The organism is Erythrobacter westpacificensis, assembly GCF_039542285.1.
Taxonomy (GTDB): Bacteria; Pseudomonadota; Alphaproteobacteria; order Sphingomonadales; family Sphingomonadaceae; genus Alteraurantiacibacter; species Alteraurantiacibacter westpacificensis.
On sequence record NZ_BAABHV010000027.1, the window covers coordinates 1 to 57,671 of the forward strand.

General features: G+C 60.1%; 48 protein-coding genes. 26 read left to right on the top strand and 22 right to left on the bottom strand.

Annotated features, from left to right (window positions below; genetic code table 11):
* The 7 genes from ABFX23_RS16655 to ABFX23_RS16685 form a co-directional block, all read right to left on the bottom strand.
* The coding region (locus tag ABFX23_RS16655; RefSeq protein ID WP_346034083.1) for a DUF305 domain-containing protein at positions 1–422 on the bottom strand (422 nt) is incomplete at its 3' end.
* On the bottom strand, positions 419–832 hold the full coding sequence (locus tag ABFX23_RS16660) for an ion channel (RefSeq protein WP_230293302.1): 414 nt from the start codon (positions 830–832) through the stop codon (positions 419–421). The genes ABFX23_RS16655 and ABFX23_RS16660, both read right to left, overlap by 4 nt.
* A complete protein-coding gene (locus tag ABFX23_RS16665) occupies positions 829–1,572 on the bottom strand; it encodes a glutaredoxin (RefSeq protein WP_230293301.1) in 744 nt (247 codons plus the stop codon). Before ABFX23_RS16665 ends, ABFX23_RS16660 begins: the two co-directional genes overlap by 4 nt.
* Positions 1,573–1,867: 295 nt before the next feature.
* Positions 1,868–3,241 (bottom strand): APC family permease, encoded by a 1,374-nt coding sequence (locus ABFX23_RS16670; RefSeq protein WP_219148345.1) that lies wholly within the window; start codon positions 3,239–3,241, stop codon positions 1,868–1,870.
* Positions 3,242–3,361: 120 nt separating this feature from the next.
* Entirely contained in the window at positions 3,362–5,572 is a 2,211-nt protein-coding gene (locus ABFX23_RS16675) for a copper-transporting P-type ATPase (RefSeq protein ID WP_346034084.1), read from the bottom strand.
* 143 nt (positions 5,573–5,715) lie between these two features.
* On the bottom strand, positions 5,716–6,549 hold the full coding sequence (locus ABFX23_RS16680; protein WP_346034085.1) for an AlbA family DNA-binding domain-containing protein: 834 nt from the start codon (positions 6,547–6,549) through the stop codon (positions 5,716–5,718).
* 63 nt (positions 6,550–6,612) lie between these two features.
* Positions 6,613–6,885: a DUF5676 family membrane protein gene (locus ABFX23_RS16685; RefSeq protein WP_230293298.1), complete on the bottom strand. Its 273-nt coding sequence runs from the start codon at positions 6,883–6,885 to the stop codon at positions 6,613–6,615.
* A 104-nt stretch (positions 6,886–6,989) separates the two neighbouring features.
* Here ABFX23_RS16685 and ABFX23_RS16690 point away from each other — a divergent pair, with 104 nt between their 5' ends.
* Complete coding sequence (locus ABFX23_RS16690; protein ID WP_046905158.1) at positions 6,990–7,274, top strand: metal-sensitive transcriptional regulator; 285 nt, start codon at positions 6,990–6,992, stop codon at positions 7,272–7,274.
* A gap of 47 nt (positions 7,275–7,321) precedes the next feature.
* Here the strand turns inward: ABFX23_RS16690 and ABFX23_RS16695 are convergent, their stop codons facing one another.
* The 4 genes from ABFX23_RS16695 to ABFX23_RS16710 are packed head-to-tail and all read right to left on the bottom strand — an operon-like array spanning position 7,322 to position 9,464.
* Positions 7,322–7,600 (bottom strand): hypothetical protein, encoded by a 279-nt coding sequence (locus tag ABFX23_RS16695; RefSeq protein WP_169780772.1) that lies wholly within the window; start codon positions 7,598–7,600, stop codon positions 7,322–7,324.
* A 38-nt stretch (positions 7,601–7,638) separates the two neighbouring features.
* The gene (locus ABFX23_RS16700) at positions 7,639–8,106 is read right to left on the bottom strand and encodes a DUF411 domain-containing protein (RefSeq protein WP_230293297.1); all 468 of its coding nucleotides are present in this window, start codon (positions 8,104–8,106) and stop codon (positions 7,639–7,641) included.
* Positions 8,103–8,789, bottom strand: coding sequence for a class I SAM-dependent methyltransferase (locus ABFX23_RS16705; protein ID WP_230293296.1), 687 nt, complete (start codon positions 8,787–8,789; stop codon positions 8,103–8,105). Before ABFX23_RS16705 ends, ABFX23_RS16700 begins: the two co-directional genes overlap by 4 nt.
* On the bottom strand, positions 8,790–9,464 hold the full coding sequence (locus ABFX23_RS16710; protein ID WP_053059237.1) for a DUF2231 domain-containing protein: 675 nt from the start codon (positions 9,462–9,464) through the stop codon (positions 8,790–8,792). It abuts the gene before it with no gap.
* A 99-nt stretch (positions 9,465–9,563) separates the two neighbouring features.
* Between ABFX23_RS16710 and ABFX23_RS16715 the strand changes: the two genes are divergently transcribed.
* The 9 genes from ABFX23_RS16715 (at position 9,564) to ABFX23_RS16755 (ending at position 16,796) form a co-directional block, all read left to right on the top strand.
* Positions 9,564–9,860 (top strand): hypothetical protein, encoded by a 297-nt coding sequence (locus ABFX23_RS16715; protein WP_230293295.1) that lies wholly within the window; start codon positions 9,564–9,566, stop codon positions 9,858–9,860.
* 3 nt (positions 9,861–9,863) lie between these two features.
* Positions 9,864–10,298: a periplasmic heavy metal sensor gene (locus ABFX23_RS16720; RefSeq protein WP_219148329.1), complete on the top strand. Its 435-nt coding sequence runs from the start codon at positions 9,864–9,866 to the stop codon at positions 10,296–10,298.
* A gap of 6 nt (positions 10,299–10,304) precedes the next feature.
* Entirely contained in the window at positions 10,305–10,865 is a 561-nt protein-coding gene (locus ABFX23_RS16725) for an RNA polymerase sigma factor (protein ID WP_230293294.1), read from the top strand.
* A 56-nt stretch (positions 10,866–10,921) separates the two neighbouring features.
* Positions 10,922–12,751, top strand: a complete 1,830-nt coding sequence (locus tag ABFX23_RS16730; RefSeq protein ID WP_230293293.1) for a copper resistance system multicopper oxidase — start codon at positions 10,922–10,924, stop codon at positions 12,749–12,751.
* Positions 12,751–13,866 carry a copper resistance protein B gene (locus ABFX23_RS16735; protein ID WP_230293292.1) on the top strand — a complete coding sequence of 372 codons (1,116 nt, stop codon included), beginning with the start codon at positions 12,751–12,753 and terminating at the stop codon, positions 13,864–13,866. The genes ABFX23_RS16730 and ABFX23_RS16735 overlap by 1 nt, the downstream gene beginning before the upstream one ends.
* A gap of 99 nt (positions 13,867–13,965) precedes the next feature.
* Positions 13,966–14,409: a YybH family protein gene (locus tag ABFX23_RS16740; protein ID WP_230293291.1), complete on the top strand. Its 444-nt coding sequence runs from the start codon at positions 13,966–13,968 to the stop codon at positions 14,407–14,409.
* A gap of 50 nt (positions 14,410–14,459) precedes the next feature.
* Positions 14,460–15,152 (top strand): PepSY domain-containing protein, encoded by a 693-nt coding sequence (locus ABFX23_RS16745; RefSeq protein WP_346034097.1) that lies wholly within the window; start codon positions 14,460–14,462, stop codon positions 15,150–15,152.
* 147 nt (positions 15,153–15,299) lie between these two features.
* Positions 15,300–15,548 (top strand): helix-turn-helix domain-containing protein, encoded by a 249-nt coding sequence (locus ABFX23_RS16750; protein WP_230293289.1) that lies wholly within the window; start codon positions 15,300–15,302, stop codon positions 15,546–15,548.
* A 39-nt stretch (positions 15,549–15,587) separates the two neighbouring features.
* Positions 15,588–16,796 (top strand): HipA domain-containing protein, encoded by a 1,209-nt coding sequence (locus tag ABFX23_RS16755; RefSeq protein ID WP_346034098.1) that lies wholly within the window; start codon positions 15,588–15,590, stop codon positions 16,794–16,796.
* 80 nt (positions 16,797–16,876) lie between these two features.
* On the opposite strand, the gene ABFX23_RS16760 is transcribed toward ABFX23_RS16755, so the two are convergent.
* Positions 16,877–17,785: a DMT family transporter gene (locus ABFX23_RS16760; RefSeq protein WP_230293288.1), complete on the bottom strand. Its 909-nt coding sequence runs from the start codon at positions 17,783–17,785 to the stop codon at positions 16,877–16,879.
* Between the two features lie 343 nt (positions 17,786–18,128).
* Here ABFX23_RS16760 and ABFX23_RS16765 point away from each other — a divergent pair, with 343 nt between their 5' ends.
* Complete coding sequence (locus ABFX23_RS16765; protein ID WP_230293287.1) at positions 18,129–18,797, top strand: DUF6629 family protein; 669 nt, start codon at positions 18,129–18,131, stop codon at positions 18,795–18,797.
* 250 nt (positions 18,798–19,047) lie between these two features.
* Here ABFX23_RS16765 and petA read toward each other — a convergent pair whose 3' ends face one another.
* The 6 genes from petA to ABFX23_RS16795 form a co-directional block, all read right to left on the bottom strand.
* Positions 19,048–19,626: a ubiquinol-cytochrome c reductase iron-sulfur subunit gene (petA, locus tag ABFX23_RS16770; RefSeq protein ID WP_230293286.1), complete on the bottom strand. Its 579-nt coding sequence runs from the start codon at positions 19,624–19,626 to the stop codon at positions 19,048–19,050.
* A gap of 164 nt (positions 19,627–19,790) precedes the next feature.
* A complete protein-coding gene (arcC, locus tag ABFX23_RS16775) occupies positions 19,791–20,744 on the bottom strand; it encodes a carbamate kinase (protein ID WP_219148309.1) in 954 nt (317 codons plus the stop codon).
* Positions 20,745–20,748: 4 nt separating this feature from the next.
* Complete coding sequence (gene argF, locus ABFX23_RS16780; RefSeq protein WP_346034086.1) at positions 20,749–21,750, bottom strand: ornithine carbamoyltransferase; 1,002 nt, start codon at positions 21,748–21,750, stop codon at positions 20,749–20,751.
* A 38-nt stretch (positions 21,751–21,788) separates the two neighbouring features.
* Positions 21,789–23,018: an arginine deiminase gene (locus ABFX23_RS16785; protein WP_219148305.1), complete on the bottom strand. Its 1,230-nt coding sequence runs from the start codon at positions 23,016–23,018 to the stop codon at positions 21,789–21,791.
* Positions 23,019–23,057: 39 nt separating this feature from the next.
* The gene (locus ABFX23_RS16790) at positions 23,058–24,503 is read right to left on the bottom strand and encodes a YfcC family protein (protein WP_230293285.1); all 1,446 of its coding nucleotides are present in this window, start codon (positions 24,501–24,503) and stop codon (positions 23,058–23,060) included.
* Positions 24,504–24,514: 11 nt separating this feature from the next.
* The gene (locus ABFX23_RS16795) at positions 24,515–25,888 is read right to left on the bottom strand and encodes an alginate export family protein (RefSeq protein ID WP_346034087.1); all 1,374 of its coding nucleotides are present in this window, start codon (positions 25,886–25,888) and stop codon (positions 24,515–24,517) included.
* Between the two features lie 418 nt (positions 25,889–26,306).
* Between ABFX23_RS16795 and ABFX23_RS16800 the strand changes: the two genes are divergently transcribed.
* Together ABFX23_RS16800 and ABFX23_RS16805 are read left to right on the top strand one after the other, a co-directional pair.
* Positions 26,307–27,077, top strand: coding sequence for a slipin family protein (locus tag ABFX23_RS16800; RefSeq protein ID WP_230293283.1), 771 nt, complete (start codon positions 26,307–26,309; stop codon positions 27,075–27,077).
* Positions 27,078–27,083: 6 nt separating this feature from the next.
* Positions 27,084–29,840, top strand: a complete 2,757-nt coding sequence (locus ABFX23_RS16805) for an HAD-IC family P-type ATPase (protein ID WP_230293282.1) — start codon at positions 27,084–27,086, stop codon at positions 29,838–29,840.
* 81 nt (positions 29,841–29,921) lie between these two features.
* On the opposite strand, the gene ABFX23_RS16810 is transcribed toward ABFX23_RS16805, so the two are convergent.
* The gene (locus tag ABFX23_RS16810; protein ID WP_346034088.1) at positions 29,922–31,121 is read right to left on the bottom strand and encodes a phosphoglycerate kinase; all 1,200 of its coding nucleotides are present in this window, start codon (positions 31,119–31,121) and stop codon (positions 29,922–29,924) included.
* A gap of 289 nt (positions 31,122–31,410) precedes the next feature.
* On the opposite strand from ABFX23_RS16810, the gene ABFX23_RS16815 reads away from it, so the two are divergent.
* On the top strand, positions 31,411–32,226 hold the full coding sequence (locus ABFX23_RS16815; RefSeq protein ID WP_346034089.1) for a universal stress protein: 816 nt from the start codon (positions 31,411–31,413) through the stop codon (positions 32,224–32,226).
* Between the two features lie 44 nt (positions 32,227–32,270).
* Here ABFX23_RS16815 and ABFX23_RS16820 read toward each other — a convergent pair whose 3' ends face one another.
* Positions 32,271–33,176, bottom strand: coding sequence for a fructose bisphosphate aldolase (locus tag ABFX23_RS16820; protein WP_230293279.1), 906 nt, complete (start codon positions 33,174–33,176; stop codon positions 32,271–32,273).
* Between the two features lie 288 nt (positions 33,177–33,464).
* On the opposite strand from ABFX23_RS16820, the gene ABFX23_RS16825 reads away from it, so the two are divergent.
* The 6 genes from ABFX23_RS16825 (at position 33,465) to ABFX23_RS16850 (ending at position 42,075) form a co-directional block, all read left to right on the top strand.
* Positions 33,465–35,042 (top strand): ABC1 kinase family protein, encoded by a 1,578-nt coding sequence (locus tag ABFX23_RS16825; protein WP_230293278.1) that lies wholly within the window; start codon positions 33,465–33,467, stop codon positions 35,040–35,042.
* 70 nt (positions 35,043–35,112) lie between these two features.
* On the top strand, positions 35,113–36,927 hold the full coding sequence (gene edd / locus ABFX23_RS16830; protein ID WP_230293277.1) for a phosphogluconate dehydratase: 1,815 nt from the start codon (positions 35,113–35,115) through the stop codon (positions 36,925–36,927).
* A 72-nt stretch (positions 36,928–36,999) separates the two neighbouring features.
* Complete coding sequence (locus ABFX23_RS16835; protein ID WP_346034090.1) at positions 37,000–38,634, top strand: alpha-D-glucose phosphate-specific phosphoglucomutase; 1,635 nt, start codon at positions 37,000–37,002, stop codon at positions 38,632–38,634.
* 126 nt (positions 38,635–38,760) lie between these two features.
* Positions 38,761–39,300, top strand: coding sequence for a hypothetical protein (locus ABFX23_RS16840; RefSeq protein ID WP_346034091.1), 540 nt, complete (start codon positions 38,761–38,763; stop codon positions 39,298–39,300).
* 48 nt (positions 39,301–39,348) lie between these two features.
* Positions 39,349–40,092, top strand: a complete 744-nt coding sequence (locus tag ABFX23_RS16845) for a Bax inhibitor-1/YccA family protein (RefSeq protein WP_370638880.1) — start codon at positions 39,349–39,351, stop codon at positions 40,090–40,092.
* A gap of 417 nt (positions 40,093–40,509) precedes the next feature.
* On the top strand, positions 40,510–42,075 hold the full coding sequence (locus ABFX23_RS16850) for a sulfatase-like hydrolase/transferase (protein ID WP_219148287.1): 1,566 nt from the start codon (positions 40,510–40,512) through the stop codon (positions 42,073–42,075).
* Positions 42,076–42,426: 351 nt separating this feature from the next.
* Here the strand turns inward: ABFX23_RS16850 and ABFX23_RS16855 are convergent, their stop codons facing one another.
* Positions 42,427–43,779 carry an SAM-dependent methyltransferase gene (locus ABFX23_RS16855; RefSeq protein WP_230293274.1) on the bottom strand — a complete coding sequence of 451 codons (1,353 nt, stop codon included), beginning with the start codon at positions 43,777–43,779 and terminating at the stop codon, positions 42,427–42,429.
* Positions 43,780–44,028: 249 nt separating this feature from the next.
* Here ABFX23_RS16855 and ABFX23_RS16860 point away from each other — a divergent pair, with 249 nt between their 5' ends.
* From ABFX23_RS16860 to ABFX23_RS16885, 6 genes are all read left to right on the top strand, one after another.
* Positions 44,029–44,310, top strand: a complete 282-nt coding sequence (locus tag ABFX23_RS16860; protein ID WP_230293273.1) for a DUF2933 domain-containing protein — start codon at positions 44,029–44,031, stop codon at positions 44,308–44,310.
* Positions 44,311–44,312: 2 nt separating this feature from the next.
* On the top strand, positions 44,313–44,966 hold the full coding sequence (locus ABFX23_RS16865) for a methyltransferase family protein (protein ID WP_230293272.1): 654 nt from the start codon (positions 44,313–44,315) through the stop codon (positions 44,964–44,966).
* Positions 44,967–45,018: 52 nt separating this feature from the next.
* The gene (locus ABFX23_RS16870) at positions 45,019–46,134 is read left to right on the top strand and encodes an NAD(P)/FAD-dependent oxidoreductase (RefSeq protein WP_230293271.1); all 1,116 of its coding nucleotides are present in this window, start codon (positions 45,019–45,021) and stop codon (positions 46,132–46,134) included.
* A 2-nt stretch (positions 46,135–46,136) separates the two neighbouring features.
* Positions 46,137–46,322: a YHS domain-containing protein gene (locus tag ABFX23_RS17825; protein ID WP_407675110.1), complete on the top strand. Its 186-nt coding sequence runs from the start codon at positions 46,137–46,139 to the stop codon at positions 46,320–46,322.
* Positions 46,323–46,685: 363 nt separating this feature from the next.
* A complete protein-coding gene (locus tag ABFX23_RS16880) occupies positions 46,686–47,711 on the top strand; it encodes a universal stress protein (protein WP_230293269.1) in 1,026 nt (341 codons plus the stop codon).
* Positions 47,711–55,930, top strand: a complete 8,220-nt coding sequence (locus ABFX23_RS16885) for a GH36-type glycosyl hydrolase domain-containing protein (protein WP_230293268.1) — start codon at positions 47,711–47,713, stop codon at positions 55,928–55,930. The genes ABFX23_RS16880 and ABFX23_RS16885 overlap by 1 nt, the downstream gene beginning before the upstream one ends.
* Positions 55,931–56,039: 109 nt before the next feature.
* Here the strand turns inward: ABFX23_RS16885 and cls are convergent, their stop codons facing one another.
* Positions 56,040–57,461, bottom strand: coding sequence for a cardiolipin synthase (cls, locus tag ABFX23_RS16890; RefSeq protein ID WP_230293267.1), 1,422 nt, complete (start codon positions 57,459–57,461; stop codon positions 56,040–56,042).
* Positions 57,462–57,671 lie beyond the last annotated feature (210 nt).

Here is a 57,671-nt window from a genome sequence, read left to right on the forward strand (position 1 = left end):
ATGATCGCTTGAGCGAGTTCGCGCACGCGAGGATCTTTCAGGCTCGCGCGTTCGCTGGTCATGATCGCGATCGAGTGGTGCGGGATCATCGCTGCCATATATTCGGTATCGTCGACGGTGGTCTGGCTGCGCACCAGCCATAGTGCGAGCGCGAACACAAAGGCGCCGACACCCAGAATGATGAAGTTCTTGGTCCGGTCCTTGTACATGCCCCACATGAAGAGCAGCATGACGACCATCATCATCGCACCCATGACGAACATCATCCAGAAGCGCGTTTCGCTCCAGAAAAGATCATCGACGGTAAAGGTGTTGGCATACATCAGGAAGAACATGATCACGGTCGAGGTCGACACCATGGCCATGAACCGCCAGTAGCTGCCGCCCCCTCCCTTGTCCGAATGGGAGGTCTTTTCAGTCATGCTTTTTCTCCTTTGTGCATCATGGTCCAGAATAGCTGCGCCGAGCAGCTGATGAGAGCGAAGCCGGTGAGGGCTTCGACGCCGGCGAGAACCCGCAGGTGATCGGTTGGGAAAATGTCCGCCAGACCGAGCGTCGTCACGTTGATCAAAGAAAAATAGAAATAGTCCATCGCGGTCATCGCGCCGGCCTGCCGGAAGCCGCCCAGACCCAGCTCCTCGCCGATCCAGAAGCCGGCGGCGAAGAACGCCGCGACGGTCAGATGCGAGAAAAGAACGAGCAGTGCGATGCCCAGCTTGTGCAGAAGGCTGCAGTTTTGCTCGAGCAGCGTATGGCCCGCATTCAGTATGACGAGGTGCGAGCCCACCGATAATAAGAACAGCGAGGTCGCCAGGATCAAAGCGAGGATCATGTAAAGACTTTGAGACCCATCCAGAGCCCCATCCCCATCATGAACAGGTTCTCGGTCAGCGAGACGAAGCCGAGCGGGACGTTGCTGCTGCCCCCGACGCAGGCGCATTTGAGCTCACGCTTGTCAATATAGACGGCCTTGAAGACGCTCACTGCACCGATGGTTCCGATAAAAAGCGCCAAAGGAGCCGACAGCCATACCAGCGCTCCAGCGGTCATCAGGATGCCGGCCGCCGCTTCGCCAAAGGGATAGATGAAGGAATAGGGAACCCACCGTTTGGCGAGCAGATCGTAATTGAGGAACATGGTGGAGAAACTGCGCACGTCCTGGAGTTTCTGAACGGCGAGCAATGTCATCGAAAGGCTGACGAACCATTCGGCGGCCCGAACGGTGAAGAGATCGTCAAAAAACGCCCAGCTTAGCCCGAGCGCGAGCAGCAGCGCGACGGCGAAAATCGCAATGACCGGCTGATAGCTTGTTTCGCCCTCTTCGGGTTGGCTGCGACTCTTACCGAAATACTCGCGCACGTCATCATATCCGCCGATCCGCTTGTCATCGATAAAAGTCTGCGGGGTCGTTTCGACGCCGTGCTCTTCCTTGAACGCGTCGGTCTCCGAGCGGCTTGTCAGATGATTGTCTTCGACCTTGAAGCCCTGGCGCTTCAAAAGGTCGACAGTTTTGATACCGTAGGGACAAGTGTGGTCGTCCATCACCATACGGTAAACACGCGCAGTTTTCATGCCTTTACAGCCCCTTGTTCACAAGCACAGCCCGGGGCTGCTTATTCCAATCCAATGTTCGTTCTGCGTTTTCGTTTCATCGTTTGGAAAAAACAAACGCTATTCATCTCAAACGCAGACTGCCCTTCCCATACTCTCGTTCTGTCAATCATGAGCGCCGCTTCGCACGGGCCAGACCAGCAACTTTGCGGCTATTGAATGGCAGCCGAATAAACACAGACGTGTGCGCCCGCCCGATCTTACAGCTCTACCTCAAAAAAGATTTGACTGGGCTGCCAGGCAACCAATGCGGTGGTCAGGGATGCTCTTGATCGCCGCTGTGGCCATCGCTAATGCGCTCCGCGGGATCGCTGCTTGTTGCTTTGCGCTGGCCGGACAGGAAGATCCACTGCCCCAAGAAAACGATAGCGATCCCGATGATCGCATAAGCGACAATTGCAGGATCGCTGCGCAGTTTGGTCACGGTAAAGGCTGCCAGGACCACGCCATCTGCAGCTAACGCAGCCAGGAGTATCGTCGCCCGTGCGCCAACCTCCTTGCGCAGGTTGCGCAGGACGCCCCAATGAACCAGCATGTCCATGACAAGGTAAAAAAAGGCACCCAGCGACGCGATCCGCGACAGATCGAACAGGACGGCGAGCGTGCCGGCAATGACCACGGTATAGACAAGCATGTGGCTTTGTATCCCGCCGCTCATGCCGAAATGGCTGTGCGGAAGCAACTTCATGTCGGTCAGCATCGCTAACATGCGTGAGGCAGCAAAGACACTTGCGATCACACCTGAAATGGTGGCCGTGAGAGCGATGACGACAGTGAAGTAGAAGCCCATCTGCCCGAATGCAGGACGCGCTGCTGCCGCCAGCGAATAGTCGCGTGCCTGTACGATTTCTGAGATGCTGAGGCTGGAACCGACGGCCAGTGCGACAAGCAGGTAAATCACGATGCAGACGGCGATCGAGACCATGATCGTGCGCCCGACATTCTTGTGCGGATCGACCATCTCGCCGCCACTGTTGGTGATCGTGGTGAAGCCTTTGAAAGCCAGAATCGAAAAGGCGACCGAGGCAAGCAAAGCATCGGCTTTCGATAGCTCTACCGGCTCCGAGAATGCGCCGCCCGACAGTCCGCTGGCCCAGATCGCGGCAACCGCGAAAATCGCGATCCCGCCAACCTTGATTGCCGACATGACAACCGAAAAGCCGCTGACCGACTTGTTGCCCGCCGCATTGACCAGATAGGCAAAGACGATAGCGGCGAGCGCCACTGCGGACACAAGCCAGCCGGTGTCTTCCAGACCAAAGGGTCGCAGGGCGTAGGTTGCGAAGGTTCGTGCGACGAGGCTTTCGTTGATAATCATCGACAGCGCCATCATCATCGCAGCCGCTGAGGCGACGACACCCGGCCCGTATGCCTTCTGCAAGATCATCGCGATGCCGCCCGAGGACGGCCATTTGTTCGACATCTTGATGTAGCTGTAGGCTGCCAGCGAAGTGACGAGAGCGCCAGCAACAAAGGACAGCGGGAAGAGCGGACCGGCAAGCTCTGCGATCTGACCGGTGAGCGCAAAAATGCCCGCACCGATCATGACGCCGGTCCCCATGGCAACGCCGCCAAGCAGCGTGATGCTGCCCTTGTTCAGACTGTCTTCGTGCGCCGAATGGGTATCCATGTGGTTATCCTCTCATTGGCTTGCGTCGCGCTTCCATCTTCCGCGGATGACCGGCTCTGCCGCAATGCACAGGCATTGTGGCAGGGATCAGGGATGGGGTTCTGTTCGATTGCCTGACGTTCACAGCTTCGCGCTGCGAAGTCTGAGCGAGTTCAGGACTACCGAGATGGAGGACGCGCTCATCGCGAAGGCGGCGAACATCGGACCAATCAGGATGCCGAAGAACGGATAGAGGACACCGGCCGCGACGGGCACGCCCGAGGCGTTGTAAATGAGCGCGAAAAACAGATTCTGCCGAATATTGCGCATCGTAGCCCGGGCGAGTTTGCGGGCCCGGACGATCCCGTCGAGATTGCCTTTGACGAGCGTGATCCCCGCGCTCTCGATCGCAACATCCGCGCCCGTGCCCATCGCAATGCCGACATCGGCCTGGGCCAGCGCCGGAGCGTCATTGACCCCGTCACCGGCCATGGCCACCTTGGCACCGCCTTCCTGCAATTCGCGGATGAGCCGCGCCTTGTCCTCGGGAAGCACACCTGCGCGGATGTCGTCGATACCGAGCCGGGCGGCAACCGCCTGCGCAGTCCGCTCATTGTCGCCGGTCGCCATGATAATTGTAAGGCCGAGATTGTGGAGGTCCGCGATGGCCGCCGGAGTGGTTTCCTTGACCGGGTCGGCAACGCTGATGAGGCCGGCAATCTTGTCAGCAACGATCACGAACATGACGGTTTCGCCTTGGTCGCGGCGCGCATTCGCCCTTTCGCTGAGCGCAGCGCCTTCCAAACCGAGGTCCGTCAGAAGCGCGAGGTTGCCAAGCGCGACGCGTTTACCGGAGACCGTTCCCATGACGCCTTTGCCGGTTACGGCCTCGAACTCGCTGGCGGTTTCCATCGCGACGCCGCGTTCGTCGGCGCCGCGGACGATCGCTTCTGCGAGCGGGTGCTCCGACCCGCGCTCGAGCGACGCCGCCAAGCTCAGCACCTCGATTTCATCGTGGCCCTCCTCGGGCATGACCGCGACGAGTCGCGGTCGCCCCTCGGTCAGCGTACCCGTCTTGTCGACGATGAGCGTGTCGATTTTCTCGAAGCGCTCGAGCGCTTCGGCGTTCTTGATCAGAACGCCCGCCTGCGCCCCTCTTCCTGTCGCGGTCATGATCGACATCGGCGTCGCCAGGCCGAGAGCGCAGGGGCAGGCGATGATCAGTACCGCAACCGCAGCAATGAGGGCATAGGCAAGCGCTGGTGCGGGGCCCCAGATCGCCCAAGCAATGAAGGCGAGCACGGCTATGCCGATAACCGCGGGGACGAACATGCCGGCCACCTTGTCGGCGTACTTCTGGATCGGCGCGCGCGAGCGCTGTGCGGCCGCAACCATTTCCACGATCTGCGCGAGCATGGTGTCTGATCCGACACGTTTCGCTTCGATCACCAGGCTGCCTGTTCCGTTGATCGTTGCCCCGGTCACGGCGTCGCCCTCGACCTTTTCGACCGGGACTGGTTCACCGGTGATCATGCTTTCGTCGATCGACGAGCGGCCTTTGAGCACTACACCGTCAACGGGCACCTTGTCGCCTGGGCGGACCCGCAATTGGTCGCCAACAGCCACGTGCTCAAGGGGGATTTCTTCTTCAGTGCCGTCTGCCCTGATGACGCGGGCGGTTTTGGCTGCAAGATCAAGCAGAGCGCGAATGGCCTTACCGGTGCCTTCACGCGCGCGCAGCTCCATGACCTGGCCGAGGAGCACAAGAGTGACGATAACGGCCGCGGCTTCGAAATAGACGCCGACATGTCCCTCTGGATCGCGAAAGCCATCCGGGAAGATGTCCGGTGCCAGGACGGCGACGACACTGAAAATCCATGCGGCGAGAACGCCCATGCCGATGAGCGAGAACATGTTGAGGTTCCAGGTGCGGAACGAATTCCAGCCCCGTTCGAGAAACGGCCATCCGCTCCACAACACGACCGGTGTACCGAGCACCAGTTCAATCCATAGGGTGGCCCGCTCGCCAAATATTTCGCGCACGCCCGGCCAGCCCACATAGGGGCCCATCGTGAGAACAAGCAGCGGCAAGGTGAGGATGGCGCCGACCCAGAAACGCCTTGTAAAGTCGACGAGCTCCGGGTTCGGTCCGTCATCGACCATGGCCGCGGATTCGAGTTCGAGACCCATGCCGCAGATCGGGCACGACCCCATCTTTGGCTGCCGGACCTGCGGGTGCATGGGGCAGGTATAAACCGGTCCGTCATAACCAGCGGGAACGAGATTGTAGCGGCCGTCATCACCGGCAACGGCTTCGCCGTGGCCGCTATGGCTGCAATTAGAATGGTCCATCATCGTCTCCCTGGGTCTGGATAAAGCTGTGCGAAAGTTCCGCCGACAAGGCTGAACTGGGCAGACAGGCGGCGGCGTGCGCTGCTGGCGTGAAACGGGGAACGAGATCAGCCGAACCTGCCGATCCATGGCTGACGATCATTTCAAGTCTGCCGTGCATATTCTTTTCCGCGCTGCGAAAGGTGAGTGTGCGCTTCGCGCGCATCCAATTCCCGTGTACTGTTGCCGGCGCGGAGCATGAAGCGCGCCACTCCATTGTCGAGAAAATAGATCGGTTCGAGGCTCTTTTGTGCGATCACGCGGCAAACAGTTCGGCCATCGAGATCGTGAAAGTAGCAATGGATCAGGGCGCAGGCGTTACCGCCGAGTGCTGATCGTATCGCGTCCATCATCACGCGCTCGAACCCGTCCTTATTGGGGTGCTTGAGAGTCTTCAGATCGGCCTCGATTCCTACGATGCCCCCGCTATCGTCGACGCCGATGAGCAGCGTGCCGCCATCATTGTTGAGAAATCCGGCAATCGTTTTGACCACGACCTGTTGAAGGCTTCGATTTGCGCGCTGCTCACGCGTATCCCAACGCAGCGACGATTTGAATTCCAGCTGTGCGCCCTCGCCTCGGGCGATGAGCAGCGGCAGCTCTTCGGCCAATTGATGCTCCAGAGAGCGGATTATCTGGCGATCAGCCATGAGCCGCAGATGATAAAGACCAAACGCCAGGCCGATTGCGCCGCCGATCACCGCGAAAGCCAGGCTCATGGGCAGCATTTCGATTTCAAATGCCGGGCTCAGTCGATCGACCGCCGAGCCCAACTGCTCAGCAAATGGCACGCTCGCCGCTGCTGCCCCTCCAGACCCATAAACGAGCGCGGTGAGCGGATGAAGGATTAAGACGCCCAGCACTGCCCCGATAACCGTATGCAGGGCCAATCCCCTCTTTTTGCTGAAAGACGAACCGGAAAAGAGTGTGCTGTGCATTGTCATAGGCTTTGCGACCTGTGCGGAATTCGCGGCAGCGGATAAATCCACATTGCCGGTTCTTCACCCGATCCTTTTTCTGAAATAGCGGACGAGCGGGACCCCTAGGATCGCGATATACCAGCCATAGAGAAAGCTGCCGATAGCCCCGGCGAAGAAGCCAGGCCATGTCAACCAATCGAAGCCTGGCAGCAAAGGCGCCCATGCTTCATGCATATGGAAAGTATCGGGCGCGATCAGGCCAAAGGCCACGCAGAGCAGATAGGTAATCAGCAGAAAGACGCTGAGAGCCCAGCCCCAGGCAAGGATTGAACCTTTCGTCGTCGCATTGGTCATCTTTGTCTCCGTCGTATACTATAGGGGGGTATAGTGTATTGCGAACTGCTTTGCAACTGTGTCAAAAGCAGTCAGGAATGAACTCGGCGTCTGGAGAGAACGGCATGAGCGATGATCAAAACCCCAAGTTCCGTGATGTCTTGACCCGAATGCGCAAGATCGAGGGGCAGGCGCGGGGAATATCGAGAATGATGGAAGAAGAGCGCTATTGCGTCGATATCTTGCAGCAGATCCTCGCGCTCGAAGCCGCCGCGCGCGCCGCCAGGACCAAAGTACTCGACATCCATACCAAGCACTGCATCGAACAGGCGCTCTCATCGAACAACAAGGCCGATCAATCGGAGAAGATCGCCGAACTTCTCACTCTCATCGAGCGCATGGCCCGTTAGACCGTCTGGAGCCGATTGAATTGTCGGCTCCAGACGCCAAAGGCTGGTCAGTCGTGCTTGTGTTCGGTCTGCGGCTTTTCAGCCTCGGCGGCCTTTTTCTTGCCATGGCCGGACTGGCCATGGTCCATTTTCGAATGGTCCATCTTGGAATGGTCCATCATCTGGCATGACATTTTTCCGTCCTTGTCCTTCTTCATCATACCCTGCATTTTCTTGCCATCGTGCATCATCTCGCACATTTTGGGCTTTTCAGAAGGGGCCTCCTGAGCAAGGACCGGGCTTGCCGAGAAAGCAAGCGCGCCAGCGACGGTGAGGATCATTTTCATCATTATTCTCCAAAAGTTGGGGGCGTTTTCTTGCCCGTTCAGGGGTAACTTGCGAAAACCGTACGGCCGCCGGGCCCAAAGGCGATGACGTCATAGGGTTGCACACGGTTCTCGTATTCCATGCCAGGCGAACCCAGCGGCATGCCGGGAACGGCAAGTCCGGTGACGCCTGCCGGGCGCTCGCGCAGCAATTTTGAGATTGCTTCTGCCGGGACGTGACCTTCGATGACATATCCCTCGATCACCATCGTATGGCACGACCACAGATCGGAAGGTACGCCCTTGTCGGCTTTCACCGAACCCATGTCGGTGGTGTCGACAGTCGCAACCTCGGCGTCCATGCCGTTCTCGAAATGGTCGGCCCATTTGAGGCAGCAGCCGCAGCCGGGATCGCGATACATCGTGTAGGTGGCCGCCTGGGCAACGTTCGAACAGGCGGCAATTACCAGGAGGGCTGTTGCGGCGAACGAGTTGCGAAAGCGCTTTCGCGCAAACGTGCGGGTCATGCATGGGGACCTTTCTTGTAGCCGCGCCAGAGCGATATCGCTCCGGTGGCGGTCGGGAAGACGTGAAGCCTTTCGGCGTCGGTGAAAATTTCGGCAAGCTGCCGCTCCAGGATACCGTCGGCATTGGGCTGCGTGTCTTCGACACCGTCGAGCTGCTGCACCGTGGCGCGGAAAAGCTTGCGCATAAGGGCGGAGTCCTGAGCCATATAGTCGGCAATCAGCACCATGCCTCCGGGCTGGAGCAAATCGTGCATCTGCTCCAGGATTGCCCGCTTTTCACCCAGCGGAACCTGATGAAAGACGAGGCTGCTGACGATCTTGTTCGGCTGCCATCGCGCGGTCAGGTCGAGGGTATCGAGAAAGCCATTGTGCCAACGGATCAGATCCGCCCCGGCGCCAAACTTGCGGCGCGCGATGGCCAGTGCGGCCGGATCGGGCTCGACACCGACGAGACCCGCGTGCGGACAGCTGATCATAAGATCGCGAAGCAAGGTGCCGGTTCCGCACCCAACATCGATAAGATGATCGCCGAGCGCAAGATTGGCGGCGCGGACAACCGCGCGCCGCCATGTCCGCTCACGTGTAAACAAGGCGAGGGTGAGGTCATAGACCGGGGTCAGCCAGGCTTTGCCAAGGGCTGGCGTGAAGGCTCGGTCGCCTTGAGGAGCGGCTACCCGTCCCACCTACATGATGCCCATATGATTGGGCCCATGCACCATCTCCCCGCCGAAATAGCCTTGTACGATGAGCGCCGCAGCGATCAGCGCCAGAAGCAAGCGCAGCGCGCCTCTCCCCTTTCCGCGCGCAGCAACCCACCAGGCGAGGAGGCTCAATATGGCAATCGTCGTGCCGTTCCAGCGGTGAATGGCGAGATTTTCCGACCGGTCCAGCAGTCGCCATCCACCCGCAAACCATCCGAGCAAAGCCGCAACGACCGCCCCGATCGCGCCGCCGGCTACGAGAAACCGGATCGTCGTCTCAAGCCCCAAGGTCGGGCGCACCATCAAGGCGAGTTCGGCGAGTGCGGCGACGAGGAGAAGCGCAATCGGGAAATGCGCCGCGACCGGATGAAGGCGCGACAGAAGGTCCTCTGCCGAGGTCAGGCGGTTTTCCGTGATTTTCTGCTGCATCATGTCTTCAGGCGACATGGACTGCTGCGCGTTCGGCCTGTCCATCTCTTCCCCGGGCGGCGCAAGCTCGCCGGCATGGGCGTCGTCCGGCATGGCCATACCCTCCTCCATCGCCAGCATTTCAGCGTCGGACATATTGTCCTGATGCCCTTCATGCGCGTGCAAGGGTGCCGAAAGCAGAAAGGCTGCGAAGAGGGCGGCGAGGCCAAGGCGGGTGAATATGCTCATATGCCTTGATACGCGCGAGAATATCATACCCCTCAAGTATTTTTTTGAGGGCTTCGGCGGGCTGTGGCGTAAAGGAGTTACAACAGTTAGAGGTTGCCTATGTCAGATTATCCTTCCCTCGATGCTTCGCTCAAACAGCTGGCCGCGCATGATATTGTGCATGACCCGTCAGACTTCATGGATGGTGTCTGGCAGCGCGCCGGACAGCTTGGCGAGGTTGCCGATCGCCGCCGGCGTGCCGCGCTCTTTTGCAGCCTGTTCGTCATCGGCCTTGGAGCAGGCTTCGGCACGACCATCATGCCCTACAATCAGGGCTCACCTGCGAGTTCCGCCTATAATGATTTTGCGTCGAACGAGCACCTTTCTCCCGCCGCTCTCCTGCATGTCGGGAGCTAGACTTTGACGAACGGACGCCTCCTGCTTGCCGTTCTTCTTGCCGGGCTCGCGGGATGTTTGGGGGCGATCGCGGCCGATCGCTGGCTCAACCACGAAGACAATGGCAGCCTGCACCAGTTCGTGCACGAGGAACTGGTTTTGACCGAAGACCAAAATTCGCGCCTTGAGACCCTCGAAGCGCGCTTTGCTGTCGAGCGCGCAGCGCTTGAGTCGTCTTTGCGCGCAGCGAATGCGAGGCTCGCCCAGGCGATGGACGCCGAGCACGAATATGGCCCCGAAGTAAGCGCGGCGATCGACGATGTGCATGGGCAAATGGGCGAATTGCAAAAAGCCACGGTCCAACACGTCTTCGACATGCGCGAGATACTCGAGCCCGAGCAGCAGCGCCTGTTCGATCGCAAGGTCTCCGAGGCGCTCACCAGCAATTCGCGCGATTAGGCCTCCGTGACGCAGGCGCAAAGCCGGTCCGAGACCGCCCTGGTCGAAGATGCCCGCAGGGGCAGCAAGGCAGCATATGGGACGCTGGTCGAACCCCATATAGCGCGGCTTATTGCTTTGGCGACACGCATGCTTGCGTCTCCGCATCAGGCCGAAGACGCTGTTCAGGACGGGCTTGCTTCGGTCTGGGTCGCCCGGCACCGCCTGGACCCGGACCGTCCTGTTGGCCCTTTTCTGACGACAGTCGTGCTCAACAAATGCCGCGACAGGCTGCGCAAACGCAAAACGGCGCGCTTTTTCGGATTGGAAAGTGACCCAGAAACGCTGGCAATCGTCGACGACGGCCCCGATCCGCAAGAGATCGCGATGCAGCGCCAGGAATTGCGAATGCTCCTGGAGCAAATCGAGCGTCTTCCGATCCGTCTTCGCGAAGCGCTCATACTGGTCAGTATCGACGGACGCAGCCAGGCGGAGGCCGCCGAACTTCTCGGCGTGTCGGAAAAGGCAATCGAGACCCGCATCTATCGTGCCCGGCAAAAATTGCGCGACCGCCTGGAAAATTTTTGAGGGGTAGAACCGGGCCCTGCGTAGTTGAGGGTGTATCGTTCATACAGGAGCTTTCGATGGTCGCGATCAATCGCCGTAAATTTCTGGGGTCTAGCGCAAGCGGGGTCGGAATGCTTGGCCTTGCCGGTGCAATGCCCGCGTGGGCACGCGGAGGTCTCGATGGCACGATCGCGCGCCGCGGGAGCGACGTTCTGTCCGGCGAACATCTTACAATGAGCGTCGCCGACACGACCTTCACCACTGGCTCGCGCCGCGGGCCGGGTGTTGCCGTGAATGGCACCATCCCAGGACCCTTGGTGCGCCTCAAGGAAGGCCAGAACCTGACGGTCGATCTCCTCAATCGGAGTTCGCATGGCACTTCCATTCACTGGCACGGATTGCTCGTACCCTTCCTTATGGACGGTGTACCCGGGGTGAGCATGGCGGCTGTTGAGCCGGGCGATACCTATCGTTACCAGTTTCCCATCCGCCAGTCGGGCACCTATTGGTGGCACGCGCATACGCTGCAGGAGCCGCTTGGCCATTACGGCCCCCTGATCGTCGACCCGATCGAGCCCGAACCGTATGAATACGATCGCGATTATGTCGTGATGCTGTCTGACTGGTCGACCATGAGCCCCTATTCGATCATGAAGAAACTCAAGGTCGCCGAGGGCTACTTCAACTATGGCAAAACCACCTGGACCGACGACTACGACATGAGCGGCGAAGAGCGCCGAATGTGGGCGCGCATGCGGATGATGCCGACCGACATCTCCGACGTGAGCGGCGCGACCTACACCTTCCTCATCAATGGTCACGGGCCCGAAGACGATCTCGAATACCTTTTCCAGCCAGGAGAGAGGGTCCGCCTGCGCTTTATCAACGGCGCCGCGATGACCTATTTCAATATCCGCATCCCTGGCCTGCCGATGACCGTGGTTCAGGCCGATGGCCAAAACGTACAGCCGGTCGAGACCGACGAGTTCCAGATCGGTGTTGCTGAAACCTACGACGTGATCATCGAGCCGCGCGGCGAGGCCTATTCGCTCGTCGCCGAGGCCACCGACCGTTCGGGCATGGGCGTGGCGACCCTTGCCAGTCGCCCCGGCGCCCGGGCCAGCGTCCCGCCCCTGCGTAAACCGCCGCTTCTCACCATGACCGATATGGGCATGGCCGGGCACGGCGATAGCGCAGGCGCTGCTGGAGACGGGCATGCGGGTCACGGTGCAGCTGCGGCCGGTGCCGCGGCAAGCATGGATCAAGGCGCGGGTGGCATGGCCGGAATGGATCATGGCTCCAGCGGTGGATCCGAGATGGCTGGGATGGCCGGCATGTCGGGTATGAACATGCGCGATACATCACTGCTTCCGCCTAATGTGAAAGTGGGTCCAGGGATCGACTCGGTTGCCATGAATCCTATCGACCGGATGGATTTTCCTGGCCTCGGGCTCGACGATGTGAGCCACCGCGTGCTCAATTACAACCAGCTTATCGCCGCCAAGCCCAATACCGACAACCGGCGCCCGAGCCGGCTCAAGACGATCCATCTAACCGGCAATATGGAGCGGTATATGTGGTCGTTCGACGGGAAGAAGTTCGACGAGATCACCGAGCCGATTCAATTTGCCTATAACGAGCGCGTGCGCGTCAAGCTCATCAACAACACCATGATGGCGCATCCGATCCATTTGCACGGACACTTCTTCGAGCTCGTGAACGGGGCCCCGGCCGACCGTCAACCGCTCAAACATACGCTGACGGTCCAGCCCGGCGGCAGTGCGCAATTCGACCTGACCGCCAATGAACGGGGTGACTGGGCGTTCCACTGTCATCTCTTTTACCACATGCATAACGGAATGTTTCAGGTGGTGACGGTCCGACCGCTCGAGGGAGGAGAAGGCTGATGAAGCGCGCGACCATGATGATCGCCCTCCCCCTGCTCGCGGTTCCGGCAACCGCGATGGCGCAGCAGCATGATCACGATCCGCAGGCTGCCGAACCGCAGAGCCAGGCCGGGCAAGCTGCTCAAGACGACGTGGCTGCGAGCGAGGCGCACGATCACCATGCGCCGGATCAACCGCAGATGGATCACTCCCGGATGCAGCATCCTCGGGAGGAGGTCCAAGATCCGGAGGTAGTGGATCATTCGGCCATGGATCATGGGGCGGCCCAGCATGGCGCGATGCCCATGACCGGCAAGGAGGATGAGGGCGGCATGTCGCAAATGGATCATTCCGCGATGGGCCATGGAGCATCCGCCGACCATATGGCGATCCCGGAAGGCCCTCCCCCGCCTGAAGCGCTACAGGGCCCCGCCTTTGCCGCCGATGCCTTTGTCGGCGCAGAGGAAATGGCTGCGTCTCGGGCGGCCGTCACCAAGGAAGTGAGCGGAACGCCGGTATTCTGGTTTCAGGGCGACCGGCTCGAATACCGCCTGCGCGAGGGCGACGACGGCTATTTGTGGGACGTCCAGGGTTATTATGGCGGTGACTACAACAAGTTCTGGTTCAAATCCGAAGGCGAAGGCAGCTTCGGCGAGACCATTGAAAGCGCCGAAGTGCAGGCGCTTTGGAGCCGTGCCATTGCGCCTTTCTTCGATTTTCAGGCGGGCGTGCGGCAGGATTTTACCGGGCCTGAACGCACCCATGCGGTTGTGGGCATCCAAGGGCTCGTTCCCTATGAGTTCGAGGTCGATGCAGCAGCATTTCTGTCGAACAAGGGCGATCTTACCGCACGAATTGAAGGTGAAATCGATCAGTTCATCACACAGCGTCTGATCGTGCAGCCGCGCGGCGAAATCGCGCTGTCAGCACAGGACATTCCTGAACTCGGGATCGGCGCAGGGATCGATACGATTGAGGCCGGCATTCGCCTGCGTTACGAATTCGCGCGCGAATTCGCGCCCTATATCGGCATCGACCAGGAATGGAAGATCGGCAACAGCCGCGATTTCGCAAGGGCCGCCGGCGAGGACCCCAGCGTAACGAACTACGTCGTCGGCGTGCGGTTCTGGTTTTAGGTCAAGGGAGAAGAAACTGACATGATGAACACTCTATTGCGAGTGCGGGTAGTTGCACTAGCCATTGCTGCGGCGCCAGTGCCGGCTGGGGCGCAGGACATGGACCATTCCGGACATGGGACACATCATTCCGACAAGACAGGTTCGGCCAGCGAAGATGTGTCGGGCGCTGAAGATATTCTTGAGGCTTATCGCGCCGCATTGGTGTCGCGCGATGCCGAAGGCATGTCGGCCCTGTTTGCGGAAAACTCCGCGATCTTCGAGAATGGCAAGGCCGAGGGGAGTTTCGCCAATTACATGGAGCACCATCTCGGTCCGGAGCTCGACGCGATCACAAGCTTTACTTTCACCGACCCGACGCTGACGGTGACCCGTAAGGGCCATATGGCCTATGGCTACGAAACCTACGGCTACCGGATCGAGCTCGAGGACGGGCGCGTGATCGAGCGTGACGGGGTCGCGACCTCGGTCCTTTCGCACGATGAATCGGGCTGGAAGATCGTGCAGTACCACTCCTCCTCGCGCGCGCCGCGGCGGCCCTGACCCGCTACGGAGCGGCGAGACAGTTGGCTTCGCGGTCCCTCAAACTGCGCTTGCATGTCTTTGGCAGCAAGCTCCACAAGTGGTTGGCGCTCCTGATCGGGGCGCAAGTTCTGCTGTGGATGGGCACCGGTGCCTTGATGTCCTTTCTCGATCTGGAGGAGGTACGCTCGGAGCATGTCGTGTCCCGGTCTGCGCAAATATTGCCTGCCGGGGCCGAGTTACCCGAATGGCTGGAAAGGCAAGATGATGTGGTTTCGGTTGCCACACGTGCTCTCGACGGCAAGGTGGTGACCGAAGTGCGGCGAGCGGATGGCGATGTCACGCTACATGATCCGCGTAGCGGACGATTGCTCTCCCCCATCTCGGCCGCGACGGCGCGCGCCATCGCTCGCCGCGCCTGGATTGGCCCGGAAACCTCGGTCCACACCGCGCGGCTTATCGAACGCGAGGTCGGGACCGAATTCAGGGGCCCCTTCCCGGCCTGGCAGGTCAGTTATGACGATCGCGATGCGACGCGCGTCTATATCGATGCTTCCAGCGGAACGGTCCTGTCAGCGCGAAGCGATACTTGGCGGCTCTTCGATTTCATCTGGGGCCTTCACATCATGGACTGGACCCAGCGCGACCGCATCAACAGCTGGTGGCTTCTCCTGTTTGGTATCGCAGGGACGTTCATTGCCCTTTCGGGATTTGTTCTGCTGGCCAACAGGCTGCCAAGGATCGGATGGCTGAGACGAAAATGAAAGTCCGTCTCCTGGCCGGATGACATATCCTGTTCAAGACGCCTCTCTCCAACGTCAGGAACGCCTGGCCCGGAACCATTGAGGAACCCCTCGTTGCGGCGGGATGCAGCATACCCTTGGCGGGATAGCGGAGCGTGGGGGGACGCCATGAACCAGATCGTCACGCCTCCCAGTCAACTCGGAGCCGTGATCCAGACCCATCGCCTCGGCAAGGGCCCGACCCAGACCGAGCTCGCCACCCTCGCCGGCACGCAGCAGAAAACCATCTCGGCAATCGAGAACGGAAGCGCAGGAACCAGGCTCGACACGCTCATCAGTGTCATCGCAGTCCTCGGCCTCGATCTCCAGATCGTGCCGCGTCAGAACGGCAGCATATCGATCGAGGACGTCTTCTGAATGGCGCGCTAAAAGACCCATGCGCCCCTCGATGTACTTATCAACGGCAGGCTGGTCGGCCGTCTCGAAAGGGCAGCAAGCGGTGCAACCAGTTTCCGATATTCCGAAGAGTGGCTTGCTTGGGAGCATCGCTTCGCGGTATCGCTCTCGCTGCCTCTGACCCCGGCGGCCTATCGCGGCGCGCCGGTCGTCGCCGTGTTCGACAATCTTCTCCCGGACAGGAATGCAGCACGCCGCCGCGTGGCGGCGCGCATGGGTGCCCAGGGCACCGACTTCTATAGTCTGCTCGAAGCCATCGGACGCGATTGCGTCGGTGCCATGCGGTTCCTGCCCGAAGGAACAGATCAAGCGCAGACTGCCGACATCGAAAGCGAACCGGTCAGCGAGACCGAGGTCGAGGCGCTCCTCGCCGATCTTGCGCAGGCTCCACTTGGCGTCGATCGGGAGCAGGAATTCAGGATCTCGGTCGCGGGTGCGCAGGAAAAGACGGCCCTGCTTCGCATCGATGGAAAATGGCACCGACCGGCCGGTGTGACCCCGACAACTTACATCCTGAAGCCGGAACTTGGACAGATACCCAGCGCCGACGGGATGATCGACATGTCGAACAGCGTCGACAACGAGCACTATTGCATGACGCTGATGAAGGCGTTCGGCCTGTCGGTCGCAGCGACAGAGATCGCGACCGTCGGCCAGCGCCGAGTTCTCGTCGTCGAACGGTTCCACAGGCACTGGCGCAACGCCAAGCAAATCCTGTGTCTGCCGCAAGAGGACTGCTGCCAAGCACTCGGCTATCCGCCCACGCACAAATATCAGAGCGATGGCGGCCCGAACATGAAGGATATCTTCGGCCTGTTGCTGCGCGGTGCTGACGATCCGCAAGCCGACGCAGCCGCCCTTTTCAAGAGCCAGATCCTCTTCTACGATGTGCTCTCGGCCCAACCGGCCGTCGACTCCGACCAGATTGCGCAGAACAGGTTCCCCCTCGCGATGTCCGCAGGCACCAACCATCACTACCGGCTGAACGGGGTGACCGGTCGGCATTTTGTCCAGTCGGGCAAGTCAGCGGGGCTTGGCACAGGCCTCATGCGTGCAGCCATCAGCGAACTAATGGACCGGGCACGTGATGCGCCGACGGTAGCGCGCGAAGCGATGCCGGTGGACTTCGCCGAACCTGTTCATGACAGCATTGCTGCGGCCCTGGCGACCCGATTGTCCGGGCTTTCGAGCGCGCTTGAGGAGCTATAGCTTTGGCATCCGCCAACGAAGTCATCGCCCGCCCTTTGCTGCAGCCCATCGCCACCTAATTTTTTGACGAAGAGCATCCCTTAAGCGCGCCCGTCCTCGGCTCCTTTCGCTTTTGGCTGAACGTCACTCGATGATTTGACGGTCGTTAGCCATACGCCCGCGGTTGCAATTGCTGTGCCCGTGATGATCAGGGGTGTAAGCCTTTCACCAAAGAAGGCAGCGCCGATCGTTAGACCGAAAACGGGCACCAGGAAGCTGAATACATTGGCCTTCGAGAGTTCGATTTTGCCGAGCGTATATTGCCACAGCCAGAATGCGAGGGCTGTACCTGGGATCGCTAACCCAAGCAGGCTTGCGATGAAAACCGGCGACCAGTCGATTTGCCCCTGATCTTCGGTAAGCAAAGCCAGAAACGCGAGCGGGATAGCGCCGATGAGGAGTTGAAGGCCCATGGCGATCGCTGCGTCGACGCGCCCCGAGAGCTTCTTGATGGCGATGTTGCCCACGGCAACGCCGAAGGCCGCAAGCAGCACATATGCAAAGCCGGTTGAGAGCGCCAGCGGACCTTGGAGAATTCGCGGGCCAGCAATAATGAGGATTCCCGCAAAGCCGAGCCATAGCCCGATCCAGCCTTTGGAGGACAGGCGCTCGCGGAGAAACAGAAAGGCGAGACCTGCCGCGATGAGGGGTTGGCTGTTGGCGATGACGGTTGCAAGGCCGGGCGAAACGAACTCCGCAGCGTGGAACATCCCGTAGTAACCCAGCCCCGTCATGCCGAGACCGGCAAGAATGATCCATCCCCAGATGCTTCCATCGCGCGGAAAGGGCTTTCTGAGAATGATACCGACCGCCAGTAACGTGGTGCCTGCAAGAACCGCGCGCAGCACGGCGAAGGTGAGATGGGGCGCGCTGTCGAGACCGACCGTTATGAGCGGATAGCAGGACGCCCAAAGAAGCATCACAAAGATTGCGGAAAGACGCGCTGGCATAGTAGGTTAAGCAATAGCCTTCCATCCCGGTGCCCACAATGGTGGGATGCGCAGGTCCAGCCTATGGATCGTCACGCCGAACAGCGAACTTGGATCAATGACCGTCAAGAGATCCCTTTGTATTACTTCGCAAGCGATCCAGATTACCCAGGGGTCTGATTCTTGTCATTTGGTCCCTTCGGGCTTTGTAAGCCTCGCGGTGCACAGACGTCCGTACTTGCGAGCGAGACCATGGTCGAGTTGAAATCATAATTACAGCGCGCGGCAAGCTTGGTACTCGGCCAGTGTGTAACATGGGTGCACGAAGAAATCCTCAGGCATCCAACCAGCGAGGGTAGACTGAATGTGTTTTTCCGCCACAGCGAGTTTCGCCGCCGGCACCGTGCTGTTGGCAACCGGTGCCTTCACAATGCGAATGGCGCGCAATAGCCGCGAGAGACCCTACGCGCTGATTCCGGTTCTGTTTGGCGTCCAGCAATTGATCGAGGGCGCACTGTGGCTGACATTTCCTGACAAGGCGCCGGTACTGAAGACGGTTCTGACCTATCTCTATTCGATCTTTTCACATGTTCTGTGGCCAATCTACGTCCCGGTGGCGGTCTATATGCTCGAGAAGGTAGCCTGGCGCCGAAAGGCCCTCTTGGCGACGGCGATAGGCGGAACCCTGGTTGGACTCTACTTACTCTATTTCCTTATCCGCCTGCCAATCGTCGCGACAGCCGGCGACGGTCATATCGACTACGAATCCCCCCACTTCTACGTTGGCATCGTCATGACACTGTATGTCTTGGGTACCTGTGTCAGCCCGCTGCTATCCAGCCATCGCTGGGTAAACTGGTTCGGGGTCGGCGCAATCGTCTCCTTTCTTGCGGCAGGCGCGTTCTATCTCACCTGGTTCATATCGGTGTGGTGCTTCTTTGCCGCAGCGATGAGCGTGATCGTCGTGATGTTCTTTCTGCGTAGAGAGACCGACGCTCCTCCTTCCCCCCGGATGGGTGAGCCGGTGCGCTAGTTTGTAGGGCGCCGGACAGGCTGCTTTGGTCTCACCGAAGGCGATTTGTGCCCTGAGTTTTCAGTCTGGTATGCCCGCGCCACAGCGCCAGCTCAGGCGGGTGGAAAGGAGGGGTACGCGGTGGGTGTCTCCTCAAGAATTACGTGTTCTGCCTGGTGTGCAGGTCCAGTGCATGGTTGCAAAACTTCTTGCTGCTCTCGGCCCAGTTTTGGCTCGAATTCGAGGCGGCCCCGGCTCACCCCCAAGGTCATTAGCCGATCGAGAGCTTTAGATCGTCGCTGATGACATATTGCGGAACGACCAAATTCTTCGGTGCCGGCCCTTTCCGCACGCGCCCGGAATTGTCGTAGATCGAGCCGTGGCAGGGACAAAACCATCCCCCATATCTTCCGCGGTTTTCGCCCACTCCCTGTCCCAACGGTATGCAGCCAAGATGCGTGCAGACGCCCACGACCACGAGCCACTCTGGTCGCTGCACGCGCGCAGCGTCCGTCTCTGGATCGATCAGCCCTGAAGAGGCATCGTCGGCTTTGGCTCGCGCGATCTCTTCAGCTGTGCGCCGCACAATGAACACCGGCTGCTCGCGCCAGCTCACAGTGATACGTTGACCTGGCTCGATGGGTTGCAAATCGACTTCGATCCTCGCCTGTGCGACCACATCGGCCGATGGGTTCATGCTGTCGATAAGCGGCCAGATCGCCGCGGCGGCACCGGTTCCCGCGAACGCAACGGGCGCGATATGGATAAAATCTCGGCGGCGCACGCCTTCCGTCGAGCCGTCCTTGTCGGCTGCGTTGCTCGCCGCTCCGTTTGAACCTGTCTTGCCCATTCATCTCCGCATTCTTGCGTCTTTCAAGAGCAGACGCCTCCATGAAGCCGGGATTACACTCGCAAGCAGCCGATCAATCGGCTTCGTGCTATGTTGCGGTCATCGCATCGCTCGCGTTTGGCGACCACGGTCGGGCTACCTTAGGCGCGCTGGATCACCGATCGTCAACGCTCCTCCGACGGATCGGGATCCGCAAACTCGATGCCACTGCCTTGCATACTGATCGTCGTTCCGCGATCGCCGTTGACGACCGCCTGCAGATCGCTCAGCGCGCCGATTGCAGCTTTCTTTCCGGTCGCTGCAGCGAAATTGCAGGCCGCACGCACTTTTGGGCCCATAGAACCTGCGGGAAAGGCACCAAGATCGACCGCGTCGGGCGAAGCCGAGCGGATGGCGCGCTGACCGGCCTTGCCCCAATTGAGATACACTGCATCGACATCGGTGGCCATCACCAGCAGGTCGGCTTCGAGGTCTCGTGCCAGCAGCTCGCTGGCAAAATCCTTGTCAATCACAGCTTCTACGCCGGCATAATGTCCATCCGGACCCTCGGCGACCGGGATCCCCCCACCCCCGGCGCAGATGACGATCGCCGCCTTCTCAATAAGCCATTGGATCGGTTCGCGTTCGACGATGCTTTTGGGGGTGGGTGATGCGACAACACGGCGCCAACTGTCACCATCCTGCTTCATCGCCCATCCCTTCTCCTCTGCAAGGCGCAGAGCATGGTCCTGGTCATAGATCGGCCCGACAAACTTAGTCGGCTCGTCAAAGGCCGGGTCGTGGGGGTCGACTTCGACCATGGTCAGAATCGTGGCGAGCTGTTGGCTGGCGGGGAGGAGGTTCTTGAGCTCCTGCTCGATGATGTAGCCGATCATGCCTTCCGTCTGGGCGCCGAGCACATCGAGCGGAAACGCCTCGTCAGGCTTGTAAGCGGCACCTTGCAAGGCGAGCAGGCCGACTTGAGGTCCATTGCCGTGCGAGATGATGAGTTCGTGCTCCACGGCGAGCGGCGCAAGCGCGGCCGCAGCAATACGGACGTTCGCGCGCTGGTTTTCCGCGGTAAGTGGTTCGCCGCGTTTCAGGAGCGCGTTTCCACCCAGAGCGACGACGATGCGCATGGCGTCAGGTCCCGATCGTGGCGACAAGGATCGCCTTGATGGTATGAAGCCGGTTCTCGGCCTGTTCGAACTGAATTCCGGCCGCCGATTCGAAGACTTCGTCGGTGACTTCCATTTCGGCAATACCGTGGGCCTCGAAGATCTCCTTTCCGACCTTCGTTTCGGTGTTGTGGAAGGCAGGAAGGCAATGCATGAACTTTGCTGCGGCGTTGCCGGTTGCCTGCATGAGTGCGGTGTTTACCTGGTAAGGTGAAAGCAGCTCAATGCGTTCCTGCCAGACGTCTTCGGGCTCCCCCATCGAAACCCAGACATCGGTATTGACGAAGTCGCAGCCCTCCACCGCCTCGACGGGATCCTCGGTCAGTGTAAGCCGCGCGCCATATTGGTCGGCAAATGCTCTGGCAGGCTGCAAATAGTCATCGCTCGGCCAGAGGCTCTTGGGCGCGCCGATCCGTACATCCATGCCCATCAGGCAGCCTGCAATCATGAGCGAATGCCCCATGTTGCTCCGGGCGTCGCCGACAAAGGCGTAAGAGATGTCGCCAAGCGGCTTGTCGGCATGCTCGCGCATCGTCATCAGATCAGCCAGCATCTGCGTGGGATGGAATTCGTCGGTCAGACCGTTGAACACCGGCACGCCGGCATGGGCGGCGAGTTCCTCGACCTTCTCCTGCGCAAAACCGCGATACTCGATCGCGTCGTACATGCGGCCGAGCACACGAGCCGTGTCTTTCATCGACTCCTTATGGCCGATTTGGGAACCCGTCGGCCCGAGGTACGTGCCCCCTGCCCCCTGGTCCATGGACGCAACTTCGAAAGCGCACATTGTACGTGTCGACGCCTTCTCGAAGATCAGGCAGATGTTCTTGCCCTTGAGATGCCGCTGCTCGGTACCGGCATATTTCGCGCGCTTGAGATCGCGCGACAGGTCGAGCAGGTGACGCACCGCCCGCTGGTCGAAGTCGAGCAGTTTCAGGAAACTGCGTCCGTGAAGATTGTAGGCCATAAAATGTCTCGATTGTCGGTATGTCAGGGGAGCGAAAGTTAGAAATCGACCGGGTCGCGCCAGACCGGACAGGTCATGCAGTGGCCACCACCGCGACCCCGCCCGAGCTCGGAGCCTCGGATCGTGATGACCTCGATGCCGGCTTTGCGCAGCAAGGTGTTGGTCGACGTATTGCGATCATAGGCGACGACGACGCCCGGCTCGATCGCGACGACGTTGTTCCCATCGTCCCATTGCTCGCGTTCCTGCGCATAGGCGTCGCCCCCGGTTTCGACGATGGTCAGTTTCTTCTGGCCCAGCGCCTCCGCAGCCAAGGTAAAGAGGTGCTTTTCTTCCTTGCGAAAATCAATCTGGTCAGCACTGTCTCCGGGCCGCAGACTGTAGCATTGGATCTGATCGCACACTTCGACGAAGGCGGTCGCAACATCGCGCTCGCAGTGGGAAAAAACCGTATCGAGGTGCATGGCGCTGCGCGATCGCGGTAGCTGGCAGGCAATAACCCGTTGTGCCGCCTCGCCGCGGAAGAGCGCGCGAGCGACCTGACCCACGGCTTGCGGTGAGGTGCGCTCGCCCATACCGATCAGGACTGTGCCATTGCCCCAAGGCATGACGTCGCCGCCCTCGAGTGTGGCCGGGCCATGGTCAGTGTCCGGATCCCCCCACCATATCTGGTAATCTTCACTCGCAAACAGCGGATGGAATTTGTAGACGGCCGCCACAAGCAGCGTCTCCGGCCGCCGCGCGGGCCAAAACATTGGGTTCAGGGTAAGGCCGTTGCCGATCCAGCAGCTGTTGTCGCGGGGGAACTGCGTGTTCGGGAGCGGCGGGATGACGAACCCGTCCGGGCCGAGATAGCTGCCGAACATGTCATGCGCCTTGAAGGGCAGTTCATGAACGGCAATGCCGCCGATCAGGTGTATGGCGAGCTGGCTGGGTGACATTTCGTCTAGCCAGGCGCGTAGCTCGCTCAGCATGCCAAGCCCGACCTGATCCTCTGAGATCCGCCGGTCGAGAACCCATGCCCGCGCTTCGGGGATCGCGAGGACAGCGCCGAGCAGGTCGTGAAACTCGTAGACTTCGACCCCTCTTGCGCTCATTTTCATACGAAAATCAGCGTGGTCGGTGCGCGCTTCCTGCACCCACAGCACGTCGTCATAGAGAAGCGCGTCGGCATTCGCCGGCGTCAAGCGGGAATGCGCCAGACCCGGTTGGCAGGTGATAACCTTGCGGAGCTTGCCTATTTCGGAATGAACGCCAAATCCGGTCATTGAAGATGTCCTTTTTGCAAATGTTCGAGCAGCTTGGTTTTACCCAAGCGCAGCTGCGAGGCTGAGCGAGCTCATGATCAGCACCGTCAGGATAAGCAGCAGCGGCCACATGAATTTGAGCCACCGCTGATAGGGAACGCCGCCAATGGCGAGCGCGCCCATCACGACAGCGAAAGTAGGGTTGATGAGGTTCACCAGGCCGTTCGCCGACTGGTAGGCGGTGACCACAAGCGCCCGGTCGACCGCGGAGAAATCTGCAAGTGGCGCGAGGATCGGCATGCTTAAGACAGCCAGCCCCGATGATGATGGGACGAGGAAGGACAGACCGACCTCGATCCCGAAGATGGTGTTGATGAAACCAACCGCGCCTAGGCCCGCCAAGGCCTGCTCTCCGCTGTTCAGTATGGTGTCGGTCATTTTACCGGCATCCATGATTACGACGATGCCGCGCGCGATTCCGATAATAAGCGCGACGCCGAGCAAGTCTTTCGCGCCGGCCATGAAGGCATCGATGAATTTCTGCTCTCCCATCCACCCAACAACGCCAACCAGGATCGATGCCGCAATGAAAAGCGCCGACATCTTGTCCATCCACCAGCCTTGTGAGGCGACGCCCCAGATCATGATACCGAATGTCGCCGCGAAAATGATCAGGGTCAGGACCTGCGTTCTGCTCAGCGGCGCCTGTGCGTCATGGCCGTCACTCGCGAACCGCGCGGCGATCGCTGCGCTCTCGTCGGCAACGATCGATCTCGACGGATCGGCACGCACCTTGAGCGCGTAGCGGACCACATAAGCCGAACAGATCGCCCATCCACTCACCAGGATAAAGACGCGCAGGCCCAGTCCGGAGGTGAACGGCACTCCTGCCGCGTTGGCGGCTATGACCGTCGCGAACGGATTGATGGTCGATCCCAGGACACCGACGCCTGCGCCGAGGAGAATGACCGCAACCGCAACGACGGCGTCGAAGCGGGCCGCGAGCATGACGGGAATAAGTAGTCCGTAAAATGCGAGCGATTCTTCGGCCATGCCGTAGGTCGTCCCACCGGCGGCAAACACTGCCATCAGGATGGGAATCATCCAGACCTCTCTTCCCTTCAGCGCTCCCATTGACCGTTCGATGGCGCGGTCAATCGCCCCGGTTCGCGTGACGACGCCGAGGAAGCCGCCGATGATGATCACGAAAAGCGCGACATCGATGGCCTGGGCTTCATAGGTTTCGGGATTGTAGAACCCGGCGATCGGCGCCAGCAGTACGTCGAATATGCCCTGCGGGTTCGCGTCTACGGTTTCGTAAGTTCCGGGGACCGGGACCGAGCGCCCCAGTTCGGCATTCTCAATCCGCTCATATTGGCCTGCCGGAATGACCCAGCTGCCCGCGGCGACCAATGCGATGAGGGCAAAGAGAATTGTATACGCGGTGGGAAATTTGAAGCGCCTGGAGCTGGAGGGTGACCCGTGCGCAGCGGCAGTGTCCGACATGATCATACCTCCTAGAAAGAAACCGAAGCGTAAAGCATGACGTGCGACCAGGTGCCGGATCCGCCGGTGAGCTGCTTCGCTCCCTCGCCAGGCACTAGAACCGCGCCAGCGAGGGACAGAAACAGGCGATCGGTCGCCTGCCAGTCGATGAAGACGTCGAACTCGTTGCCGAATGCCGCGTCTGTGACGCCCAGCTGTCCCGGCTCATCGAGTGAGATATTGAGCCAGGATGCGGTGAGTGCGAGGCTCTCGGTGAGTGTCGCTGTTCCCTTTACCATATGGGTTTTTTGGTTGGAGTTGGCGAAGATCCAGTTGCCGGTGATCTCGCCCTGGTACCATTGCCCATAATCGGTGAACCCGTATGCCAGCGGGATGAATTCCTCATTCTTCAGCGTTGCGGGATCGTCGCCCGTGACCTCCGCGTAGCGGTAGGTGAGCGTCGGGTTCAGAGGCAGGCTATCGAAACCGTAGTCGCCCTGTAGGTACCACCCTTTGCCGTCGTAGAAACCGGCCCCGCTCTGCACGGCATATTCGCCTGAAAAGGTGAGCTGGTCGCTAACCTTTGCAGACCCGCGAAAATCATATGCCTTGAGGTTTTCGGCGGTGCCAGCGGTCACCGGGTCATCGAAATGCGCGACCTCAATGTAGGTAGCGCCGATCGACACCTCTTCGGCAAGCTCATACTCGACATTGGCGCCGACGACATGTGCACGAATGCCGCTTCGCCCGGGATTATTGCCTAAATAGAAGCCTTCAAGCAGGAGGTCGCCTGTCTTGACGCGGAGCAAGGCGCTGCCGCGCGAGGCCGATCGTGCACCAAGGTAGAAACCTCCGCGGTCGCCCCCGTCGCGGCCACCGTCCTTGATCAGGAAACCTGTTCCGATCTGGTAGTCGAAATCACCGCCGAAGATCTCAATTGTGTCGTTGGGACCAATCTCGGTCTTCCAGCCCACATAGAGTTTCTCGAGCGTCGTCGCGCCGGGATCGTCGAAACCCACGGCAAGGCCGTCGGCGCTCTCGCCGTAGGTCTTTGTCGTGACGGTCGAGACACCCGCCGAAAGCTCACCGCCAAGGACATTGCGAACGGTCAGGTAAAGCTGGGGTTCGAACGCGAGTTCTGCCCAGCTGTCGGTGTCAGCCCCGATATTGGTTTCCGGCTCGCCGAACCAGGAATTGTTCTGCGTGAAGACAACAGCCGTCGCATCGGCGGCAACGTCTAGGGAGACATCGTCGCTCTCATAGACTGTTGTCTGCGCGGCTGCTGGTGTGGCCGCCGCTACAGCAACAGCCGCTGCGATGAGCGAGCCTGACGCCGCGCTTGCGCGGGGGGCAAGCAGAGGCTTCCCGCTTCGCTTCTGATGGTTTTCGCATCCAGAATTGTGCACTTCTTGATCCCTTTGTCGTCTCGCAAGCCTTTCCGAAAGCGTGCTTGGAATGATCGCCCCGGCCGACATGCGAAGCCGCGATGATGTGCGACGCCGTGATTGGGCCTTGCATCATCAGACGGCAGCCAGGCCGACACATTACGATTAAGAGGCAAGCAACCTGCGGATTCTTCGACAATGAAGAGCTGCCGCGATCCTCGAAGATTCCAGGCGATCAAACCCTGCCATCGCGGTGAACTTGGATTCGATAGCGCGCGATGCCGGCTTCCCGCGCGCGTCGAGCGGAACTGTAATCAGCAGGTCGGCTGCTCGTCCTTAAAGGCATCCGGAGGGCGCTTCTCGTGTCTTTTCCAGAGCGGGCCGATGGCGCGAGGCCGTGCCGAATGCTCGGCGATCGCAACCTCGAAAGGAGGGCATCATGATAAGCAATTCCACCCTAATCCTTGGCACCATATTTATCGCCGTGCTGCTTGCAGCGAGCTCCATCAGGATCCTGCGCGAGTATGAGCGCGCCGTGCTTTTCACGCTCGGTCGATTCACCGGCGTCAAAGGGCCGGGGCTCATCCTTGTCTTTCCCTTTATCCAGACCATCGCGCGGGTCGATATGCGAACCGTTGTGCTCGATGTGCCTACCCAGGATCTCATTTCGCGGGACAATGTTTCGGTGCACGTGAATGCCGTCATCTATTTTCGCGTTATCGATCCCGAGCGCGCGATCATCCAGGTCGAACAGTTCGTCGACGCTACCAGCCAGCTTGCGCAGACGACCTTGCGTTCCGTGCTTGGGAAGCACGAACTCGATGAACTGCTCGCCGAGCGCGACAAGCTCAACAAGGATATTCAGGATATTATCGACACGCACACCAACGCATGGGGAATCGAGGTTGCCAACGTCGAGATCAAGCATGTCGATATCGATGAAACCATGGTTCGGGCCATGGCGAAGCAGGCCGAGGCCGAGCGCGAACGGCGGGCACGGGTGATCAACGCCGAAGGCGAAGAGCAGGCAGCGCAGAAGCTCCACGAAGCGGCCGAAATCCTTTCCAGTCGGCCCGAAGCGATGCAATTGCGTTACCTCGGCGCGCTGGGGACGATCGCCGGCGAAAAGAGTTCGACCATCGTGTTCCCTTTTCCGGTCGAGTTCGGGCGGTTCTTCGAAAACTTCTCCAGCAAAAATGCAGCGGACTGATTTCGCATGTCGGCGGATCCACCGGGCCGGCCAACAATTTCGAATGCACACGCACAAGAGGCCGACTATGTCGCCGACATTCTCGGCGCCACGTCGGATGGGCTCTGCAGCGAACTAGCGGCTGATCGGCTGCGGGCATTCGGACCTAACCGGCCGCGCATCGTGCAAAAGCCCAGCATCGTCCGCCGCTTTCTGTCGCACTTCAACAATATTCTTATCTATGTGCTGCTCGTTGCTGCGGCGATCACGTCTGTTCTCGGACACCTTATCGACACGATCGTCATCCTCGCGGTCGTCATCGTGAACGCCGTCATCGGCCTTGCCCAAGAAGGACGGGCTGAGCAGGCAATGACGAAGATCCAGCAAATGCTCGCGCCGCATGCTGCCGTAATACGCGATGGAAAGCGGCTCGATATCAGCAGCGAAGAGCTTGTCCTCGGCGATCTGGTGCTGCTCGAAGCTGGCGACCGCGTTCCTGCCGACCTCAGGCTCGTCGAAGCTTACGGCCTCCAAGCTCAGGAGGCGGTCTTGACCGGCGAGTCCCTCCCCGTCGAGAAGGGCCCGGCTCCTGTCGCAATGGACGCATCTTTGGGCGACCGGTCATCGCTCGCGTTCAGCGGTACATTGGTGACCGCCGGTCAAGGACGGGGCATCGTTATCGCGACTGCCGAAGAAACCGAGATCGGTCGGATAAGCGGAATGCTGGCGGACGTTAGAACGCTGACGACGCCGCTCGTGGAGCAAATGAACGGCTTTGCCAGATGGCTGACTCTTCTCATCCTCCTGATCGCCGCAACGCTGCTTGCCTTCGGCTATTATGTCGCAAACCTGGAATTTTCCGAGGTCTTCATGGCCATCGTCGGCCTTTCGGTCTCTGCGATCCCGGAGGGTTTGCCTGCGGTGCTGACGATAACTCTGGCGATCGGTGTGCAGGCCATGGCAAGGCGGAATGCGATTGTGCGGCGCTTGCCCGCAATCGAAACGCTCGGCTCTGTTTCCATTATTTGCACCGACAAGACCGGTACCTTGACCCGCAACGAAATGATGGCGGCATCGGTCGCACTCGCCGACCAGACATTCTCAATTGCCGGCGAGGGGTACGGACCTGAAGGTGAAATCTCTAACGAACACGCCTCCGATGACCCTGCTTATAGCGAGGCGCTGTCTGAACTTGCGCTGGTCGCGGCGCTTTGCAACGACGCGGAGCTCAACGAGACTGGAGGAAGCTGGACCGTCAGCGGTGACCCGATGGAGGGTGCCCTGCTGGCCCTCGCGATCAAGGCTGGGGGGGCGTTGGAGCCCCTGACGCGGGAATGGTTTCGCAGCGATGCCATACCATTTGACGCGCGATACCGTTTTATGGCGACCCTGCAGCACAAGCGGAATGGTCCAGGTCTGATCACCACAAAAGGTGCGCCCGAACAGGTGCTCTCGATGTGCCTCTCCCAGCGCTCCGCTACCGGCGACGCCGTAGAGCTCGACAGGGATTACTGGCGTATGCGCATCGATGAATTAAGTGCGCGGGGACAGCGCGTTCTTGCGCTCGCTACACGCGTCGCCAGGCCCGCCGAGCACAAACTCCCGCCGGCAGAGTTCCTGGGCGAACTCGTTTTGCTCGGGCTGGTCGGTCTCATCGATCCCCCACGCCCTTCGGCGGTCGCCGCGATCGCCGAGTGCCGCGCAGCAGGCATCCGGGTAAAAATGATTACGGGTGATCATGCCGGCACCGCAGCCGCCATTGGCAGGCAGGTGGGTCTCGAACATCCGGATTTTGTGCTCACTGGCACCGATCTTGACGCGCTGACCGACCACGAACTGGCTGCTGCGGTTCTCGAGACGGACATTTTCGCCAGAACAAATCCCGGCCACAAGCTGCGGCTCGTTGAAGCGCTGCAATCGCGCGGTCTGACGATTGCGATGACAGGGGACGGCGTGAATGATGCGCCCGCGCTGAAACGGGCCGATGCCGGCATCGCAATGGGGCGTAGCGGAAGCGAGGCGGCGAAAGAGGCTGCGGACATCGTCCTCGCTGACGATGACTTTGCCTCCATCGCTGCAGCGGTTCGGGAAGGAAGGACAGTCTATGACAACATCAAGAAGGTCATCAGCTGGACGCTCCCCACCAATGGCGGCGAAGCGCTGACCATAATCATCACGATTCTGCTCGGCCTCACGCTTCCGATCACGCCCATTCAAATCCTCTGGATCAATCTGGTGACGGCCACCACGCTGGGGATCGCGCTTGCCTTTGAACCGACCGAAGAAGATACGATGTTGAGGCCGCCGCGACCAAGAGCCGAACCGATCTTGAACGGCACCCTGGCCTGGCAGATAATTTTCGCCTCGCTGCTCATTTCCGCTGGGGTTTTCGGCGTGTTCGCTTATGCGATTGAGCAGCAATATGAGCTGGAATTGGCCCGTACGCTCGCGCTCAACATGCTCGCTATCATGGAAATTTTCTATCTCTTCTACGTACGTAACATTTATGGATCATCGCTCACCTGGACGGCAGTAAGGGGCACCAAGGCGGTGTGGCTCACTGTGATAGCCGTGTTCGCCGCGCAATTGGGCATTACTTACGCGCCGCCCCTCCAGGTGGTCTTTGCAACACGCCCGGTTCCGTTTGCCGATGGCGTGCTACTCTTTGCCATAGGCACGGTGTTCTTTGCGGCCCTGGAACTGGAAAAACGACTGCGCTTGAACTTAAGGGCAATGGGCCAAACGGCGCATCGGCAAGAGTTTGGCGGGTCCAATACCCAGTGATCGGGAGTGGTTCGCCGCAGCCCCGTTTCGACATATATCCCGCTGGAAGAGCGCCGAACCCAGATACCGCTCAAGGCCCAGTCAGGTAAGGACCTGCAGACCGGGAAGCGCGATGCCGGCGACCCATTCGAGAAATGCGCCGCCTCCAGTCGACACGTGGGTCAGATCCGCAGTCAGACCGCTCTTGTTGAGGGCCGCAAGAGTGTCACCGCCACCGGCAAGCGAGATCAGCGATCCCTTTCGTGTCAGCTCGGCGGCCGCCTGGGCGATCGCGAAAGTCGATGTCTCGAAAGGAGGTGTCTCGAATGCACCGAGCGGGCCATTCCAGATGAGAAGCTGCGAGGTTCGCAGCACGTCAACAGTTTTCGCGACTGTGCGGGGTCCCAGGTCAAGGATCATCTCATCGGCGGCGACATCTTCGACCAGGGTCGTGCGCAGCGAAACGGGATGCGGTGTCAGTTCCCTGGCTACCACGACATCCTCGGGCAGATGGATCTGGCACTTTCCCTGACTGGCACTCTTCAGAATTCGTAGCGCTGCATCCTCGAGATTCCGCTCGGCGAGCGATTTCCCGATTGGCTTCTTCAGCGCAGCGAGAAAGGTGTTCGCCATCGCTCCGCCAATGATGAGGTTATCGACTTTCGTGCTGAGCTGCTCGAGGACGTCGAGCTTGCTCGAGATCTTGGCACCGCCGATGATCGCGGTGGAAGGTTCCCGCCCGTGCCCGATCGCCTCTTGCAACGCCCCGAGCTCGTCTTGCAGGGCGCGGCCCATATAGCTCGGCAGCAGTCTTGCTACACCCACCGTCGATGCATGCGCCCGGTGCGAGGCCGAGAACGCATCGTTGACATAAAAATCCGCAAGGTCGGCCATCGCGCTTGCAAGCTCGGGACCGTTGCTTTCCTCGCCTGCGTAGAAACGGGTGTTTTCCAGTAGAGCAACATCGCCCGCCTCCAGCTCGGAAACCGCGCGCTTCGCTCCCGCGCCTGTCCAGTCTTCGAGAAAATGAACCTCGTCACCGAGCAGGGAGCTGTAGGCTTGGGCGACCGGCGCGAGCGAAAATGCCGCGGTCGGTTTTCCTTTGGGCCGCCCGAGATGCGAAAGCAAGAGGACCACCGCGCCGCGCCTTCTGAGCGCCATCACCGTTGGCAAGCTTGCTCGCAAGCGCGTATCATCACCGACCGCGCCGTCTTCTCCGATCGGAACATTGAAGTCGACCCGGACCAGCGCGACTTGGCCAGCGATTTCGCCTAGATCATCGAGGGTTTGCGGAACCGGCATACGACTATTGCTCCTTGCTGCAGAAATGGTGCGAAGTCGCGGCTCAACTGCGCGCACTTCCCTCCATTAGGGACGGAACGGCGCGCGAAGGCTTACATGGCAGCCATCCCATAGAGAAAGGAAGTGCGGAAAAGTGTAAGTCGCGCGGCCTTCCAGCGTCCTTTTGGGTCAGGTCCCGCGGGGGCGAACGCAACGCATCTGCAAAAAAGATTGGCCTGATATGCGACACGCCATCGGAGCTCCGGGCGGTTTGCCGGACACTGCGAGGTTGCAGGAAAGGAATGAGACAATGAAAACAGTGCTGCTGCACGTCAATCGCGACGCCGGACAGGACAGCCGCCTGGCCGCTGCGGTCGATCTCGTGCGAGATCACGAGGGCTTCCTCATTTGTCTGCAAGCCACAAGCTGGAATTCCTATGTCTTTATCGGTGATCCGTATGGTGCAAGCTATATTTCGCCTGAAGCGTTGCAATCGGTTCGCGATGCGGAAAATGAAGACCGCCAATTGATCGAGAGCCGCCTGGCGCAAGAAGGCGTTGAGTGGGAATGGCGCCGCGTCGAGGGTTCCGCCGGACAGGCGCTGGCTGCGCACGCGACGCTGGCCGATCTGGTGGTCATTAGTCAGCCTGAGCAGAAAGATGCCGTTCTGCCGCGAGCCGCGCCGCTCGCCGCCGATCTCGTCGTTCATATCCAGTCTCCCTCGCTCGTCGTACCGCTCGAGGGAAAGCGGTTCGCGCCTAGGGGGAACGCGATCATTGCGTGGAATGGATCCGCCGAAGCCGGGCATGCCGTTCGCTTGAGCCGATCACTCTTGCGCGATGCTGCTGAGGTCCACATCGTAACCGTCAGCGAGGACAAAGAAGGTTCGTCGCCGGACGAACTTGCGCAATATCTTGCACGACACGGCATCGAAGCGCAGACCCGGCGGCAACCCGCCGAAGATGCATCGATCTCTGAAGCGTTGGTGGCTGCGGCGAACGATCTTGGAGCGGCTTACATCGTGCTCGGTGCCTATGGGCACTCGCGTATCCGGGAAACAATACTCGGCGGGGTAACCCAGGAGATGATCCTGCAAAGCCCGATTCCAATGATTCTCGCGCATTAGAGCGGAATAGGCAGAACGGACATGCGACCTGGTCGACTGGTGATTTATCGATCGGCCAAACGCTTGACTGTCGAAGCCCGGTAGATGCGCTCGACGGCGCTCCCGAGCACGTCGTTGAATTCCTGATCTTGCATAGGTGCCCGCAAATCCTGCAGCAGAGCCCGGCTGAAGCTCGCGATCATCCCGCGGTTTCTTTCGAGTGCGGCGCAAGCGGCATCCTGGGAGAGCCCACCCGAAAGGGCGAGCACCCGCGCGCAGCTGGGATGGGCAACGAGGGGCGCGTAAAGCCCGTCCGAAACCGGTAGCGAGAGTTTCAGTACCACACGGCGGCCATAGGCTTGCCCATCGAGCGCATTGCTGAGTTCGGCAAGAAGGATTCTCTCGCACTCTTCGCGCGTTGCACTTGCGATATTCACTTCCGGTTCGATAATCGGCACAAGTCGCTGGTCAAGGACATGGTTGGCCAGCTCGAATTGCTGGCGCACGACGTCGCCGATCCCCTGGTGCGATGCGACGTTGATCACCGAACGCATCTTGGTGCCAAGAACGGCCCTTGAGCGTGCCCGAGACAGCAGACTTTCGAGATCCGGCATGGGTTTCATAAGCTGGACGCCGCCCGTGTCTTTCTCCAACCCTTGGTCGATCTTGACGAAGGACACGATCCCCCGCCGCCAGAGAAACTCTGGCACCGGTACGGTGTCAATCTGCGCATCCATAGTGCGCTCGAAAAGGATGACGCCAAGCACCCTTCGCCCATCGATGCATGGGGCTTTCATGATCCGCACGCGCAATTCATGGATAAGCGCAAACATCTCATCCTTGCCGGAATACCGGTCCGCGCCGATGCCGAAGGCCTGAAGGGCAGCAGGTGTCGAGCCGCCGGACTGGTCGAGGGCCGCGACAAAACCGGCACCACCCACAAGCTGCGCCATCATTTCCGCATTTTTCATGGGGTCTCCCCAGCTCCAGTTTTTGCAAACGCGACCGCTCGACGCGGCCACGAATAATATCGTCAATGCGTAGAGAATGGACGCCTTTGGCAGCGCTTGATTACAAACGGCGCCACCGGCGAGCAGAGCTTGGGTGGCAATACCCCTCGGTCAGTGAAGCAACTTCGCCGCGCGGGTTCTCCTTCTCGGGTCAGCCCCGCACAGTAATCCACCCGCGTTTCGAGCGTCCAATCATGGTGAGGACGCGAGAGGTCAGGGCGGGCTATGATAATCCGGGGAATTCAGATCATGTGGGCAGCAACCCGGCTCCTACTGGATGTGCTGAGCGCAATGATGCTGAATCGGATGGGGTTCGGTCGGCGCATGACCACGCTTCCACAAAGGACGACGCGGCGTCTCGAAAATCTCGGCCCGACCTTCACCAAGCTCGGACAGGCGCTGAGCGAGCGGCGCGATCTGTTGGATGCGAACTGGGCCGCGAGCCTCTCGAAGCTGCAAAGCAAGGCCGCTCCTTTCCCTGCCGACGAAGCAATAAGGATCATCGAACAGGCATTGGCTGCGGACACCAAAACGGTCTTTGCCGGTTTTGAGCGGGACCCTCTGGCTGCGGGATCGGTAGCCCAGGTCCACGCGGCGCGGCTGCATGACGGACGCGAGGTGGTTGTCAAGGTTCTCCGCCCCAGAGTGGGCGAGCAAATTGCGAGAGACATGCGTATCCTGCTCGCCTTGGTGTATCTGTTTCAGCACGTCATACCTGCGCTGAGACGTCATCGTGCGGCGGCGGTCGCGCAGGAGCTTGCGCACAATCTGCGCAGAGAAACCGATCTGACGCTGGAAGCACGCAATATTCGCCTGTTCGCCCGCGCTTTCGCTGATTCCAAGACGATATACATTCCCAATGTCGTCGATGAACTGTCGACGACATTGGTCATTACGCAGGAGCGCAGCATGGGCGCGCCGCTGGATGAGCACGCAGCGCTCGATCGTGACAATACGCTCACCGAGACTTTCATCGATTTCTATCTGCGACAGTTTTTCGTTCTTGGTGCCTTTCATGCCGACCCGCATCCGGGAAATTTTTTGACTATGTCTGACGGGCGTCTGTGCGTGCACGATTTCGGAGCCGTTGGCAGGCTCGACGTTCGCACCCGCGAGGCTCTGCTCGGTTTTGTAACAGCGTTCGTCCATCTCGATTCCGAATGGCTCACCGATGCCGCGGTCGACCTTGGCATCCTTGCGGTCGACGCCGACCGCGCGACGATGACACGCGGAGTTGACGGTATTCTGGCGGACCTGCAGGGCGCCGCCATTACGGAATGGTCTCTGGCCAAGACCATGATCGATATCGGACGCCTGTCGGGGCACAGGACACTCAGCTTGCCGCCGCATCTGGCCGCCTTGGTCCGCACTGTGTTTACGGCGGAAAGCACACTGCGTAAGCTCAACCCCGAGGCGGACCTGCTGCTTGTTCTGCAGGCGACCGGAAACCGGTTGCTCGCAGAGCGACGCAGCGCGGCTATCGGCAATCTCCATACCCCCCGGCTCGAATGGGAAATCGCCCGATTGGTCCGGCGGGCGCCCACAATCGGCGCCGGGTGGCTACAAAGGGAAGCCGCCGGGGCGGCGGGGCATCCGAGCGGATCTCTCGCCCCTGGAAACGGGCTTGACCATGCTGTCAGGCAGGTCGCCTTGGCAATTGCCGCGCTCGGCAGCTACCTCGCCTCGGCAGCGCTGATGCTGGCCGATCGGGGTCCGCGAGTGCTCGGCGATATTCCTCTTCCGGCAGCCATCTTCCTTGCAGCGGCCCTCCTGCTGACCATTCAAATCCTCATCCAGTCGCGCCGTCAAAGCGAGCAACAACAATGAGGGAAATGCACAGTCAGGCAGCGCGCGCCACGACTACTGGCATTCCCCAAACGTCCCGGAGGGACCGCGCATGAACCCTGTCGTCGAAGCCGTTACTGCCCGTATTGCCAACCGTTCGAAGCGGCGACGCGACGCCTATCTCGCCTTCATTGATCGTCAGCGGGATGCCGACACGCGCCGCGGCGCGCTTTCATGCAGCAATCTGGCGCACGCTTTTGCCGCATCGGGCGAGGACAAGCAGACCATCGCGGGTGCTAAGGCGATTAATATCGGAGTGGTCACCGCTTATAACGACATGCTCTCCGCGCATGCGCCGTATTATCGCTATCCCGAGCAAATCAAGATTTTCGCCCGCGAGGTCGGCGCGACAGCGCAGGTTGCGGGCGGCGCACCGGCGATGTGCGATGGCGTCACCCAAGGGCAGGACGGCATGGAGCTCTCGCTGTTCAGCCGCGATACAATCGCGCTCGCCACTGCGGTTGGGCTCAGTCACGCGATGTTCGAAGGCGCACTCTTGCTCGGTATCTGCGACAAGATCGTGCCGGGCTTGTTGATCGGCATGCTCCGTTTCGGACATCTGCCTGCGATCCTCGTGCCCGCCGGGCCGATGCCATCAGGTCTCCCAAACCGGGAAAAGGCGCGCATCCGCCAGCTCTTCGCCGAAGGAAAGATCGGGCATGACGAACTGCTCGAAGCCGAGAGCGCCTCCTATCACGCCCCCGGCACCTGCACCTTTTACGGTACCGCCAATTCCAACCAGATGATGATGGAGGTGATGGGCCTCCACGTGCCGGGCGCTGCATTTGTCAATCCTGGCACGAAGCTGAGGCAGCAACTTACGCGCGCGGCAGTGCACAGGATTGCCGAGATCGGATCTGAAGGCAGTGATTACCGTCCGCTAGCGCGTTGCATCGACGAAAAGGCGATCGTCAATGCTGCCGTGGGCCTGCTCGCAACCGGCGGCTCGACCAACCACACCATTCATCTGCCCGCCATCGCCCGTGCCGCTGGCCTGGAGATCGACTGGAGCGATTTTGAGGAGTTGGGCACGGTCGTTCCGCTCATGGCGCGGATTTATCCGAATGGCGCTGCCGATGTGAACGACTTCCAAGCGGCAGGCGGAATGGCCTTTGTCATCCGCGAACTCCTCGATGCAGGTTTGCTTCACCCAGATGTCCTGACCGTCTGGAAGGACGATCTTGGCGCCTATGCAATGCAGCCGGCATTGGATGGTGATGAACTTGTATGGCGCCGCGCTGCAACAAAAAGCCGCGACGAAAGCATTTTGAGAACCGCTCAGGCGCCGTTTTCGCTCGATGGCGGGATCCGGCTCCTCACCGGCAATCTCGGTCGCTGTGTCATGAAGACGAGCGCAGTCGCCCCCGAACGCTGGACAATCGAGGCGCCGGTGCGGATCTTCCCGGACCAGGATCACGTGCTACGCGCATTCGAGGCGGGGGAGATCGACCGCGACATGGTGATCGTCGTGCGTTTTCAGGGGCCGCGCGCGAACGGGATGCCCGAACTGCATAAGCTCATGCCAGCTTTGGGCGTCCTTCAGGACCGCGGGCTCAGCATCGGGCTTGTTTCGGACGGGCGCATGTCGGGTGCTTCGGGCAAGGTGCCCGCGGCAATCCATGTCTGGCCCGAAGCGCATGCTGGTGGTCCGCTCGCGCGCTTGCGCGACGGCGACGTGGTGCGCCTGTCGGGGAATAACGGCGTGATAGAAGCCCTAGTTGATGAGAAAGAATGGAACCAACGCGAATGTGCTCTGCCGCCGCCGGAAGAACAAGGGCTGGGCCGTGAGCTCTTTGCCATGATGCGCCTGCACGCCGACGAGGCTGAAAAAGGCGGGTCAGCAATGCTGGCACTGGCGGGGCTTTAGCGCGGTGAAAGCGAGCACTCCAGGAAAGCGCTTGTCCGCTCCAGGTTCAACGCCGCTTTACAAGGATCGCAGATGAATGTCCTGACCATGCCCGCGCGCCCCTACGATGATCAACGTCCAGGCACTTCGGGGCTCCGAAAACCGGTCGCTATATTCAGGCAGCAGCACTATCTCGAAAACTACCTGCAGGCGATCTTCGAGACGGTCGGCGGAGGCGCGAACCGAACGCTTGTCATCGGCGGAGACGGTCGCTTCTACAATCACGAGGCGATCCAAATAGCCATCAGGATGGCGGCCGCGAATGGATACAAGCATCTCGTTGTTGGGCGCGAAGGTCTGCTTTCGACCCCGGCCGCCTCACATCTTATCCGTAAGCGCGGTGCCGATGGCGGGCTGATATTCTCGGCCAGTCATAACCCCGGCGGGCCTGAGGGCGATTTCGGGATAAAGTACAATTCTTCCACCGGGGGTCCCGCCTCGGAAGCGCTGTCCCAGTCCATCTACGCACGCAGCAAACGGATAGCCGCCTATCGCTTCGTGGACGAGCCCGACATCGACATTGATCGATTGGGCAAGGTCTCGCTTGGTGAGACCGAGGTCGAGGTGGTGGATCCGGTGTCGGACTACGCGGAACTTATGGAGACGCTGTTCGATTTCGAGCGCCTTGCCGAATTGCTGACGAGCACCAGTTTCAAAATGCGGTTCGACGCGATGCACGCGATCACCGGACCTTATGCGCGAGCAATCCTCGAGGAGCGCCTCGGTGCGCCGGTCGGAACCGTCATCAATGGAAAGCCCTTGCCGGATTTTGGCGGGGCGAAACCGGACCCCAATCTTGTGCGGAGCCGGAGCCTGGTCGACTTCATGTTTGGGCAGGACGCCGTGAATTTTGCTGCCGCCTCGGATGGCGACGGGGATCGCAACATGATCCTGGGTCGCAAAATGTTCGTGACGCCAAGCGACAGTCTCGCCGTGCTGGCGGCAAATGCGCATGTCGCCCCGGGCTACAGCGGCGGTCTCGCCGGCGTCGCGCGCTCCATGCCGACGAGCCGCGCGCTCGACCGTGTCGCGCAAGAGCTCGGCATTCCCTGTTTCGAAACGCCGACCGGGTGGAAGTTTTTCGGCAATTTGCTCGACACCGGCAGGATCACGCTGTGCGGCGAAGAAAGTTTCGGGACCGGGTCTGACCATGTCCGGGAAAAGGATGGCCTGTCGGCGGTGTTGTTCTGGCTCACGATCATCGCCGTTCGCGGCATGCCTGTACACCGCATCATTAAGGATCATTGGGATCGCTACGGGCGTCATTTCTATGCGCGGCACGACTATGAAGCTGTGGACGCCGCCGCGGCGAACTCGCTGATGGACGCCTTGCGCGATCAGGTCGGCGACATGGCTGGCAAGCGGCTCGCCGGGTCGATAGTCAGCATGGCCGACGATTTCAGCTATACCGATCCGGTCGACCGCAGCGTGGCCGAACGCCAGGGCATCAGGGTCCTGCTCGAAGACGGCTCTCGCATCGTCTACCGACTCTCCGGCACGGGAACGGGGGGTGCGACATTGCGGATTTATCTGGAGCGGTATGAGGCCCGTGCGTGGTTGCACGATAAAGACGCCCGAAAAGCACTGAACGACCTTTCGTTTGCCGCAAGCAGCCTGGCCGAAATTCCGGCACGCCTCGGGCGCGAACGTCCATCGCTTGTAATATGAGACCCAAGCGCGTCATGGCGCAGGCGGGCAAGAGTGATACCGTGTTTTGCGGGCCCCGCAGTCCCGATGCCGCTCGTCCGCGCGATGTAATTTCCGTTCTCCCCATGCGTCTTACCTTTCACGCAGATGGAGCCCGATATGATTTCGAAACACATTCGGTCAGCAATCGCGCTGGTTGCAGCGGCAGGTATGTTCGCAGCGGTCATGGCGCCGACCAACAGTCACGCAGGGGTGGTCGATGGTGTCAGGACCGCAGACGGGTTGATGATGTATCTGGGCGTAGTGCCTGCCGCGACAGTGCGCGGCCACGCCAAGAGCCACCCCGAAGCGAGGATGCACGGCGGCGTCCCCGCCGGTTCGCACAGCATGCATATCGTTGCGGCTGTTTTCGACGAGGCTTCGGGCGCCCGGATAACCGATGCGAAGGTCAGGGCCCATATCACCGAGCCCGGTGGTTTGCAGCGAACGATCCGTCTGGAACCCATGACCGTCGCCGGCGCGCTCACTTTCGGTGGTTTCACGACATTCCAACGCGGCATCAAATACCGGATCGGGATCGAGGTCGAACGCCCCCCGCATATGCAATCGTCCCCGTCCAAGAATACGCCGCCAAGATTGCACCGGGTCCCCGCCGTCACGGCGCACTTTGCCTATACCCACGACTAACGATCGGGCCGCGAGGTGCCGATACGCGCAAGAAAGGGAATTCTACTTATGGAAGACCACCGATCCGCGACAAGCCTTGATCGCGCCTCTACCCCACAATCGGTTCCCTCGGGGACATTTGACGCGGGGCTGCGATCATACATGCTCGGCGTCTATAATCACATGACGAGCGGATTGCTTCTTACCGGCATCATCGCACTTTGGGTCGCGAATACCGCCAGCATTCGCGAGATCTTCTTTTCCGCTACCGGCGCCCCAACGGTGCTGGGCTGGATCGCCATCTTTGCACCCCTGGCCATTGTCTTTGCCTTGGGCTTTGGGGTCAATCGTTTCTCGGAAAGGACCGCGAAAACGCTGTTCTGGAGCTATGCGGCACTCATGGGCGTGTCGCTATCGACCGTTTTCCTCGCCTACACCGGGGTGAGCATCGCCCGGACCTTTTTCGTCGCCGCCTCTGCCTTTGCCGGACTGAGTCTGTGGGGCTATACGACCAAGAAAGATCTATCGGCCTGGGGCGCCTTTTTGATCATGGGGGTTGTAGGTCTGCTCGTTGCCCTGGTCGTCAATATGTTCCTCCAATCCTCGACGATGGACCTGATTGTCAGCGGTCTGGGCGTGCTTATCTTCGCGGGCCTGACTGCCTATGACACGCAGAAGATCAGAAACATCTATTTCCAGGTTGGGAAGACCGAGTTTCGCGGCAAGGCCATCGTAATGGGCGCCCTGACGCTCTATCTCGATTTCATCAATCTGTTCCTGTTCCTGCTTCGCCTGATGGGAGATCGCCGGTGAGGTCTCCGAGGACGGAGCGCGCACGACATGGTCTAAACGCAGATGTGAGCCCAACCGGCGATGCTGACGTTAATTGAAGCCCGACGATACCACTGACAACCTGAGTTATTAGGATTCTTGATCGATGGGACACCCGTACTTGGAGTTCAGTCTATGGCCGACTTAGGAGCAGTCGCAACCACTTGCGGTTGAATTATTCAATTCGGAGCTGTCTGGCCGTCAATCGCCCTGGAACTCGGAATAGTTTACGAAAAATGCACTCGGATTTGCAATGCACTACGGATGGCGGAAAGCCTTCCAAGTGAGGTTTGATCTGTGTCGAGATTCGTGAAGATAATTTGTTTGGGACTTTGGTTCCTTCTGGCTTTGGTCCCAGATATAGGCGCACGTATTGCAACCATTGACGATTCAACTGCATTGGCCGCCTATTTCGCGCTGCTTGGCTGGACGAGTTTTGGGATCTGCGCCGCTGCCTGCATTTCTTCTGCTGCGATCCGCTGGTCAGGAGCGGTAGTCTTCGCTGCGGCCGCTCTTTTGTTTACCGGCTTCGGTCAAGTAACCGGGCAATTCCTCACCTATGACGCGTTCATCAATCTGCTCAATTCAAGAGCCTTCGTAGACGATGCCTATGCCCAATACGGCGGCAAATTGTGGTGGTCTGCTGCGCTCTCGCTGCTGCTTCTTTTGGGCATTGGCTTGCCCGCGCGCGGACGGCTGGCGCTGCCCAACTGGCTTGCTCCGGTCCCCTACGTAGTGGTGGCCTCGATCGCGGCCATCCTGTTCCTCCGTGGCGGAGAAGGTGCACGCGGGTTGCCTGCCAGCTATCCGACTCTCGCATATGCGAGCCTGTATGGAATTGAGTTCGCACTTTCGCCCAATCGAATTCGGGAAGGCGTCTATTTGCAGCGCACAAGCGAGCCAGTTGATCATATCGTTCTTGTTATCGACGAAAGCGTTTCAGGCCATTATCTGGATATCAACTCGCCTTCCGGTGTCGAAACCGGCCTATCGCGCCAATGGCCGGGTATCACGATCTCGAATTTTGGCGTTGTGCCAAGCATTACCAACTGCAGCATCGGATCGAACCTCGCGTTGCGATTTGGCGGAACACGCGAGAATTACCGGAACAGGATTGCCGCTGGTCCATCGATTTGGGCTTTTGCGAAAAGTGCGGGCATGAAAACCGTTTACATCGACGCGCAGCGCACTGGCGGGGCCCTGCATAACGGAATGAATGACGAAGAAGTCGCGTTGATTGACCGCTTCTTTCAATTCGATGATGAGCCTGTCCTAACCCGCGACTCCCGCGTCGCAGAGCAGATAGCGATTGAAGTATCGAAGCCTGAGCCGAGCTTTATCGTGGCTAACAAGGTCGGGGCGCACTTCCCCGTTCATGACAAGTTTCCAGACGAGTATATGACCTATCGGCCGACCCTGCCTCGCGGCCAGTTCACGGATGTCTCGGATACGGGAAATCGCGAGGGTTTTGACGGTTCTGCCGAAAGCTGGCGCCAATACCGAAATGCATACCGGAACACGATTGCCTGGAACGTTGGCGCGTTCTTCGACCGACTTCTAGCGACAGCAGATTTATCCTCAAGCGCCTTGATCTACACATCCGATCACGGGCAGAACTTGCGTGAGGATGGTAGCTCTGGCCTCTCCACACATTGCAACGCGGATCCGGGCGGTAGCGAAGGCGCTGTCCCATTGGTTTACATCGCTGGAGCGGATGTGTTGCCTTTAGCAAAGGAAATCCGAGGCAACGGCAGCCACTACAGGATCTTTCCGACGCTATTGCGACTCATGGGGTATGATCCGAAAAGAGCGCAGCAAATCTATGGTCCGGATCTATCCGATACTTCGGAGGAGCCGGAAACATTCAATACTCGTTTTAATGCCCGGCTTGGTCAGCTACCTCAATGGCAGTCAATCGACGCAGAAACGCTACTCATACCAGACGACCAGGATGCGGAGAATTGAGAAGCAAGACGATCAGAGTTGTTTTTGCGTGAGAAGTTAAGGGCTGAAAAAGAGTCAGCGCGATACACTACTATTCTTTGTTCTCGCATAGTAAACCTGAAACAAACCCGAATACTTGTATCAAGGTGACGAACCCAATGGCCTGCTAGTTCCCGCAGCCACCTAAGCCATGGGTGCTGAGCCAGCAAAGGCAAAGGGATATGAGGGCAAATGACAATGTCCGATTACCACCCCAATTGCCGACGTTTCAGCACCACGCTGTATTCCCCGTATGCCCACATTGATTTCGGATCCTGACTTCGAGTCGTCTCAGTTAGGCGGCAGTTTCTCTTGCCCGACTCGGACGGTTTCCTATCGCAACACCCGCTCCGGCACAGAAGCGGTCTGAAAGCCTCGGCCCTCGGAACATCTGCAGCCCGAGCCTAGTCGTAGCGGCGCACCTGCATCGATTGCAGCCCCTGAGCGCCTCGTGTCGTAAAGATACTCGCGCGTCAGCGGGACCGCGTCCCGCTTGTGCGCAAGCTGGAGCTGAAAAACCATAAGATTGCCATTGCGAAACATCATCTCGCAGGCGGCGAGATAATACTCCCACATCCGGCAGAAGCGCTCGTCGAAAAGTTCGAGCGCCTTTTCGCGGCGCGATTGAAAGCGCTCGTACCAATGCGCCAGAGTTTCCGCATAATGCAGCCTCAGAATCTCGATATCGGTAACCCACAGGCCCATGCGCTCGACGACGGACAGGGTCTCTGACAGCGACGGGATGTAACCGCCGGGAAAGATGTACTTGTCGACCCAGGGATCCTTTCCGCCCGGGGGAGCCATTCTCCCGATCGAGTGGACGACGGCGATCCCATCCGGAGCAAGATGCTCTTCGATGGCTCTGAAAAAGGACCCGTAGCTGGCTGGGCCGACATGCTCGAACATCCCGACGGAAACGATACGGTCGAATTCACCCTGAAGGTCGCGGTAGTCGCAGAAATCGAACCGCGCCTCTTCTGCAAACCCAGCCTCCTCGGCGCGCTGGCGCGCCAGCGTCAGTTGCTCTTGCGAAAGGCTGATGCCTAACACTTCGGCCGCGCCCTGCTTTGCCAATTCGATCGCGAGGCCGCCCCAGCCACAGCCAATGTCAAGGACGCTCATGCCTTCACCCACCATCAGCTTTTGCACAATGTGAGACCGCTTTGCGGTTTGAGCATCATCGAGAGAGCCGCAACCTTGGCAAAAATAAGCACAAGAATACTGCCAGTCTTCGTCGAGGAAGAGTGCATAGAACTCGTTCGAAAGGTCGTAGTGATGCGCGACGTTTCTGGCCGCTTTACGGCGGCGGTTGCCTGTGAGACGGGTGGCTATCCGCGCGAGCGGTGCGCGGAGGCGTTCGATCGGCAATTCATCAAGTGCATCGAGCCCGGAAGTAACAATTGCAAGGAGATCGCGAATGGATCCGTCCTCCACTGTGAGGGACCCATCCATATAGGCCTCGCCGAGCGCAAGCGAGGGGCGCGAGAGAAGCTTGAACGGCAGCGCAGCGCTATGAAGCTTGATCGCAACCGAGGGTCCTGGTGAACCGGAATCGATGACCAGTCGCGTCGCGTGAGCACCGATGACTGTAAGTCGACCAGCCTTCACGATGGCGCGCAAGGCTGGCTTCAATGCACGCAGACCAAGTTCGTGACGCGCTGATTTTCCTCGTTGTCTCTGGGTCATACCGCCTCTCAGGTCTTGAATGATTGTGTTCCCAAAGACGAGCGGTCGGAGATCAACTTACACTTCCAAGTCCGGCGTGGGTGCTTTCGGGCACCACAAGAAAGCCTCCCTGTAAGAACGCGGCCGGCTCTGCGTCTATTTCCTGAAGCACCGCCTATTGAAGCGCGGCTTTGCGATGGAGGTATAACTATGCGAAAGGGGACAAGTGGTCCGGATCGGCCCTTTTTCGGAACGCGGGCAGGAATAACGGTGACCGTGTTTCTTCTCGCCGTCGGGTTCCTGCTGCTGTTCGAGCATCAGGCCCATATCCCCGGTGACTATTATCTGCTCGGATTGATCCTGGCGTTTTGCGTGGGCATCCACCTCTTCATGCACGGTGGGCATGGCGGACACGGCGGGCATAGCCCGGCCGATACACCACCGTCCGGGCACCATGGCGCACATGACCAGACAACCGATACCGCGTCCAAGAAAACTGCCTCCCGATATGCGGCCAATGACCGGCCGGGCAACGATAGAGGAGTGCGCTGACGATGCACGATTCCGCATACGGACTTTGGATATTGGTCGCCTTCAACTCGGCGATCTTCATTCTTTTTGCGTTCAGCTTTTTCAAGCCGAAATCGGGCCGCGATTGGCGCTCCTTTGGGGCGTTCAGCGCCTTTCTCGTGGCGCTTTTCACCGAGATGTACGGCTTCCCGCTTACCATCTACTTCCTGTCCGGATGGCTGCAGAGCAATTATCCGTCGGTTGACTGGTTCGCGCACGATTCCGGTCATTTGCTCGAAATGCTGTTTGGCTGGCGCGGCAATCCGCATTTCGGTCCGTTCCACCTCCTCAGTTTTGGTTTGATCGGAGGTGGTTTCATCCTTTTGTCGGCCGCGTGGCGCGTGCTCTATCAGGCACAGAAGGGGGGGACACTTGCAACCGAAGGACCTTATGCTCGCATCCGCCACCCGCAATATGTCGGTTTCGTCCTCATCATGCTGGGCTTTCTGGTTCAGTGGCCGACCATACTTACGCTGGCCATGTTCCCGATCCTCCTCCTCATGTACTGGCGGCTGTCGCTGCGGGAGGAGCGAGAGGCACTCGCCGGGTTCGGCGAGCGCTATCGCCAATACGCAGCACGCGTTCCCCGGTTTTTCCCGAAGTTTCGCACGCTCGTCTCCGCCAAGCCAGGGAGGTGACAATAACTTGCTCCATTCCTGCCGGGGCGCGGTTCGCGACTGACCTGACCTAGTGAGCGCAGCCGTTACAGTGGTCGGCGCAGGTCCGGCGGGTCTCGCCGCGGCGATCGTGCTCGCCAAAGGCGGAAGGGATGTCGAGCTTCACGAATGGCACCGCCACGTCGGGGCGCGCTTTCACGGCGATTTCCAGGGCCTTGAAAACTGGAGCTGCGACGAGGATACGCTGTGCGAACTCCAAAGCTGGGGGATCGATATCAACTTCCTGGCCCATCCAGTTCGAACAGGCACGGGTTTCGATGCGCGCGGACGGCGGTACGAGATTTCAGCGCGCCGCCCACTCTATTATCTCGTTGAGCGCGGCGGATCGGTGCAAAGCCTCGAGTATGGGCTCCTCAAGCAGGCAGAGGCGCTTGGTGTGCAGGTCCATTTCGGGAGCCGCGTTCGCGAAACCGAGGGAGAAACGATCCTCGCCGGGGGACCGCGCAAAGCCGATATCATCGCCTCGGGATATGTATTCGAAACCGAGTGTGAAGATGGAGCTTACATTGCCTTCGACGACCGTTTGACACCGCGAGGCTATGCCTATCTCCTGGTCCATCAAGGCCGCGGGACTATCGCAGCGTGTCTTTTTCGCGGCTTCAAACGGCAACAGGAATTTGTCGAGCGAACCTGTGATTTCTTCCGGGAGAAAGTCGGGCTCGTGATGCGTAACCAACAAGCCTTCGGCGGTTATGGAAATCTGCGACTCCCAAGAAGCGCAGTTCAGGGGCGCCATCCGGTTGCGGGCGAGCATGCGGGTTTCCAGGATGCCCTTGCGGGGTTTGGTTTACGCTATTCAATCACTTCGGGCGCGCTCGCTGCACAAAGCATCCTCGAAAATCGAAGCTATGAGCAATTGTGGCGCCGTTTGCTTTTACCGAGAATGAAGGCGGGCATCGTCAATCGTTTTGTCTTCAACAGCATCGGAACGACAGGACGCCATTGGGTGACAGCGAAACTGATGCAAGCCAGTACGGGAGAAAGGCTGCACAAGCTGTATGCGGCATCGTCTCTCCACGCTCTGCTCTTCCCCGCTGCAGAACGTCGCCTGCGCAGGGGCTTACATGACCCAAGTTGCGACCATCAGGACTGCACATGCGTGTGGTGCGAACATGGAACGGCGTTCTGACGATGCAGGTGACCGATCCAGTATGCCGGCGTAGCATTCCGCTAGAGACCGTCGAGGCCCACCGCGAATTTTTGGGATGGTCTTATTTCTTCTGCTCGGCTCAGTGCGTGCGGCGCTTCGATCAGCGCCCCGAGAATTACATTGATCGGCAGCAAGGCGGGCCGCCGGCGCACATTGAGCAGCCCTGACAGGGCAGAGCCTCTTCGCTTGGAGGCGAATGCGCATCGACCCTTGCGCGCCGTCTGGTGAGCAAGATGCCCCGCCGGGCCAGAGCCTCCACCGATCGATAATCCCGGTTCGATCTTGGAACGCGAGATCGCGAGCGAACCAATGGTGCGGGTGTAATTGATCGGCACCGATGGCGTCCAAGTATATGTCGGCCTTCCCCGATCGGCCGGCTTTCGAGAAGAAGTCTCGCTGCCCTGCATGAGGCTGGTGAGACCATGCCGGTGTTCCCTGCGTCTGATGGCCGATGTGCCATAAATTCCATTCGCGGGGACACCAGGCATGATTGCCTGGGCGAAACGATGATGATGCCGGAGGGTACTGCCATGTCGACGAATACCCGATCACGTGCCAGCACGGTGCTGAGGTCGCCGGTTGGAGACGAACGCACCCGCTTTCCCAGCCAAGCGCCGCAAATTCTTGCTTGTCTGGACGAAGACATGAATCGCCTCGAAGTGGCACGGCACGCGCGCGCAATCGCGAAAGCTCTCGGCCTGCAGCTTGGCTTTGCGCAGATCGTTGAAACGGCCCCGCATGGGGTTCTTCCTGCCGACCCGATCGAGTGGAACCTGCGCTTCACCGAATGCCGCGACGGCATAGGCGAGCTTATTGGGGAGGCCAGCGAGACGGTCTCGGATGTGCTGCCCGTTGTTCTCCCGGGGACCGCCCATGAACGGCTGATAGACTGGGCGGAGGGTCATCGCGGGTCGGTCCTCGTCCTCGCGCGGCATAGCGGGCGAGGTCCACATTCAGGCCTGGGCACCACCGCCGACCGGCTGCTGAAAAGCGGCGCAGCATCCATGCTTCTACTTCCTTCGGGACGCGAAAGGAAATGTTCGGCCGAGTACCGCAAACTTCTGGTGCCGCTTGACGGATCGCCCAATTCCGAGAGCGTGCTGCCGGTTGTCACAAGGCTTGCCCAGTCGCTAGAAGCGCAAGTGATCCTGGCGCACATTGTTTCTCCAACCGCCGAATTGCCCTCACACGAAACACAGGCCGGTTCCGATAGGAGCAATACCTCCGCGCGCGCACGCAACTATCTCGAAACATGGAAGTTGAGGCTCCTGCGGCAAGGCATCGACGCTACCGTGTATTTCGGAACCGACAGCGAAACGTGCGAGCGGCTCAATCTGATCGCATCCCGCCTCGAAATCGAACTTGTTGTGGTCGCTTCCCATGGCCAGACCAACCTTGCCAGCGCGCCCTACGGAAGTGTCGCCGGCGCTCTGGCGAAAAGTGCGCCTTGCCCGACATTCATCGTCCAACCGGACCTTCGGATTCCATTGGCCAAACCGGGCCGCTCTGGCTTCATGTTCGAGGCCCTCGCTGCGGAAACTGAATTCGCCAGCTGATGTCGGACATTAATAGCGATTTCTCGGCGCTCGATCATGCTGCAATCCAGTTTGCCGAGGAGGACCGGATATCCGCGCAAGCAGCGCAAGAGATTCCCGCTCGCAGAGGAACCGATGCCATCCTCGAATGGCTGCGTGCGGCTTGCCTGGCATGCGCCAAGGCTGGGGCCGAAGCCAGCAAGGCGGCGGAATGGTTGCTCGACAATGACTATGTGGTCCACCGCGCGCTGAGGCAGATCAAACAGGATCTGCCAACCGGCTTCTATAGCAAACTGCCAGCCCTCGAGGGTGAAGAAACCATTGGCTTCCCGCGTGCCTTCGTGCTCGCGCACCGTTTTCTCGAACTGAGCCGAATGCAGGTTTCGGCATCGGCCCTGAGCCGGTTCCTGATCGCTTATCAGCGCACGGCGCCGCTCCGCATCGGAGAACTCTGGGCGTTCCCGGCCATGCTTCGCATCGCTTGCGTCGAGATCCTCGTGGAAACCTTGTCGACCCTGCTGTGCGATCAGCTCGACGTGCCCGTCGCGACCACCTCATGGGCAGGCGAGGCGCATGCACTGGAAGCAAATGAACGGGTCGCACGCGCGATCGCCAATCTCAGTACCCTTGATGCCATCTCGTGGGAGGATTTGTTCGACGACGTAAGTCCGGTAGAACAGATCTTGCGAAACGATCCATCCGGATATTACGGGCAGATGGATTTCGATAGCCGCGATCGCTATCGCCGCGCGGTTGAAGAACTGGCGGAATATGGCGATTTATCCGAGACCGATGTCGCACTCGAGGCGATCCAAGCAAGCTGCGCCGCTTTGCCTGACGACCGATCTCATCACGTCGGATTCTGGCTCAGCGGTGATGGGCGCAGGGCATTCCGGCAACAGACAGGAGCGGTATTCCCGGCTCGGGCCCGCCTTCTGGACTATGCCTTGCGCCATCCCGGCCCGGTCTACTTCGTTTCGCTCATCGGGCTCCTTGTCGGGGCCCTTTTGCTGCCAGCGATGTATCTCGACGCCGCTGACGCAGGCGCGACGGGATGGTTCGCCGGCTTGTCCTTGTCGCTCATTCCCGCTTCGGTTGTCGCGATCACTTTCTTGCATTGGTCGATTACGCGCCTCTTGCCGCCGCGAGCTCTTTTCAAACTCGACTTTGGTGACGGGCTGCCGGAGGACTGCGCGACGCTGATAGCGGTCCCGGTCGTGATCGCCCGCGAGGACGAAGTGCCTTTCCTGATCGAAAAGCTGGAGAACCACTGGCTTTCGAACGGCGATCCGATGGTGGACGTCGTGCTTTTGGCCGATCTCGCCGACGCGGCGAGCGAAAGCATTGCCGTGGACAAGCAAATCGAGCAGGCGCTGGAAAGGGAAATTCTCGCGCTCAACGCTCGCTATCGCAGCGAGGGAAGCGAGCCATTTCACCTGCTGATGCGCCCTCGGCAATATTGTGAAGCACAAGGGTGCTGGCTCGCATGGGAGCGCAAGCGCGGAAAGCTTGAGCAGCTCAATCACATGCTCATCGAAGGCGATGGCGGAGCATTCCATCGACATGTCGGCTCGCGCGAAATACCCCGCAATATTCGCTTCGTCATCACTCTCGATGCAGACACCACCTTGCCTACCGGCACTGTGCGAAAGCTTGTCGGGACGCTTGCCCACCCACTGAACCAGGCCAGGATCGATCCGGAAACGGGAAAGCTGCTTGGCGGCTATACGGTCATCCAGCCGCGGGTGGAGATTTCGCCCCAGAGTGGATCGCGAACGCTGTTCGCACGACTTTTTGCCGGCGATACGTCAATCGACATTTACAGCCGGGCTGTCTCGAACGTCTATCAGGACCTGTTTGGTGCTGGAATTTTCGTCGGCAAGGGCATTTACGACCTCCATGCTTTCCATCGCAGCGTTGCCGGGCGCGTGCCCGAAAATACCATTCTCAGCCATGACCTCTTCGAGGGTGTCCATGGCCGGGTTGGTCTGGCCAGCGATATCGTCCTGTTCGAAAGTTTTCCCGGGAACTACCTCGAATATGCGCGGCGCGCGCACCGCTGGATCCGCGGGGACTGGCAGCTCCTGCCATGGCTGGCAGGCAAGGTGAGGCGATCAGATGGCACAAGATCCCCAAATCCGATCGCCGCCATCGACCGATGGAAAATTATTGACAATCTGAGGCGTAGCCTGGTTGCCCCGGCAACGATCTTACTGGTGGTCTCGGGTTGGTTTATTTTGCCGGGGCAAGCATGGTTCTGGAGTCTGCTCGCCTTCTTCATGCCAGCAGGTCAAGTATTCACCGATCTGGTGACCGGATTGGCGACAGGACGGCGGCGTGGGACATCGCGTAGCCTGTGGCCGCAATTGCGCGATCAGGCCGGCCGCTGGTTTCTGGCCGTCGTCTATCTGCACGATGACGCCATATTGTCGGTTCGTGCGATCGCGGTCACGCTCTGGAGGCTTTTTGCAAGCCGGCGCAACCTCCTCGAATGGACAAGCGCCGCGCACTCCGCCACCGACATCCGCTCGAACCGAGCGCGAGGTGTCATATGGCGCAAGATGTGGTTGGGACCGACCATTTCGGTCGCTCTCGCGGCGCTTCTTGCCGCCATCAAACCTGACGCTTTGGCCGCATCCCTTCCGCTGCTCATTCTTTGGATCGCCGCGCCGGAAATTACTTGGGCGATGGCCCGCGAACGCCGCGAAGATGCGGAACCGCTTGCCGAGGATGACCGGCGCTTCCTGCGGGGCCTGGCGAGGCGGACCTGGCTCTTCTTCGAGACCTTCGCTGGCCCGGAAGACAATTGGCTCCCCCCGGACAACTACCAGGGCGCTCCGCATGCAGAAATCGCGCAGCGCACGTCACCGACGAATATCGGCATGTTGATGCTATCGACAGCCGCAGCCTGGGACCTCGGTTACATCGGCCGTGCAGAACTCGCGGCGCGGACGGCGAACCTTTTCGCCACGCTCGATCGCTTGGAACGATATCGAGGACATTTCTACAATTGGTACGACACAAGAACGCTCGCGTCGCTGGAACCTCGATATGTCTCGACGGTGGACAGCGGCAATCTCGCGGCGGCGCTGCTCGCCTACGCTGCTTCCTTGCGTGAGGCGCGGCGTGCGGAAGGTATGGAGGAGCAACGCTGGCGCGGCCTGATCGATGTGGTCGATCTGATCGAACAAGTCGCGCAAAACTCTGAGGATGCAGCGCTTCCTCGTTGGATCACCCAGCTAAGGTCGCGCCTGGAGGGTGTCGAGGAAGACCGTGCCCACTGGATGGCCGGCCTGCAGGATATCTGCGAGGTATTGATCCCGGAGATGGAGGCAGCGCTTGGTCTGGGCGAGCAGTCCGAAAAGGCAGCGCCGAACCATCTGGTCGACATCGAGGTGCTCGTCGATCGGTTGCAGTACCAGATACGTTCGATGTGCCGGGACCTGGGGAACGGCGGTATCCCGGCTGACCAACTGTCCAGCCTCGCAGACCAAGCAATCGAGTTGGCCTATTCAATGGAGTTTGCGCCGCTCTATGACGAGCACCGGCGCCTCCTGCGCATTGGCATCAATGTCAGTCTGGGACGTCCCGATACACATTATTATGACCTCCTCGCTTCCGAGGCACGGCTAGCGAGCTTTTTCGCCATCGCAAAAGGCGATGTTCCGCCAGAACACTGGTTCCATCTGGGCCGCCCGTTACGGCGCGTCGAGGGTGGAGCGATGCTGATCTCCTGGAACGGCTCGATGTTCGAATATCTTATGCCGCGCCTGCTGCTCAAGCCGGACACCGGCACGCTGCTGGGCGAGAGCGAGCGGATGGTGGTCGACGTCCAGGAGCGCTACGGGCAAGCCCAGAGCGTTCCCTGGGGTATCTCGGAATCGGCATATTCCGCTCGCGATCCTGAACACCGTTACAGGTATCAAGGGTTCGGCGTTCCCGAACTTGGCTTGAAACGGGGCCTCTCGCGGGACATGGTTGTCGCGCCTTACGCAACTGCGCTTGCACTGGCAGTTGCACCAAAGAAGGCAGTAGCGAACCTCAGGCTGCTGACACGATCGGGCGGCAGCGGTCGATATGGCCTGGTCGAAGCGCTCGACTTCACGCCTGACCGCTCCCCGGGCAGCGGTCCCCAGACCGTTAATGCTTATATGGCACACCACCAAGGCATGCTCCTGTCGGCGATCGTCAATGCGCTGTTCTCAGACCGGTTCGCTAGCCGTTTCGCCGAAGATCCACGAATGCGGCCCACGATGTTGTTGTTGAGCGAACGGGTGCCACGCGAGATTCCGCCAGAAATTGACAGGCTTGCCGACCGCACGATTTCCATGGTTCGGGGAACGCCCGTCACTCTGCCTGCGTCATGGCAACCCAGGCGCGAAGCATCCGTGCCGCAAATGCTCCTGCTTGGAAACGGGCCTTTATCGACGTGGCTCTCTGATAGCGGTAGCGGCGGACTGCGCTGGCATCACCGGGCGCTGACACGCTTCGTGGCGGACGCCACTCACGATGCGGACGGTTATTGGATCTATATCGCCGATGAAGACACCGGACGGCTATGGTCGGCGACGCTCGAACCAACCGGGTCCGAAGCGGAAGAGTACGAGGTCACATGCCATGCGCACCAGGCAGTAATTCGCCGGCGCGATCAAGGCGTTGCATCGCGTCTCGAGATTGGCGTTCTTGCGGGAAGCGACATCGAGGTGCGGCGCTTGCGGCTCATCAACGAGAGTTCCCGTCACCGCAAGCTTCGCGTGACGACCTACGCCGAGATCGTGCTCGGCGAGCCGCTCGAGGACGAGCGGCACCCGGCATTCAGCAAACTGTTTATCAAGAGCGAGCATGTCCCATCGCTTGGTGGCCTGCTGTTCGAGCGCCGCGCGCGCGCGCCACGGGATACGCCGCCGGTGCTCCTTCATTTTGCGGTCGATGGCGGGGGACCGGTTCGCAATGCCCGCTTCGAAACCGACCGGCGCGCCTTCATCAGGCGTCATGAAAACCTGCGCTCCCCAACAGGGGCAACCGAAACCGTGCAGAACACCCAAGGGTGGACCTTGGACCCAGTCATGGCTCTTCAACACCTCATCGACCTGGAGCCGTTCGAGACCAGGGAAATCTGTTTCCTGACAGTCGCGGCCGCGTCGCGCGAAACCGCCGTCGAGCTGGCCGAGCGTCATTCGACTCTCGATTCGGTCGAATGGGCGACCCACGATACGGCAGCCGAAAATGCACGCGCCCTGGCCCACATGAACATCGAAGCCGAACACCTGCCCATCTTGCAGCAGCTCGCTTCGGCTCTCATCTATCCGGGGAACGCCGCATCGAGCACGCGCGCGGCGAAGAACGAAAACAGGCTCGGACAAGCGGATTTGTGGGGGATGGGCGTGTCCGGCGACCACCCCATCCTTCTGCTGCGATCTGCCGGTGAGACCACGACCCTGCTGCCCGTCCTCCTCACCGCCCACCGATTGTGGCGGCGGCACGGACTGGAGGTGGATCTGGTGATCCTACAGCTTGCCGGCTCAGCCTACATCGAACCGGTGCTCGACCAGCTCAGGGAGGCGCTGCAACGCGCGCAGATGGCGGAGCTGCTTGGGCGCAAGGGCGGCGTGCATATCGTTTTCGCGGACCAGATCGGTGCGGATCGGGTGCGCCTTCTGGAGAGCACGGCGCGTGTCACCCTCGACGACGTACGGGGTAGTTTGCAGGACCAGCTGGAAGAAGCGCACGCTGTGCCAAACCGCTTGCCGCTGTTTTCTGCAACAAGGGCTGCGCAGCATCCCTCGATGACATCGCTCGAACGTTCAGCGAACCTTCTCTACGACAATGGTTTGGGTGGGTTCACGGCGGATGGCCGCGAATATGTCATCTTCGTCGAACCCGGGCAGGCAACGCCTGCTCCGTGGTGCAACATCCTGGCCAACCGTGACTTCGGCGCGCTCGTAAGCGAAGCCGGCGGGGGGTACACTTGGGCAATAAACAGCGGCGAGAACCGCCTCACAACATGGTCGAACGACCCGGTCACGGACCGTCCCTCCGAAACACTCTACCTGCGTGATGAGGAAACTGGCGAGGTATGGACCATAACGCCTGCTCCCGTTGGCGATGCCGCTGCCTGCGAAGTCAGGCATGGCGCGGGTTACACCAAATGGTCAAAACGGTTCGCCGGCTTGGACCATCAGCTCACAATGTTCGTACCGCTTGATGCATCGGTGAAGATCGTTCGGCTGCAGATCCGCAACTGCGAAGACCGGCACCGGCGCGTAACCGCAACCTATTATGCCGAGTGGCTGCTCGGCTCTCTTCCCAGTATCGCACGCCCGCACATAGTCTGCGACTTTGACACCGAGACGCAGACCATCACGGCAACGAACCGCTGGAACAGCGATTTTGCCGGACAGGTGGCGTTTCTCACGTCAAACCGCCCACCGCACGGCTTCACGACCGACCGCGGCGAATTCATCGGCAGGGGTGGGGACCCGGCGGATCCCGCGGCGCTTCGGCGATGGGGTCTAACCAACAGCGTATGCGCGGGCGGCGATACATGCGGAGCCTATCAGATACACCTCGATCTTGGCCCGGGCGAGGAAGAAGAAATCCTGTTCGTGCTCGGCCAAGGGCCAGGCCACCATGCGGCCATGGAACTCGCCCAGCGCTGGCGTGAGCCAGACGAGGCAGAGACGGCAATGACAGCGCTGGAGAATTTCTGGGATGAGACACTCGGCGCCCTTCAGGTCTCAACCCCGGACCCGGCTTTCGACGTCATGGTCAACCGCTGGCTGCTATACCAGACGCTGTCGTCCCGTGTTCTCGCGCGCACGGGATTCTATCAGTCGAGCGGGGCCTTCGGCTTTCGCGATCAATTGCAGGACGTTCTTGCGCTTCTCCACACGGCGCCGGCGCTCGCGCGCGCGCACATCCTCGAAAGCGCGCAGCATCAATTCGTAGAGGGCGATGTTCTGCACTGGTGGCACCCCCCTGCTGATCGCGGCGTGCGAACGCGTTTTTCCGACGATTTGCTCTGGTTGCCTTATGTTGTTGGCATCTATGTCACGACGACCGGTGACCTTGATATCCTCGACGAGGAAGTCGCGTTCCTCGATGCCGATGAACTCGCCCCCGACGAAGCCAATCGATATGCGCAATTCGATGCGACCGAGTGGCGCGGCTCGCTGTTCGAGCACTGCGAGCGCGCACTGCACCGCGCTCTGGCAGTCGGGGCCCATGGACTGCCGCTAATCGGCGCCGGGGACTGGAATGATGGAATGGACCGCCTCGGCGCGAAGGGCCATGGCGAAAGCGTCTGGTTGGCATGGTTTATCACGGTCACAGCGCAAGGCTTCGCCGACATCTGCCGCCGGACCGGTCGGATGCACGAGGCGAAAGAATGGGAAGAACGGGCATCCGAGATAAGGCAGCGCGCGGAAGAGAGAGCCTGGGATGGCTCATGGTACTTGCGGGCCTTCGATGATGACGGGCGGCCCATCGGCTCGGCCAGAAACGACGATTGCCGGATCGATTCGATCGCGCAGTCATGGGCGGCCTTTGCCTCGGCTGATCAAGAGCGCGTGAGCAAGGCCCTCCAGTCCGCATGGGACCTGCTTGTTTCGCAGGAGGACCAGTTGGCAAAGCTGCTCTGGCCCGCGTTTGACGAAGGCCTGATCGATCCCGGTTACATAAAGGCCTACCCTCCCGGGATACGCGAAAATGGGGGGCAGTATTCGCATGCGGCCGCGTGGCTGGGCATGGCCTTTGCGCAGGCGAAGGAGCCCGAGAAAGCCTACGCCCTCTTAAACATGATAAACCCTGCCGGTCGCTCCGACGATCACGCGAAGGCTGAGCATTATCGCCTGGAGCCCTACGCCGTCGCCGGAGACATTTCTGCGGGTGAGCAGCATGCGGGCAGAGGGGGCTGGAGCTGGTATACCGGGGCCGCAGGCTGGGCATGGCAGCTCGCCACGAGAAGCATCTTGGGGTTGCAACAGTCCGATGGCCGGCTTGTCGTCAACCCCTGTATCCCGCCCACCTGGGGCGGCTTCAGCGCGACACTGCGGGTTGGTGGCGGGTTGGTGTCAGTGAAAGTCGAAGATCCGCAAGGGCTTGGCTGCGCCGACGTCGAGCTCACCGTTGATGGCAAAACTCATGCCGGGAATGCGATTGTACTCCCGAAGAATGGCGAAACAGTCGAGCTTCGGGTCCGCATTGTTGGACGCAATGTACAACACCCCTCCCCTGCCTGAGAATTCCGCCCGGAGCTATTCAAACGCTCCTCCCAGCGCGTGAAAATCCTGGCGGGGTGTTTGGCAAAGATGCGCGACGCGAAGTCTGCCGTGCAAAGCAAAGTTGATCCTATAATAGCGGGCTAAAGAGCCGTGCTGCATTTTCCGCAGCGCGGGCAAGCGCAGGTCTGGCATTCCATTCGGCGCGAACCAAGCGCTCACTCCCCGCAATGTTGCGTGCCTCCTCTTCGCGCAGGCGCGCGGTTGTGTCCTGATCATAGATCAGGAGGCCGGCTTCTCCGTTCAACTCCAGCGAGCGCAAATCGATGTTCATCGAACCGACAAGGACGAGGTCATCGTCAACGCTGACATGCTTGGCGTGCAAGAATCCGCGATGATAGAGGTGTATGTCGATGCCCGCTTCCAGCATTCGATCGAAGAAAGAACGCTGCGCCAGATCGACCAGACGATGGTCGCCCTTCTTCGGCAGAATCAAGCAGACCTCGACACCGCGGGCGGCGGCCCCTTCGAGCGCGAGCAGGAGCGCTTCGTCCGGCACGAAGTAGGGCGTCGTAATGACAAGCCGGTGTTCGACCGTATGCACCAGCGCATCGAGGAGCAGCCGGATGACAGAGCGCCGATATTCGGGTCCGCCAGCCACCAATTGTGCGTGCGCCGCCCCTGCGGACCGTTCATGCGGAAAGAGCGCCCCGTCACTCAACAGATCGCCGCATTCCAAAAACCAGTCATTGGCAAAGAGCGCCTGCATCTGGAGCACGACGGGTCCGTTGACCCTCACCACGAATTCCTTGCTGCGCTGACCTCCCGGTAGCTCGGCGCTGATGACGTTCTGCGAGCCAATATATCCGAGCCGTCCGTCGATCACAGCGAGCTTGCGATGATTGCGCAGATCGGGCCGCAGGGCCTCCATGTTCGTAAGCGATACGGGCAGCGCGCGGCGCACCGTTATCCCGCAGCTCCTGAGCTTTCGAATGATACGGCGGGACCACCAATAGGAACCGAGCGCATCGATCAGAACTCGGCATTCAACCCCGCGGCTTGCGGCAGCCACGAGCGCCGCGACGATCTGGTTGCCCACAGCATCGTCGGAGAAGATGTAGGTCGTGAGATGAACATGGTGCCGGGCAGTACCAATGTCGGCCACGAGACGGTCTATCACTTCCTGATAATCCGCTAGCGCTTCGATGTTGTTTCCACCCACCGCAGGGAACAAATTGACCCGCTCGATGAGCTGCGCTGCCCGAACAAGATGCGCGGGAAGCTGCGGCGGTGAGCAGTGCTGCGACATCAGGATCTGGCGGCGCGCAATCTTGAGCTGCCTGCGCGCTTCAGCAAAACGGGCACGCCTGCGCGCCGTTGCCAGCGGACGGAACGCCCAAAGGACAACGAGAATGGCTGGAATGGGGAAGACGAGAACCAGCGCCAGCCAGCCCTGTGCGCCAACCTCTGGTCGGCTGAAAATGATCACCGCGAAGATAGCAAACCGCGCGAGCCAATCCAGCGTGAGTAACAGCACGAGCGTATCAGACACCGGTCTTGCTCCCGCTTGTCGGAAGGCAATGGCGGCACGCCGTAGGAGGGGGGAGGATCACGGCGTGCCGCACTGCCGAGGCGCGGGGTTGGAGGCATCGCCGCGGCAACGAGCTTGGCGGGTTCGGGCTTTTACGCAGCCAAATGGTCCCGCCAATTCGACCCTTAGAGCTCGCATGCATGTACATAGACGCGGCAGCGCGCCTGCTAT

What these genes read in the sequence shown, in the direction of transcription:
- ABFX23_RS16660 (WP_230293302.1), bottom strand. Translation starts at nt 832, where the DNA reads ATGATCCTCGCTTTGATCCTGGCGACCTCGCTGTTCTTATTATCGGTG.
- ABFX23_RS16665 (WP_230293301.1), bottom strand. Translation starts at nt 1,572, where the DNA reads ATGAAAACTGCGCGTGTTTACCGTATGGTGATGGACGACCACACTTGT.
- ABFX23_RS16670 (WP_219148345.1), bottom strand. Translation starts at nt 3,241, where the DNA reads ATGGATACCCATTCGGCGCACGAAGACAGTCTGAACAAGGGCAGCATC.
- ABFX23_RS16675 (WP_346034084.1), bottom strand. Translation starts at nt 5,572, where the DNA reads ATGGACCATTCTAATTGCAGCCATAGCGGCCACGGCGAAGCCGTTGCC.
- ABFX23_RS16680 (WP_346034085.1), bottom strand. Translation starts at nt 6,549, where the DNA reads ATGCACAGCACACTCTTTTCCGGTTCGTCTTTCAGCAAAAAGAGGGGA.
- ABFX23_RS16685 (WP_230293298.1), bottom strand. Translation starts at nt 6,885, where the DNA reads ATGACCAATGCGACGACGAAAGGTTCAATCCTTGCCTGGGGCTGGGCT.
- ABFX23_RS16690 (WP_046905158.1), top strand. Translation starts at nt 6,990, where the DNA reads ATGAGCGATGATCAAAACCCCAAGTTCCGTGATGTCTTGACCCGAATG.
- ABFX23_RS16695 (WP_169780772.1), bottom strand. Translation starts at nt 7,600, where the DNA reads ATGAAAATGATCCTCACCGTCGCTGGCGCGCTTGCTTTCTCGGCAAGC.
- ABFX23_RS16700 (WP_230293297.1), bottom strand. Translation starts at nt 8,106, where the DNA reads ATGACCCGCACGTTTGCGCGAAAGCGCTTTCGCAACTCGTTCGCCGCA.
- ABFX23_RS16710 (WP_053059237.1), bottom strand. Translation starts at nt 9,464, where the DNA reads ATGAGCATATTCACCCGCCTTGGCCTCGCCGCCCTCTTCGCAGCCTTT.
- ABFX23_RS16715 (WP_230293295.1), top strand. Translation starts at nt 9,564, where the DNA reads ATGTCAGATTATCCTTCCCTCGATGCTTCGCTCAAACAGCTGGCCGCG.
- ABFX23_RS16730 (WP_230293293.1), top strand. Translation starts at nt 10,922, where the DNA reads ATGGTCGCGATCAATCGCCGTAAATTTCTGGGGTCTAGCGCAAGCGGG.
- ABFX23_RS16735 (WP_230293292.1), top strand. Translation starts at nt 12,751, where the DNA reads ATGAAGCGCGCGACCATGATGATCGCCCTCCCCCTGCTCGCGGTTCCG.
- ABFX23_RS16740 (WP_230293291.1), top strand. Translation starts at nt 13,966, where the DNA reads ATGGACCATTCCGGACATGGGACACATCATTCCGACAAGACAGGTTCG.
- ABFX23_RS16750 (WP_230293289.1), top strand. Translation starts at nt 15,300, where the DNA reads ATGAACCAGATCGTCACGCCTCCCAGTCAACTCGGAGCCGTGATCCAG.
- ABFX23_RS16760 (WP_230293288.1), bottom strand. Translation starts at nt 17,785, where the DNA reads ATGCCAGCGCGTCTTTCCGCAATCTTTGTGATGCTTCTTTGGGCGTCC.
- ABFX23_RS16765 (WP_230293287.1), top strand. Translation starts at nt 18,129, where the DNA reads ATGTGTTTTTCCGCCACAGCGAGTTTCGCCGCCGGCACCGTGCTGTTG.
- petA (WP_230293286.1), bottom strand. Translation starts at nt 19,626, where the DNA reads ATGGGCAAGACAGGTTCAAACGGAGCGGCGAGCAACGCAGCCGACAAG.
- arcC (WP_219148309.1), bottom strand. Translation starts at nt 20,744, where the DNA reads ATGCGCATCGTCGTCGCTCTGGGTGGAAACGCGCTCCTGAAACGCGGC.
- argF (WP_346034086.1), bottom strand. Translation starts at nt 21,750, where the DNA reads ATGGCCTACAATCTTCACGGACGCAGTTTCCTGAAACTGCTCGACTTC.
- ABFX23_RS16785 (WP_219148305.1), bottom strand. Translation starts at nt 23,018, where the DNA reads ATGACCGGATTTGGCGTTCATTCCGAAATAGGCAAGCTCCGCAAGGTT.
- ABFX23_RS16790 (WP_230293285.1), bottom strand. Translation starts at nt 24,503, where the DNA reads ATGTCGGACACTGCCGCTGCGCACGGGTCACCCTCCAGCTCCAGGCGC.
- ABFX23_RS16800 (WP_230293283.1), top strand. Translation starts at nt 26,307, where the DNA reads ATGATAAGCAATTCCACCCTAATCCTTGGCACCATATTTATCGCCGTG.
- ABFX23_RS16805 (WP_230293282.1), top strand. Translation starts at nt 27,084, where the DNA reads ATGTCGGCGGATCCACCGGGCCGGCCAACAATTTCGAATGCACACGCA.
- ABFX23_RS16810 (WP_346034088.1), bottom strand. Translation starts at nt 31,121, where the DNA reads ATGCCGGTTCCGCAAACCCTCGATGATCTAGGCGAAATCGCTGGCCAA.
- ABFX23_RS16815 (WP_346034089.1), top strand. Translation starts at nt 31,411, where the DNA reads ATGAAAACAGTGCTGCTGCACGTCAATCGCGACGCCGGACAGGACAGC.
- ABFX23_RS16820 (WP_230293279.1), bottom strand. Translation starts at nt 33,176, where the DNA reads ATGAAAAATGCGGAAATGATGGCGCAGCTTGTGGGTGGTGCCGGTTTT.
- ABFX23_RS16825 (WP_230293278.1), top strand. Translation starts at nt 33,465, where the DNA reads ATGTGGGCAGCAACCCGGCTCCTACTGGATGTGCTGAGCGCAATGATG.
- edd (WP_230293277.1), top strand. Translation starts at nt 35,113, where the DNA reads ATGAACCCTGTCGTCGAAGCCGTTACTGCCCGTATTGCCAACCGTTCG.
- ABFX23_RS16835 (WP_346034090.1), top strand. Translation starts at nt 37,000, where the DNA reads ATGAATGTCCTGACCATGCCCGCGCGCCCCTACGATGATCAACGTCCA.
- ABFX23_RS16840 (WP_346034091.1), top strand. Translation starts at nt 38,761, where the DNA reads ATGGAGCCCGATATGATTTCGAAACACATTCGGTCAGCAATCGCGCTG.
- ABFX23_RS16845 (WP_370638880.1), top strand. Translation starts at nt 39,349, where the DNA reads ATGGAAGACCACCGATCCGCGACAAGCCTTGATCGCGCCTCTACCCCA.
- ABFX23_RS16855 (WP_230293274.1), bottom strand. Translation starts at nt 43,779, where the DNA reads ATGACCCAGAGACAACGAGGAAAATCAGCGCGTCACGAACTTGGTCTG.
- ABFX23_RS16865 (WP_230293272.1), top strand. Translation starts at nt 44,313, where the DNA reads ATGCACGATTCCGCATACGGACTTTGGATATTGGTCGCCTTCAACTCG.
- ABFX23_RS17825 (WP_407675110.1), top strand. Translation starts at nt 46,137, where the DNA reads ATGCAGGTGACCGATCCAGTATGCCGGCGTAGCATTCCGCTAGAGACC.
- ABFX23_RS16880 (WP_230293269.1), top strand. Translation starts at nt 46,686, where the DNA reads ATGTCGACGAATACCCGATCACGTGCCAGCACGGTGCTGAGGTCGCCG.
- ABFX23_RS16885 (WP_230293268.1), top strand. Translation starts at nt 47,711, where the DNA reads ATGTCGGACATTAATAGCGATTTCTCGGCGCTCGATCATGCTGCAATC.